At 59.1% G+C, this 57,671-nt stretch carries 47 protein-coding genes (1 of these 47 only partly in view); 20 read left to right on the top strand and 27 right to left on the bottom strand.

The window, feature by feature from the left end:
- On the top strand, positions 1-329 hold the 3' portion of the coding sequence (locus L6R21_00445) for a hypothetical protein (protein ID MCK6557642.1). Its footprint begins 115 nt before the window's first position; the window shows 329 of its 444 coding nt (coding positions 116-444); its start codon lies beyond the left edge, outside the window; the stop codon is at positions 327-329.
- 163 nt (positions 330-492) lie between these two features.
- Here the strand turns inward: L6R21_00445 and L6R21_00440 are convergent, their stop codons facing one another.
- Entirely contained in the window at positions 493-2,757 is a 2,265-nt protein-coding gene (locus L6R21_00440; GenBank protein ID MCK6557641.1) for a T9SS type A sorting domain-containing protein, read from the bottom strand.
- Between the two features lie 422 nt (positions 2,758-3,179).
- Between L6R21_00440 and L6R21_00435 the strand changes: the two genes are divergently transcribed.
- The 3 genes from L6R21_00435 to L6R21_00425 are packed head-to-tail and all read left to right on the top strand — an operon-like array spanning position 3,180 to position 4,118.
- Positions 3,180-3,401 (top strand): UPF0175 family protein, encoded by a 222-nt coding sequence (locus tag L6R21_00435; GenBank protein MCK6557640.1) that lies wholly within the window; start codon positions 3,180-3,182, stop codon positions 3,399-3,401.
- Entirely contained in the window at positions 3,398-3,682 is a 285-nt protein-coding gene (locus tag L6R21_00430) for a nucleotidyltransferase domain-containing protein (GenBank protein MCK6557639.1), read from the top strand. The genes L6R21_00435 and L6R21_00430 overlap by 4 nt, the downstream gene beginning before the upstream one ends.
- Positions 3,675-4,118: a hypothetical protein gene (locus L6R21_00425; GenBank protein ID MCK6557638.1), complete on the top strand. Its 444-nt coding sequence runs from the start codon at positions 3,675-3,677 to the stop codon at positions 4,116-4,118. The genes L6R21_00430 and L6R21_00425 overlap by 8 nt, the downstream gene beginning before the upstream one ends.
- 27 nt (positions 4,119-4,145) lie before the next feature.
- Here the strand turns inward: L6R21_00425 and L6R21_00420 are convergent, their stop codons facing one another.
- The 16 genes from L6R21_00420 to L6R21_00345 all read right to left on the bottom strand — a co-directional run bounded on the left by L6R21_00420 (position 4,146) and on the right by L6R21_00345 (position 24,773).
- On the bottom strand, positions 4,146-6,404 hold the full coding sequence (locus L6R21_00420; protein MCK6557637.1) for a protein kinase: 2,259 nt from the start codon (positions 6,402-6,404) through the stop codon (positions 4,146-4,148).
- Positions 6,405-6,563: 159 nt separating this feature from the next.
- Entirely contained in the window at positions 6,564-8,111 is a 1,548-nt protein-coding gene (locus L6R21_00415) for a sigma-54-dependent Fis family transcriptional regulator (protein ID MCK6557636.1), read from the bottom strand.
- Between the two features lie 164 nt (positions 8,112-8,275).
- The gene (locus L6R21_00410) at positions 8,276-9,313 is read right to left on the bottom strand and encodes a hypothetical protein (protein MCK6557635.1); all 1,038 of its coding nucleotides are present in this window, start codon (positions 9,311-9,313) and stop codon (positions 8,276-8,278) included.
- A gap of 439 nt (positions 9,314-9,752) precedes the next feature.
- Positions 9,753-11,108: a sigma-54 dependent transcriptional regulator gene (locus L6R21_00405; GenBank protein ID MCK6557634.1), complete on the bottom strand. Its 1,356-nt coding sequence runs from the start codon at positions 11,106-11,108 to the stop codon at positions 9,753-9,755.
- A gap of 29 nt (positions 11,109-11,137) precedes the next feature.
- Positions 11,138-12,565 (bottom strand): DASS family sodium-coupled anion symporter, encoded by a 1,428-nt coding sequence (locus tag L6R21_00400; protein ID MCK6557633.1) that lies wholly within the window; start codon positions 12,563-12,565, stop codon positions 11,138-11,140.
- Positions 12,566-12,653: 88 nt separating this feature from the next.
- Positions 12,654-13,913 (bottom strand): anion permease, encoded by a 1,260-nt coding sequence (locus L6R21_00395; protein ID MCK6557632.1) that lies wholly within the window; start codon positions 13,911-13,913, stop codon positions 12,654-12,656.
- Positions 13,914-13,982: 69 nt separating this feature from the next.
- Positions 13,983-15,788, bottom strand: coding sequence for a carbon starvation protein A (locus L6R21_00390; GenBank protein ID MCK6557631.1), 1,806 nt, complete (start codon positions 15,786-15,788; stop codon positions 13,983-13,985).
- Positions 15,789-16,069: 281 nt separating this feature from the next.
- Positions 16,070-17,662 carry a sodium-dependent transporter gene (locus L6R21_00385; GenBank protein ID MCK6557630.1) on the bottom strand — a complete coding sequence of 531 codons (1,593 nt, stop codon included), beginning with the start codon at positions 17,660-17,662 and terminating at the stop codon, positions 16,070-16,072.
- A gap of 241 nt (positions 17,663-17,903) precedes the next feature.
- A complete protein-coding gene (gene surE, locus L6R21_00380) occupies positions 17,904-18,668 on the bottom strand; it encodes a 5'/3'-nucleotidase SurE (GenBank protein MCK6557629.1) in 765 nt (254 codons plus the stop codon).
- Positions 18,669-18,787: 119 nt separating this feature from the next.
- Positions 18,788-19,702 (bottom strand): acetyl-CoA carboxylase, carboxyltransferase subunit beta, encoded by a 915-nt coding sequence (accD, locus tag L6R21_00375; GenBank protein ID MCK6557628.1) that lies wholly within the window; start codon positions 19,700-19,702, stop codon positions 18,788-18,790.
- Between the two features lie 25 nt (positions 19,703-19,727).
- Entirely contained in the window at positions 19,728-20,222 is a 495-nt protein-coding gene (gene rimI / locus L6R21_00370; protein MCK6557627.1) for a ribosomal protein S18-alanine N-acetyltransferase, read from the bottom strand.
- 147 nt (positions 20,223-20,369) lie between these two features.
- A complete protein-coding gene (locus L6R21_00365; protein ID MCK6557626.1) occupies positions 20,370-21,398 on the bottom strand; it encodes a hypothetical protein in 1,029 nt (342 codons plus the stop codon).
- A gap of 158 nt (positions 21,399-21,556) precedes the next feature.
- Complete coding sequence (gene tsaB, locus L6R21_00360; GenBank protein MCK6557625.1) at positions 21,557-22,264, bottom strand: tRNA (adenosine(37)-N6)-threonylcarbamoyltransferase complex dimerization subunit type 1 TsaB; 708 nt, start codon at positions 22,262-22,264, stop codon at positions 21,557-21,559.
- Positions 22,261-22,770: a tRNA (adenosine(37)-N6)-threonylcarbamoyltransferase complex ATPase subunit type 1 TsaE gene (tsaE, locus tag L6R21_00355; protein MCK6557624.1), complete on the bottom strand. Its 510-nt coding sequence runs from the start codon at positions 22,768-22,770 to the stop codon at positions 22,261-22,263. Before tsaE ends, tsaB begins: the two co-directional genes overlap by 4 nt.
- 85 nt (positions 22,771-22,855) lie before the next feature.
- The gene (locus tag L6R21_00350) at positions 22,856-24,424 is read right to left on the bottom strand and encodes a PglZ domain-containing protein (GenBank protein ID MCK6557623.1); all 1,569 of its coding nucleotides are present in this window, start codon (positions 24,422-24,424) and stop codon (positions 22,856-22,858) included.
- Between the two features lie 88 nt (positions 24,425-24,512).
- On the bottom strand, positions 24,513-24,773 hold the full coding sequence (locus L6R21_00345; GenBank protein ID MCK6557622.1) for a hypothetical protein: 261 nt from the start codon (positions 24,771-24,773) through the stop codon (positions 24,513-24,515).
- 345 nt (positions 24,774-25,118) lie between these two features.
- On the opposite strand from L6R21_00345, the gene L6R21_00340 reads away from it, so the two are divergent.
- Positions 25,119-26,012: a DUF4384 domain-containing protein gene (locus L6R21_00340; GenBank protein ID MCK6557621.1), complete on the top strand. Its 894-nt coding sequence runs from the start codon at positions 25,119-25,121 to the stop codon at positions 26,010-26,012.
- Between the two features lie 151 nt (positions 26,013-26,163).
- On the opposite strand, the gene L6R21_00335 is transcribed toward L6R21_00340, so the two are convergent.
- The 5 genes from L6R21_00335 to L6R21_00315 all read right to left on the bottom strand — a co-directional run bounded on the left by L6R21_00335 (position 26,164) and on the right by L6R21_00315 (position 36,448).
- A complete protein-coding gene (locus L6R21_00335; GenBank protein ID MCK6557620.1) occupies positions 26,164-30,693 on the bottom strand; it encodes a DEAD/DEAH box helicase in 4,530 nt (1,509 codons plus the stop codon).
- Between the two features lie 907 nt (positions 30,694-31,600).
- Positions 31,601-32,674 (bottom strand): zf-HC2 domain-containing protein, encoded by a 1,074-nt coding sequence (locus tag L6R21_00330; protein ID MCK6557619.1) that lies wholly within the window; start codon positions 32,672-32,674, stop codon positions 31,601-31,603.
- Positions 32,675-33,048: 374 nt separating this feature from the next.
- Positions 33,049-33,714 (bottom strand): sigma-70 family RNA polymerase sigma factor, encoded by a 666-nt coding sequence (locus tag L6R21_00325; GenBank protein MCK6557618.1) that lies wholly within the window; start codon positions 33,712-33,714, stop codon positions 33,049-33,051.
- A 471-nt stretch (positions 33,715-34,185) separates the two neighbouring features.
- Positions 34,186-34,512, bottom strand: a complete 327-nt coding sequence (locus L6R21_00320) for a hypothetical protein (protein ID MCK6557617.1) — start codon at positions 34,510-34,512, stop codon at positions 34,186-34,188.
- Between the two features lie 409 nt (positions 34,513-34,921).
- The gene (locus L6R21_00315) at positions 34,922-36,448 is read right to left on the bottom strand and encodes a DegQ family serine endoprotease (GenBank protein ID MCK6557616.1); all 1,527 of its coding nucleotides are present in this window, start codon (positions 36,446-36,448) and stop codon (positions 34,922-34,924) included.
- Between the two features lie 218 nt (positions 36,449-36,666).
- Between L6R21_00315 and L6R21_00310 the strand changes: the two genes are divergently transcribed.
- The gene (locus L6R21_00310; protein MCK6557615.1) at positions 36,667-37,638 is read left to right on the top strand and encodes a DUF1722 domain-containing protein; all 972 of its coding nucleotides are present in this window, start codon (positions 36,667-36,669) and stop codon (positions 37,636-37,638) included.
- On the opposite strand, the gene L6R21_00305 is transcribed toward L6R21_00310, so the two are convergent.
- A complete protein-coding gene (locus L6R21_00305) occupies positions 37,625-38,569 on the bottom strand; it encodes a class I SAM-dependent methyltransferase (GenBank protein MCK6557614.1) in 945 nt (314 codons plus the stop codon). The two genes, L6R21_00310 and L6R21_00305, sit on opposite strands and share 14 nt — an antisense overlap.
- 344 nt (positions 38,570-38,913) lie before the next feature.
- Here L6R21_00305 and L6R21_00300 point away from each other — a divergent pair, with 344 nt between their 5' ends.
- The 14 genes from L6R21_00300 (at position 38,914) to L6R21_00235 (ending at position 51,794) form a co-directional block, all read left to right on the top strand.
- Positions 38,914-39,885 carry an aldo/keto reductase gene (locus tag L6R21_00300; GenBank protein ID MCK6557613.1) on the top strand — a complete coding sequence of 324 codons (972 nt, stop codon included), beginning with the start codon at positions 38,914-38,916 and terminating at the stop codon, positions 39,883-39,885.
- 417 nt (positions 39,886-40,302) lie between these two features.
- Complete coding sequence (locus L6R21_00295) at positions 40,303-41,262, top strand: Gfo/Idh/MocA family oxidoreductase (protein ID MCK6557612.1); 960 nt, start codon at positions 40,303-40,305, stop codon at positions 41,260-41,262.
- A gap of 57 nt (positions 41,263-41,319) precedes the next feature.
- Positions 41,320-42,579: a DegT/DnrJ/EryC1/StrS family aminotransferase gene (locus tag L6R21_00290; protein ID MCK6557611.1), complete on the top strand. Its 1,260-nt coding sequence runs from the start codon at positions 41,320-41,322 to the stop codon at positions 42,577-42,579.
- Positions 42,580-42,738: 159 nt separating this feature from the next.
- A complete protein-coding gene (locus L6R21_00285; protein ID MCK6557610.1) occupies positions 42,739-43,095 on the top strand; it encodes a hypothetical protein in 357 nt (118 codons plus the stop codon).
- A gap of 439 nt (positions 43,096-43,534) precedes the next feature.
- Entirely contained in the window at positions 43,535-44,512 is a 978-nt protein-coding gene (locus L6R21_00280) for an N-acetylmuramidase domain-containing protein (protein MCK6557609.1), read from the top strand.
- An 87-nt stretch (positions 44,513-44,599) separates the two neighbouring features.
- Complete coding sequence (locus L6R21_00275; GenBank protein MCK6557608.1) at positions 44,600-44,839, top strand: hypothetical protein; 240 nt, start codon at positions 44,600-44,602, stop codon at positions 44,837-44,839.
- Complete coding sequence (locus tag L6R21_00270) at positions 44,832-45,560, top strand: hypothetical protein (protein MCK6557607.1); 729 nt, start codon at positions 44,832-44,834, stop codon at positions 45,558-45,560. The genes L6R21_00275 and L6R21_00270 overlap by 8 nt, the downstream gene beginning before the upstream one ends.
- A gap of 313 nt (positions 45,561-45,873) precedes the next feature.
- Positions 45,874-47,121, top strand: a complete 1,248-nt coding sequence (locus tag L6R21_00265) for an efflux RND transporter periplasmic adaptor subunit (protein ID MCK6557606.1) — start codon at positions 45,874-45,876, stop codon at positions 47,119-47,121.
- Between the two features lie 41 nt (positions 47,122-47,162).
- Positions 47,163-47,828, top strand: a complete 666-nt coding sequence (locus tag L6R21_00260; GenBank protein ID MCK6557605.1) for an ABC transporter ATP-binding protein — start codon at positions 47,163-47,165, stop codon at positions 47,826-47,828.
- Between the two features lie 26 nt (positions 47,829-47,854).
- Entirely contained in the window at positions 47,855-49,102 is a 1,248-nt protein-coding gene (locus L6R21_00255) for an ABC transporter permease (GenBank protein MCK6557604.1), read from the top strand.
- The gene (locus L6R21_00250) at positions 49,099-50,295 is read left to right on the top strand and encodes an ABC transporter permease (GenBank protein ID MCK6557603.1); all 1,197 of its coding nucleotides are present in this window, start codon (positions 49,099-49,101) and stop codon (positions 50,293-50,295) included. Before L6R21_00255 ends, L6R21_00250 begins: the two co-directional genes overlap by 4 nt.
- 151 nt (positions 50,296-50,446) lie before the next feature.
- A complete protein-coding gene (locus L6R21_00245) occupies positions 50,447-51,019 on the top strand; it encodes a sigma-70 family RNA polymerase sigma factor (protein ID MCK6557602.1) in 573 nt (190 codons plus the stop codon).
- Positions 51,016-51,483: a hypothetical protein gene (locus L6R21_00240; protein MCK6557601.1), complete on the top strand. Its 468-nt coding sequence runs from the start codon at positions 51,016-51,018 to the stop codon at positions 51,481-51,483. Before L6R21_00245 ends, L6R21_00240 begins: the two co-directional genes overlap by 4 nt.
- On the top strand, positions 51,480-51,794 hold the full coding sequence (locus L6R21_00235; protein MCK6557600.1) for a YbjQ family protein: 315 nt from the start codon (positions 51,480-51,482) through the stop codon (positions 51,792-51,794). The genes L6R21_00240 and L6R21_00235 overlap by 4 nt, the downstream gene beginning before the upstream one ends.
- Before the next feature lie 172 nt (positions 51,795-51,966).
- On the opposite strand, the gene L6R21_00230 is transcribed toward L6R21_00235, so the two are convergent.
- The 4 genes from L6R21_00230 to L6R21_00215 form a co-directional block, all read right to left on the bottom strand.
- Positions 51,967-54,360 (bottom strand): M1 family metallopeptidase, encoded by a 2,394-nt coding sequence (locus L6R21_00230; protein ID MCK6557599.1) that lies wholly within the window; start codon positions 54,358-54,360, stop codon positions 51,967-51,969.
- Positions 54,361-54,429: 69 nt separating this feature from the next.
- The gene (locus L6R21_00225) at positions 54,430-55,899 is read right to left on the bottom strand and encodes a hypothetical protein (GenBank protein ID MCK6557598.1); all 1,470 of its coding nucleotides are present in this window, start codon (positions 55,897-55,899) and stop codon (positions 54,430-54,432) included.
- Positions 55,896-57,203, bottom strand: coding sequence for a ParA family protein (locus L6R21_00220; protein MCK6557597.1), 1,308 nt, complete (start codon positions 57,201-57,203; stop codon positions 55,896-55,898). The genes L6R21_00225 and L6R21_00220 overlap by 4 nt, the downstream gene beginning before the upstream one ends.
- On the bottom strand, positions 57,200-57,625 hold the full coding sequence (locus tag L6R21_00215; GenBank protein ID MCK6557596.1) for an SAM-dependent methyltransferase: 426 nt from the start codon (positions 57,623-57,625) through the stop codon (positions 57,200-57,202). Before L6R21_00215 ends, L6R21_00220 begins: the two co-directional genes overlap by 4 nt.
- Between the last annotated feature and the right edge of the window lie 46 nt (positions 57,626-57,671).

The following is a 57,671-nucleotide window of genomic DNA, read 5'->3' as shown; positions in this document are numbered from 1 at the left end:
TTGCAACGTGCTTACACAATTCCTATAGCGGCATGGAAAATCTTCTGAAGCGCGTTTTAAAATCCCTTCAAATTCCTTTGCCGGATTCCTCAACCTCCCATAAGGATTTGTTGGGTTTGGCAGTTGAACACAGACTCATAAGTCAGGAACTTTCCGATGCGCTCGACGAGTATCGCGCCTTCCGGCATTTCTTCGTTCATGGCTATGGCATCGCTTTGCAAGAGGCGCCCTTGAAGCCATTGGCGCAAAACCTGCCCGAGCTTTGGCAGCGCTTCATTGCGGAACTTGAAAGCGTTCTCGCCACACGAAGAGGTCAATTGCCTTCTTGATGCTCTTGCCTCACGCTCTACCCAGCAATTCGTTTCTCAACCCAATCTTCCTGCACCAATCCACTTATCGCGGACCGGAGCGGATCAGAACAACCTCTCCTGATCCGCTCATGAAGATTGCGGCGACAAATTCAATCTGCCTATTGCCCCTGGCTCCCTGCCCTCACTGCATCAAAATCATCTTCCGCGTTTCTACCTTCTCGCCCGCCTGCAAGCGATAAAAATAGACGCCGCTCGGTGCGCCTTCTGCATGCCATTGCACGCGATGCTCGCCCGCGCCCTGTTTGCCTTCAATCAGTGTTGCAATTTCTTGCCCGGCAAGATTAAAAATTCTCAGCGACACTTGTTCGGTTTGCGCTAATGAATAGCGGATCGTCGTCGAAGGATTGAAGGGGTTGGGATAGTTTTGATAAAGCTGATGAGCGCGTGCCATCACAGAGCTTTCGCGATCATCAACCTTCACGGTCGCAGAATCCGTTCGCATCGCCAACGCAGACATGCCGGTGACGCCAACGGGTCCAAGAACCGTTCCTGTCGCATTGCTCGTATCAATGCGAATGAAATTGTTCGTGCTTGTGACGGCGTACAACGTGCCGTCCGGACCGAAGGCGAGCGCTGGATTATTTCCACCCAGACCGGTTGAACCGACCAATGTAGCAGCGCCGGTGTTGGGATCGATCGTATAGATGCGATCTTGCGCAACATGCGATGCGTACAACTTTCCGGTCTTGGGGTTCAGTGACAGCCCGGAATACAACAGACCTGCTGTAGTCGAACCGATCTGATTTGCCGCGCCGGTTGATGGCGTGATCTCATAAAATCTTCCGGTTGCGCTGATGCCAAAGAGGGCGCCGTCGGCTCGAAATGTGATGCCGCGAATTTGCCCGACAGGAATGGTTGCCAGCAATAAAGCTTCGCCGTATTCGCTACTCAGACGATATAAACTAGTTGTCGACGAAGCCGGAACTGTGGCATAAAGCTCCTTTGTTTGTGGGTGAATTGCCAGTCCACGAATTGCGCCGACACCCGTTGTGGCGATTGGTGTCGCCGCGCCGTTTGCGCGATTCATGGTGAACAACTGGCTTGTCGCGCTGCTATTCGCGGCATAAACATTTTCAATTTCTGCCTGGCCGAGCAGCAACCCTCGTCCCTGCAGAGCAAGTCGCGTAATTGGATTAGCGGCATCATTGCTCGTAATCGTCAGGATGTCGCTCAACACACCATGAGCGGTGGGTGAGAATGTGATTTTGAAGCTGAGCGTATCGTATTTTCCTGCAAGTGAAACGGGCAATGCTGTAATGGCGCTGAATTCAGAACTGTTCGTCGCCCACGCTGAAATCGCGAGCGAGGCAACATCATAATTGAACAATACCAACTCGGTCGTATCCGTTTCTCCGACCGCGACCACACCAAGCTCGGCAGCCAATGGCGCGTTGAGTTTGTGGCCAATGAACGCCTGCCAATGCCTCACCAACGAAACGGCGGCGTGCATGTCTGCAAAACCGAAGTCATGCACCGCATTCGGTGCGAGAACGGGATTGTTGAAGCTGTTGCGAATGCCTTTTTCCAAGAAGATGCTGATCATTTGCTTGTTGCGGCTGTGGTTGCCCACGTTATCGGCAGGTGTCATGGATACATGAAACCTCATCTCTCTAAAATCTTCGAGCTGACTGGCGTCGGCTGCGCGCAGAATATTCGAAGCGGAATGCAATAGCATATATGGCACATTGCGCGGGTTGTCAAAAACCGGATCGAAATACGGCTCCGTGAGAAACCAGATGGGATCATCAGGCCCAGCCCCAGGCCGGCGCGTATCGTCGAGATTATACCACATGATGGTGCCATCATACGAACCGACGGAGATAAACAAATCCGGATGCCGAAGGCTCAACATTGTGGAATTGTATCCTCCCAGCGAAAAGCCGTCGATGGCGCGATGCTCGCGATCGGCAATCGTCCGCCACGTGGCGTCGATATGAGGAATCAAATCTTGCACAAAATAATCTTCGAAGCGCCCAGTGCCGATGCCCTCGGCAGCACGCAAAGTAGGCTTGAGCATATTTACACCGCAAGAATGAACCGTGTTGTCGTAGTCTTCGCTCGCGGTGCTGGGACATACAATAATCACTTTTCCTATTTGCCCAGCCGCGATTAGGTCATCAGCTACATGCCGTAAATTTCTTCCCCCAATTCGCCCAGGCGCTGCCGGATCGAACAATTCAAACTCATGCCCTCTCAAAAAATAGGCAACCGGATAGCGCTCCGTGTCCGTGTCATAACCCTCAGGCAGATACACGTAGTAATTCTTGCTCAACCCGAGCGCATTGGAAAAGAAACTATGTCTTTCGACGCGGCTCGGTTGCGCGAACAGCGTGTGGCTGAACAGAATCGGCAACAAGAAAACTTTAAAAGCGGTAGCAGGCTTCATGGCTCCTCCTTAATGAAACGATGAATTGAAAACGTACGCAGCAGGTTTAAGAGAGTAGAGCACTCACGTGGTGATTTTCGTTTTTCAACAATGGTGCCATCGTCACGGACGGATTATGCCTGCAGCAGCGCACTGATTTTATTGAACTCGTCGCGGCGAGGCGCAATCTCTTTCGGATAGAAACAGAAAAGACGTTTCCAAATAGTTAGAAGCGTAAAGACGTGCTTTGTTTTATAGAGCTTTAGGCTTTAAAATATCTGGAAGGGTACGGACGGGTTCTTCTAAAAATTTGGAAGCAGAAAAGGTGAGATTGGAATCGTGGATGACAGAAGCGTGGCTTAAGGATTTTCCCCCAAATTTTCTCGTTGCCATCCTAAGGGGTTCTCGCTATATTCAAACAACGATAAACACGGAGATCCGAAATGCGAAGCGAGCTGCAATTGCAATTGCCCGACGAAGTACAAGCGCAAGAAGCACAATTTTGGTTAGCGGTAAAGCTTTATGAATTGGGCCGCCTCTCCTTAGAGCAAGCCGCGCACTTGGCCGGCTATTCAATACCAACGTTCATGAAATTGCTCGGTAAGCAGGGTGTGGCCGTGTTCGATTATCCCGCCCAAGATTTAGAACGCGAGATGAGGCTATGAGCGAAAATATCGTACTCAATGAATCTGATAGAAATGCTATCTTGGCTTGCGCACGAAAATATGACGTGTCCACGATCTATCTTTTCGGCTCTTCCTTGCACGATCCAGCCAAAGCGCGGGACATTGATTTGGGCGTTAAAGGTATCAACCCCGCAGTGTTTTTCAAATTTTATGGGGAACTGATGCGCCATCTTTCTAAGCCGGTTGATTTGGTCGATCTTTCGCAGAAAACTTTGTTTAATGATCTTGTGGAGGAAACGGGAGTCAAGATTTATGGATAACCTTGTGCGGGAGATTGCGGCGGAAAAGGAACGCATCGAGGCTACTTTGAGCGCTTTGGAAAAGACGTTACGTCGCAAAAGAAGAACGTTTGTAGAATTGGCTGCAATTGCGACTTGTCTACACAATTCCTATAGCGGCATGGAAAATCTTCTGAAGCGCGTTTTAAAATCTCTTCAAATTCCTTTGCCGGAATCCTCTACTTCTCACAAGGATTTATTAGCCTTGGCAGTCGAGCACGAACTCATGAGTCAGGATCTCTCCGATGCGCTTGACGAGTATCGCGCTTTTCGCCACTTCTTCGTTCATGGCTATGGCATCGCTTTGCAAGAGGCGCCCTTGAAGCCATTGGCGCAAAACCTGCCGGAACTTTGGCAGCGCTTTGTTGTGGAACTTGAAAACTCTCTCGCGGCGCGAAGAGATCAACCACCTTCTTGATGAGCCCACCTCATGTCCTACCCGCAATCATTCTTCCAAGCCCATCTTCCGGCACAACTCCGCATAGCGCGGGTCCGAACGGATCGGATCGAGGGCAGGCTCGATATTTAGAAGCACTAGATCCGTGGCGCGTTCCTGATAAGCCCGATCCAACCACTCAAAAGCCTTGTTGTAATCTCCCAATCCGGTATAGGCTAGCGCGACCGCAAAAGCGTCATAGTATTGGTGTTTCATCCGTTCATGCAACTCATCGAGAAGTTTTAAGGCGTCTTCAGGCCGGCCCGTTCTCGCGTAAATATAGATGCGCTGAGTTAGTTCCGGCCCTCGATCGGCATAGGCGAGCGCTTCTTTGTGCATATCTTTGAAATAATAATTCCACGCCATTTGATAAATCGCAGCCCAATGATTGGGATAAACTTCCAGCAGAGGTTGCACCTTTGCAATGCTCTCATCGTAACGGCGTGACAGACCATAGGTTCTTCCCAGAAGCATGCTATACGACGGTGATAGAGGATCAAGTGCGATTGCTTTTTGAAGAAGGCTCATACCTTCATCAAATGAGCCTGCAATTCTCAAATAGAGTGAATAGCACACTAGTATGGTTGGACTTTGCGGTTCGAGGGAAAGCGCGCGCTTGAAATCTTGATCAGGGCTATCCCACTCCCACTCATAGAGGAATTTGACCATCGCGAGCGCAGCGTATGCTTCTCCCAAGTTTTTATCCAACGAAAGAGCCTTCAAAGTTGCAGCTTTGGCTCTGGGATAAACTTCTTTCGGCTGAGGGCCGCCACCTGGTCCCGCTAATCTTGACCAAATATAACATGTTGCCAAGCCGGCATAAGCAGACGCGAAGGCCGGATCAAGAAGAATCGCTTGTTGAAAACTCTCCACGCCTTTTTCAAAAGCAATATTGTTGAAATACTCTCGACCTTTCAAGTAATGTTGATATGCCTCCGGATCAACCGGCCGCACATTCGTTACCTGCTGCTGTTCTTGCGGCGTCAACTGCATGCGCAGCTCGCTGACAATGGCCTCCGTCACCTCGCTTTGCAATGCCAGCACGTCGCGCAGATTGCGGTCGTAATTCTCCACCCACAGATGACGGTCGCTCACCGCATCGATCAATTGTGCCGTCACGCGTACGCGACCTTCCGCAAGCGCGACCGAGCCTTCGACCACGGCCTCGACGTTCAACGCTTTCGCAATTTCCGGCAGCGGTTTGCGCGCGTTTTTGTAGGTCATGATCGAAGTGCGTGAGATCACCCGCAACGATTTGATCTTTGCCAAATTCGCAATCAACGCCTCAGTCATGCCGTCGGCAAAATATTCCTGCTCGGGATCGCCGGAGAGATTCTGCAATGGCAACACCGCAATCGAGTTGAAGCGCGGTTGCTGCGGGGTGAGCCAATATTGCACGCCGAAGAACAGCACCGTGAGCAGAACCAGTATGCCGCTCATCCATACGAAGCGTTTGAGAGAAGGAACTTTGCGCAGCTTTGAAAGCTTCGTAAAGTTGCGGACTGGCGCTTTCTTCGCAACTGGCTTCTGCAAATCCGTGAGCAAATCTTCAATGCGTTGATAGCGCGCCTCTGCCTTTTTCGCGAGCGCTTTGTCGATCACGTCCGAAAGGTGCGCAGGCAGCTCAGGCCGCAGCTTCGCAAGCGGCACATGATCGACATGCACAATCGCATACAGTACCGCCTGATCATATTCGCTCTCGAACGGCAATTTGCCCGCGAGCATTTCATAGAGCACCACGCCGAGCGACCAAATGTCCGTGCGCAGATCCACTCGCAGGCCCTGCGCTTGTTCGGGCGACATGTATGCGACCGTGCCGAGCGTCGCGCCGGTTTTGGTGAAATGCGACTGGCCTGCGAGCTTCGCCAATCCGAAGTCGAGCAGCTTCACTTCCCCGCGTTTGGTGATCATCACATTCGCGGGTTTGATGTCGCGATGCGTGATGCCCGCCTCATGCGCGCAGGCCAGGCCATTACCAATCTGCGCAGCGATTTCAATCGCACGCTCCAACTGCAAATTGCCCTTTGCCACTTGCTGCGCCAGCGTCTCCCCTTCGTAATACGCCATGGCAATGAACACGCGCTCGTCTTCGGTTTCGCCGATTTCATAGATGGTGCAGATGTTGGGATGATCGAGGCTCGAGGCGGTTTTGGCTTCGTTGATGAAGCGTTCGAGCGCGTGCGCGTCGCGGGTGAGATGGGGCGCGAGAAATTTGAGCACGACGAAGCGGCCGAGGCGCAGGTCTTCGGCTTTATACACCACGCCCATGCCGCCTTCACCGAGTTTTTCAACAATAGAATAGTGTGAGATGGTTTTGCCGGTCATGCTTTTATCAGTAAAGGGAGGACCCCACGCGCGACTCGAGCTGAACGAATTTGAAATGCCAAGTCCGGCGCCTTTGTGCAAGTTCAAGAGCGTCGCACGCGACTAACCGCCTTTGACAATCCCGAGCTTGTGCATGCGATATTGCAGCGTTTGCACGGGCATACGCAGTTGGCGTGCGGCTTGCGATTGATTCCAATTCGCCGACGCCAGCGCTTCCCGAATGAGCTTTGCTTCATATGCGGCAACGTTTTCCGCGAGCGAATGCGCCGTGGGCGCATGTTGCCCTGCGGTGTGAAAGCGCATGAACTCGGTTTTGAGATCCTGCGGCAGAATTTCCGGGGTGAGGATTTTGCTCGCCGGCGCCGCCAGCGTCACCAGCCGTTCCACAAAATTTTCGAGCTCGCGCACATTGCCGGGCCAATTGCGCTCACACATGAATTCGGTCAACGCCTCATGAAATACTTCCGCATGCTTGCCCTGTTGCTGCGCCGCGGCTTGCAGGAAGTGTTCGGCGAGCAGCGGAATGTCGTCGCGGCGTTCGTGCAGAGCGGGAATGGCGATGGGATACACGTGCAAGCGATAATACAAATCCTCGCGAAAGAGTTGTTGCTCGACCAATTCCCGCAACGAGCGGCTGGAAGCGGCAATGAGGCGCACGTCGATCTTGCGCGCAGCATTGCCGCCAAGCGGGCGAATTTCATTTTGTTCCAGCACGCGCATGAATTTCGTCTGCAAAATCAGCGGCAAGTTTGCGACTTCATCCATGAACAGGGTGCCGCGTTGCGCCTCTTCGAACAAGCCTTTGCGCTCTTGCTGCGCGCCGGTGAAAGCGCCCTTCACGTGGCCGAACAACTCGCTCTCGATCAAGTTTTCAGGAATGGCGCCGCAGTCCATTGCGATGAATGGCTGCGCTTGGCGGGCGCTAAATCGATGAATCGCGCGCGCGACCAATTCCTTGCCCGTGCCGGTTTGACCTTCGAGCAACACGCGTACCTCGCAGCGCGCCGCAGCCTCGATGGTTTTCAGCAGTTCAACGAACTTCGCGCTTTTGCCGATCAAGCCCACATGCCGATACTTGGCGAGCAAGGCGGCGGCGGGCAGAGGCGTTTCAAAATACTCGGCGATTTTTTGTGCATTGCGCAAATACGGCGCGGCCACGAACGCAAGTTTTTCCAGATACAACAAGTCATTTTCCGTAAAACCGCGCGCTTTGTTTTGCTGCGCGAGCAACAGCGAGCCGATGATCAACCCCTCGATTTTCAACGGCACGCACAGGACTGCGTGCAACACCACATCGCTGCCGCGCGAGCCTGCAAAACGCTCATCGTCGGCGAGATCCGCGCTCAACAACGGTCGGCGGTTGGTCATCACCCAGCCGGCGAGTTGCTGGTGCATCGTATGATAGCGCGGCGCCGCGGCAAGGTCGCCGCTATGGTACAGCGTTTTTACCGAATGCCGTGTCCGTGGATTGATCATGAAGAGCATTGCGAGGTCCGCATGCAGCAGCACCGCGGCTTGTTGCGTGGTGACGCGCAGGATTTCGGAGAACTCGTTTTGCTGATTGAGGACTTCGGCAAACACGAGCAAATGGGACAATTCCGGCGCAGCACCGGATGGGATCGTCTTGGATGTGTTTTCGGTGTTCGGCATGGGAAGGCTCCCAACTTTGCGCGACAATATAGGAGAAAGACTGAGAAAGTCAAGGCACGCGCTGCGGGGCGCAATATTCGACTCTCGCTCGCGCCATGTCTTGGCGGCCATGAATCGTATTCATCGACCCGTCGCCGCCTTGCTGCTGCTGAACGGCCGAATGTCTAAATCTGCAAACGATTCCCGAAATGATAGAGCCGCAGAAACTCCAGCGGTTTCGCGAGCGGCGGAGAGATTTGTGAGAGCAGTGTAATGGGCGAAAGGCCGATGCCCACGAAGTATTGCGGGGTGACTTGCGGCCGGAACGGACGGCGCACGCCATAACCGAATCCGAGATGGAGCGGCAGGCCGAATTTGCGGTTGAGATCGTAGGTGAGCCAGTGCGTCATGCGCTCGTAGCGTTTCACCGTCTGGTGGCGAAAGGGATCAGCCGGGGTGAGATAGCTGAAGCGCAGATCAAAATCCTGCAGAAACCCCACGCGCGATTTTGCCAGTGCAAAGCCGATGCCGGCAAAATTTGCAACGAGATCGGAATAGCTGGCTTCATCATGCAAGCGGCGTCCGTCGACATACTCGAGCGCGGTCATCACCAGCGCCGAAGTCCCGGCGCCAATCCAGTCGGCAGTGGCCGGCGGCACACCCGCCCAATTGTAAATGCCCGACACCGCCTGGGTGATGCGATAGCTGCCTTGAAAATGCAGCAGCTCATCGAAGACCAGCGTGTGATCCTTGGTCAAATCGTTGCCGATTTTGAACGGCTGACCGACGCGGCCAAACAGGCCGTTGTATTTCACAAAACCATAGCCGCCGATTCCCAGTGTGGCGGTTTGCACCAAAGCCAGCCGCTCCCAGCGAATGTTCGAGCCAGCGCCGGTCAATTCGCGATTGGGCGAAAACAGAGGTTCGCGCAAGCGCTGGGTTCGTGGTTGCAGCAAAGGCGGGTACGCCAGCGCGGGCGCAGCGGGCTGGCTGCGCGGTTGCGCGAGTGCCGTTGGAATGCTGAGATCCAATTTGAATCGGCGCGGCTGCTCAGCCAATCCGGCGGCGGGTGCGGCGGGCGCGAGTTTGGGCACTTGAGCGGCAGATGGGATTTGCGGTGTACCCTTGGGCTTGGCTGCAATTGGAAGAGTTGCAACCGGCGGCTGCGACACCGGCAACTCGTGAATGCTGGCAACCAGCAGCATGAGCCACAGCAATACCAAACGCTGCGCCGGTAAACCGAAGCGCCGCGGATGCCCAGGCTGGAGGCGCGCTGGTCGCGAATGAATGGCGGAAGGTGCACGAAGGTTGTGTTTGCCGCCCGGCGGCTGCGGCCTTGCCACTGCTGCTTCTGCGCTGCGCCGCGAGCGCCGGCGATGAACGTCCCGGCGCCGCCGCGCGTGGCGCTTCTTTCTTCGGGGAGAATGGACCGCGGAATGGCTGGACATGTTGGGCAGCAAGCAGATAGCGATTGATGCGGGCGGCGAAATGAATTCGTTTCGGTATGGGAGGTGATCAAAACGGAGGTGATCAGACTGCGGTTGCCCCACAACACAAGAACTGCGACAAATATAGACGGGCGTCACTCAAATGCAAGGCTTTCTTTGGGAGAAAAACGCCGCGGGGAGGCGGTTTTTCTGCAACAACAAAATTGTAAGAAGGTCAAATCTGCAAACCCAACGCTTTCATTTTTTTGTAGAGATGGCTGCGTTCCAGGCCCAGCAATTGAGCGGCGCGCGTGACATTGCCTTCGACCGATTGCAGGCAGGCCAGGATGTAGTCGCGCTCGGCCTGCTTGCGTACCTCTTCCAGCGAGGTGCCGAGCGGCACCGCCGGCCGCGAGCCGCCGTGCGGCGTTTGCAGCGCGAGCGGCAAATCTGCCGGCGTGATGGTCTCGTGCGGTGTCATGATCACCAGCCGCTCGATCGCATTCTTCAGCTCGCGGATGTTGCCGGGCCAGGCGTATTGTGTCAGTTTGGCGACGGCCTCCGGCGCGATATACTTGAGTTTGAAACCATTCTCCTGGCAGAAACGCGCGACAAAGTGCGCAATCAGCAGGGGAATGTCCCCGCGCCGTTCGCGCAGTGGCGGCATCAATATCGGCACCACGTTCAAGCGATACCACAAATCCTCGCGAAACCGGCCGCGCCGCGCTTCCTCCTCGAGATTCTTGTTGGTGGCGGCAATCACCCGCACGTCAACGCGCCGCGTTTGTGAACCACCCACCCGCTCGAATTCCCCTTCCTGCAAAACCCGCAACACCTTGGCCTGCACTTTCAGGCTCATGTCGCCCACTTCATCCAGGAACAACGTGCCGCGATCAGCGAGTTCGAATTTGCCTTCGCGCGGCGTCGTGGCGCCGGTGAAAGCGCCCTTTTCATGGCCGAACAATTCGCTCTCGATCAAATCCTCGGGGATCGCCGCACAGTTGACCTTGACGAAGGCGGCGCGGCTGCGCTCACTCGCTTCGTGAAGGGCGCGCGCGGCCAGTTCTTTGCCGGTGCCGCTCTCCCCGAGAATGAGCACGCGCGTGGTGGCCGGCGCCACCCGCATGATTTGCTCGCGCACCCTCTGCAGGGCGGGACTGTCGCCCAACATTGCGAAGCCGGCAGCGAGTTCGCGGCGCAAGCGCGCATTCTCCTCGGCGAGCCGGTGCTGCGCCAGCGCGTTTTTGACCGTGAGCAACAGCTTCTCTTTCGCGATCGGCTTTTCGATGAAATCATACGCGCCCGCGCGCGTGGCGGCCACGGCGTTGGGAATCGTGGCGTTGCCAGAAATCATCACTACCACCGGCCGGTGTGGCAGGTCCTTGAGCGCGTGCAGGAACTGCAGGCCGTCGGTCTCCGGCATGACGAGGTCGAGCAGCATGAGATCGAACGGCCGTTCGGCCAGATGCTTTTCCGCTTCGGCGGCCGAGGCCGCCAGCGTCACGCCATAGCCGGCGCTCTGCAAAATCATCTCGAGGGAGCGGCGAAGATTGGGCTCATCATCGACAACGAGGAGGTGTGCAGCACTCATGATCGTTTGTTCGCAACAGTTTGCATCGTTCAAAGCACGCGAAACCCCAGGACCGGCCACACGAGATAGATGGAGAGATTGAAGACAATCCATCCCGCGAGGTTGAGCACCAGGCCGGTGCGAAAGGTGTCGCGCATGCTCAGGAATCCCGAAGAAAAGGCAATGGCGGTGGCGGGCGTGCCCATGGGCAGCATGAAAGCCAGCCCGCTGGGAATGGCGACCACCATCGTCATCACGCGCGGATCAATGCCGAGATCGCGGCCCATACTCATGGCCACCGGCATGAACAGCGCGACCACCGCGGAATTGCTGATGGCTTCGGTGAGCACGATCGAGAACAGCGAAATTGCGCCGATCAACATCACCGGCGAATGCACGAAATTGCCGAGCGTGTGTTGGGCCAGCCAGGCGGCGCCGCCGGTTTTTTCCATGGCATAGCCCAAACAAATCGCGCCGCCATACATCAGGAAGATGCCCCAGTTGACGTCCTCCTCCACCTCCCGCCATTCCGTCAATTTGAAGACGAAGGCCAGCACCACGGCGATAATGGCAATGTTGGCGAGGCCGAATTCGCGGCCCAGCGTCATCCAGCACAGGATGGTCGCCAGCAACAGCAGGCCGACCATCAGCTCGCGGGTCTTCACCGGGCCGAGCTCCTGGCGGCGGTGTGCCAGCATCTCCTGCACTTGCTCGACGCTCTGCACATCCAGCGGGTAGAATAGAACCAAAACATAGTAGGAAGTCAACAACAGCATCACCGTAGTGGGCAGCGCGGCCATTGCCCAGGGCAGGAAATCCACCGTCATTCCGGTGGACTCTTTCAAGATGCCGATGGCCAGCGGCGCACGGCCACCGCCCAAAAACGTGGTGATGCCGCCGATGATGCAACCGGCCGCCATCGCCAAGAAAAGCGCCTTGCCGAAACGGCTGGTCTGCGGCGGCAGTTTCAAGCAATCACTGATTTCCAGCACGATGGGAAACATCATGGCGGCGACGGCATGCTCCGACATCCAACAAGACAGAAACGCCGGAAAGGCGAGCACACCGAACAGCAGGCGGCGCGGCGACGTGCCGAACCGCTGCAGCACTGCCAGCGCGATCCGGCGCGACAAGCCGCTGCGCATGAAAGGCGAGGCCAGAATGAACGCGCCGAGAATGAAAAACACCACCTGATTGCCGAACAGCGCGAAGGTGGTTTTGGAATCGAGCACGCCGGCGAGCGGGAACAAGATCACCGCGAGCAGGCTGGTGATCATCAAAGGAATGACGTTGGTGACGTAGAAGAGAATGCAGACTGCGAAGATGCCGACGGCTTGCAATGCCTGCGGCTGCAAATTCTCCGGCACCGGCAGGGAGGAAATCAGCCAATAGGCCAGCGCCGCCAGCGCGAACACCGCCGGCCGGTAGAGCCGCCTGGCCCAGGCACTCCCGGGCGAGTCAATGGGAATGGGTTTCATGCCGCTTCCGCTACCCTTGCATCGAGTTGCCGGCCTTTGGCCCGCCTGCCAACAGCACAACGCTGCACTGGCCGCCGCGCACCGTTGTTCACAAGCCGTAATACCACGGGATCACATACTCCAGAAAGCCGGCCAGCCAAAACGCGCTCAGGAGATTCAGCATCAAGCCGGCGGCCGCCATCACCCGCAGCGAGACATCTTTCACGCCGCCATACAGCAGCGCGTTGACCGGCGTGCCGAGCGGCAACATGAAGGCATTGGTGGAAGCCAAACCAATGGCCATGAGCGCGACCAGCGGCTCCAGCCCCAAGCTCAAAGCCAAATTATACACCAAAGGAAAAAGCACCACGGCCACCGTGGTGTTGCTCAGCGCCTCGGTCGCCATGGTGGTGATGAAGCAGAGGAAGAAATACAAAGCGAACGGCGGCAAATCCGGCGGAATGAGTTTTACCAGATGCTGGCCCAGCCATTCCGGCACTTTGAGGTAGATCAATAGGCCGCTGATCGCGAGGATGGCGGCAACGAAGGCGAAGGCGCGGATCGGCAGTTCATTGAAGATGTCGGCCAGGCGCAACAGCGGCTCGCGCTGCGGTTTGTGATTGCGAAACAGCGGGGCGAACAGCAGCACGAGGAACGCCACACCAAAAATCGCCGCGAGCTTGTCCCACAAGTTCCACCCAAGCTCGAAATTCGCGATGGTGAAGCTCCAGCCGGAGACGGGCAGCATGATCTGCAAGATCGAATGCAACGCCCAAAATCCGAACCAAGTGGCAATGGCCAGCCAGGCGAAGCGTATGCGCTCGGCGTGCGCGGGCCGGACGCGGAACTCCGGGATATCAATGCCTTCATTGCGCTGCGCTTTCGGCACGAACAAATACACGCTCTGTGCCCACGCCAAGGCAATCATGATGCCGACCAGCGGCAGGCTCCACCCAAACCAGGAAAGGAAGTTGATCTTTTCGCGGCCGGCCACTTTGAACAGCTCCAGTGCGCCGAGCATGAGCGCATTGGCCGGACTGCCGACCAACGAGCCCATGCCACCGATGTTGCAGCCATACATCACCACGCAGACCATGATCGTGGTCAGCCGCCGCGCCAGCCGCGGGTGGTGCTGCTTCTCGAAACTCTCCGCCAGCGTGTTGAGCATGGGCAGCAGGGTGAGCGCGGCGATAAAATTGGGCGTGAACATCGACACCACCGCGGAGGCGATCAGCAGATACAGCAGGAATTGTTTGAAAGAATCGCTGCGCGCCTTGAACAGCCGGGCAAAAAAGCGCTCGACCAGATGATAGCGCACGCTCACGCGCGAAATGAGAAAACCGGTGAGAAAGAGAAACAGATAAGACATGCAGACCTTTCAACGCAGCGGGAATGGGATCGTGAAGCAACCTCAGAAGCGAGGGCGGCAGCGCGGCGCCTACGCCGGTGTCCGCGCCACCGTGCCGGGACGGCGCAGAACGCGCAACCAGCGCCACAGGGAACTGGCGAAAACCACAACGGCGCACAGCATGATGATGGCGGTCAAGGCCGAATCAACATAGCCCTGCCAGGCCAGCGCCGGCGTGCGGGTCAGTGGCCAAAAGTTGTCGGTGATGCTTTGCCAGCCCGCCACCAGCGTCGTCGCGCCGACGAAGGCCAGCGGCACGATGGTGGCCCAGGCGTAACGCGCGCGGCCGGCGTTGATGATCATGGTGGTGCCCACGGCCAGGGCAATGGCCGCCAGCAGTTGATTCGCCACGCCAAACATCGGCCAGATTTGACTGATGCTGCCGGTGAAGATGAAGTAGGCCCACGCGGCACAGACCAGCGCGCTGGAAAGGATCGTGCCCGGCATCCAGTCGGCGCGTTCGAGGGGTTTGTAGAATTTGCCGAAAAACTCCTGCACCAGAAAGCGGGCCACGCGCGTGCCGGTGTCGATGGTGGTGAGAATGAACAGCGCCTCGAACATGATGGCAAAGTGATACCAGTATGCCATCAGATTTTTCATTCCAGGCAGCGCGGTGAAGATTTGCGCCATGCCCACGGCCAGTGACACGGCGCCGCCGGTGCGGCCAGCCACCGCCTCGCCCACCTGCTGCTCAAGCTCGGGCAGATTCACCACGCTCATGCCCAGGCTGGCAAATTTTTCCACCGGCACATTGATCGCGAAGTAATCGCCGGGATGCAGGGCGCTGGCGGCGATCAGCGCGGTCACGCCCACCAGGCTTTCGATCAACATCGCCCCATAGCCGATCGGGCGCGCGTGCGACTCCTGGTCCAGCATTTTCGGGGTCGTACCGGAGCCGATCAGCGCGTGAAAGCCGGAAATCGCGCCGCAGGCGATGGTGATGAACACAAAGGGATAAAGCTTGCCCGGCACGATGGGGCCGCCGCCGGCGATGAAAGAGGTGAGCGCCGGCATTTTCAAATCCGGATGCACCACGAAGATGCCGATCACCAGAAAGGCGATGGTGCCGATTTTCATGTAAGAACTCAGATAGTCACGCGGGCAGAGCAGCATCCACACCGGCAAAATGGAGGCGATGAAGCCGTAGACGGCAATCGCGAGCGTGATTTCATTCTTGGGCAGCGCGAAGAACGAGGCCAGCGAGGAATCGGACACGTAGCGGCCCGCCACCACCGCCAAAATGAGCAGTACCACGCCGATGGCGGAGGCCTCCGCGATTTTGCCCTTGCGCAGACGGTACATGTAAAGCCCCATCAGCAGCGCGATCGGGATGGTCGTGGCAATGGTGAACGTGCCCCACGCGCTGTCGTGCAGCGCATTGACCACGGCCAGGCCGAGGCCGGCGAGCGCCATGATGATGATGAAGAGAATGGCGATGGCGGTCACGATGCCGGTGACCGAGCCGATTTCCGTGCGCGCCATCTCCGCCAGGGATTTGCCATCGTGGCGCACCGAAGAAGCGAGAATGATGAAATCATGCACGGCGCCGCCCAGGCACACGCCGATCACCAGCCAAAGCAAGCCGGGCAGAAAGCCAAACTGCGCGGCCAACACCGGACCGATGAGCGGGCCGGCGCCGGTAATCGCCGCGAAATGATGGCCGAACAAAACCCATTTGTTGGTGGGAACATAATTCTGCCCGTCGGACAGGCGATGGGCGGGAGTAAGGCGTTGATCGTCAAGCGTGAGAATCTTGGCTGCAATGAAGGCGCTGTAGTAACGGTAGGCAATGGCGTACATGCCGAGCGCGAGCAGAATGATGGGGAGAGCATTCATTTTTCATTTCCAAACACATGCGCAAAGCCGGTGATCATCTCGTGAAAATTCACATGCGCAGCATCGCGTTCCGGCCGGCTCGAAACCGGCATGGCGGTTACGGGAAAACGGCAAACCACGACCGGCACCAGCCGATCGTGGTTTGCGCCGCCTTTCCGGCCTCAGTCTTTGCGCTGCGGCGTGGTCAGCACTTTGATGAAGAAGCGAATCGTGATGAAACCGATGATGGTCCAGGCGGCCAGCATCGTGATCAAACCGAGAGTTGACATGGCCGTGGCTCCTTATGCGTTCCGGGCGCGGCGCTGCCAGGCGTGGCGTACCGCCAGCGCGATGCCGGCAAAGACGATGAGCAGCAGCGTGCGGGTCATATCGACGATGAAGACGCGGGTCGGCTCGCCGTCTTTGAACCAACTGGTATCTTCAAAGCCAACATGCAGGATTTTGCCGAGCAGGCTGCCGGCATCCAGCGGCCAGCCTTCGCCCTGGAAGAGTTTGCCGAACGCAGCCGCCCAATCACCGCCGGCCGGGCTGACCAATGAGCCGACGAACACCGCGGTGATGAAGACGGGCGTGATGTACTTGATGACGAATTTGAAAAACAGCGGCACTTTGATGTCGGCACCGCGGTTGATCTCCGCCCACCCCTTGTCGATGCCGAATACCCAGGCAAAGGCGATGATCTCGAACATCGCGAAAATGACGAGCGAGTAGCTGCCGACCCAGTCATCATATTCGCCGAACGCGCCATAGCCGAAGAAGAAGATCGTCGGCAGCGCGAGCAGGAAGGTGAGGAAGCCGAAAACCAGTGCGGAACGTTTGCGCGTGTACTTGAATTCGTCCTGCATGAACGCCATCACCGGCTGGCCCATGGCCAGCGAACTGGTGATGCCGGCGAAGAACAGCAGGCCAAACCAGGCCAGCCCGGAGAGCGCTGCGAAGAACGGGCCCCAGTTTTGGAAAAGATTGGGCATGGTGCGGAAGGCCATGGTCAAACCGACATTGCCGGGCGTTTGAATCCATTCCATGCTGAAGTAGGCCACCGCGATCGGAATGACGATGGAACCGCCCAGCACCACTTCGACGAACTCGTTCATCCAGCCCGCGGAGGAGGCGTTGAGGGCGATGTCGTCCTTCTCCCGCAAGTAGGCGGCATAGCAGTGAATCGAGCCCATGCCCACCGAGAGGGTGAAGAAGATTTGGCCGGCGGCTTCGATCCACACGCGCGGATTCGACAAGGAATCAAATTGGGGTGTCCACAAGTAATTCAGGCCGACGATGGCATCGTTGACGGCGCCGTGCTCGCCGGCATCGAGGGTGAGGGCGCGAATGGCGAGAAAAATGCCGAACAGAATCAGCATCGGCATGCCGATCTTCGCGGCGATTTCGACACCTTTGCTCAGCCCGCGCGAGAGAATCCAGACATTCAATCCGAGCGTGATCAGAAAGAAAAAGACCGCCGCCGGTGGAAAGTTGAAAAACGAACCGTTGGTGGTGCCCACATAGTTGTTGAAGAAGGCCGACACCTCCCCGGGCTGCAAGCCGGAAAAAGCGCCGGTGAGCGAGTACCAAACATAGCCCAGCGTCCAGGATTCCAGATAGGAGTAGTAAGCCGCCACCACCAGATTGGTGAAAATGCCGAAGACGCCGATGTACTTCCACCACCTGCCGCCGCCCAGGGCATCCATCATGCCGGGCGCGCTGTGATGGCCGTACTTGCCGCCGTGTCTTCCGATCGCCCACTCGACCCACAGCAGGGGAACCCCCATCAGCAGGAACGAAACGAGGTAGGGGATGATGAAGGCCCCGCCGCCATTGTCCACGGCGCGCGCGGGAAAGCGCAGGAAGTTGCCGAGACCAACGGCGTTGCCCGCCATCGCGAGCACGAGACCGACGCGTGATCCCCAACTTTCTTTGAAGCTCACTGGCTTCCTCCCTTGGGTTAATGGTTAGAGTGAATGGCCTGAGAGGCGCTGCGTGTGCGCGGCGGCGGACGCGACCACCTGCCGCCGGAAAACGGGCGCGGGCGCCGGCTGGTATTCGAAATGGCGATACAATAGCGAATTGCACGGATGCAACAAAGCGAAAAATAACGACGCCCGCCAGGCGCGCCCGGCGTCAAACCGTCAGCTTCCATTCCCGCAGGCGCTCGAGATACGGGTAGTTCGTGAGATCGAAGTGAATCGGCGTAATCGAGACCAGATTCTGCCGCACGGCGCCGTCATCGAACTCGATGCCTTCGTTGGCCTCGATTTTGGAGCCGGTGAGCCAATAGTAGACACGATTGTGCGGATCGACGCGGCGGTCATAATTGTCGTTGTAGGTCGAATTGCCCATGCGCGTGATGGCGATTCCGCGGATTTCGCTTTCCGGCACGTTGGGAACGTTGACGTTCAGCAGGGTATCTTTGGGCAGGCCTTGCGCCAGCACCTTTTCCGCCAAGCGCACACCCAATTTGGCGGCATAGGTGAAGTCCGCATCCGTGTAGGTGGTGAGGGAAATGGCAATAGCGGGAATGCCGAGCAGCATGCCTTCGGTGGCGGCGGAAACCGTGCCGGAGTAGATGATGTTGATACCGGTGTTGGAACCGTAGTTGATGCCGGAGACCACCAAATCCGGCTTGCGCGCGAGCAGCGCGTAATAGGCGATTTTCACGCAATCGGCGGGCGTGCCCTTGACGGCATGACCGAAGAACTCGCCGAATTTTTCGAATTTCGAAACCCGCAGGGGATCCGAAAGTGTGATGGCGTGGCCGACCGCGCTTTTCTCACTGTCCGGCGCCACCACCGAAACCTCGGCAATGCTCTTGAGGGTCTGATACAAGGCGTACAGGCCGGGCGCGAAGATGCCGTCATCATTGGTCAGGAGAATGTGAGGTTTCATGGTCGTCGCGGATGGCCGCGCCGGCATGGCGAAGCGGGTTCACCTCTCCACAGGTGAGAACCCGGCCTGGTCGCGGCGGGTGAGCAACTCTTGGATTTGTTCGATGACTGTCTCAGGGGTCAGGCGGTCTGCAGGCCGGCGGGCTTGGAGTTGGTTTCTGCCCAGCGCACTGCGCCGTCTTTGGTCTCATCCGCGGATTCATTCACCATGACACGCAGCAGCTTGGTGAGATTGTCGCGCAGCGCGGGCCGCGGACAAATCAAATCAACAAAACCGTGCTTGAGCAGAAACTCGGCGGTTTGAAAGCCCTCCGGCAAATCCTGCCCGATGGTTTGCTTGATCACGCGGGGGCCGGCAAAGCCGATGAGCGCGCCCGGCTCGGCAATGATGACATCGCCCAGCATCGCAAAACTGGCGGTCACACCGCCGGTGGTGGGGTGGGTGAGAATCGAAACAAATGGCACACGGGCGTCGGCCAGCCGCGCCAGCCGCGCGGAAGTCTTGGCCATTTGCATCAGGGAGAGTGCGCCTTCCATCATGCGGGCCCCGCCGGAGGCGCAGATGATGATGAGCGGCTGCCGCCGATACAAGGATTCATCCGCGGCCAGGGCGATTTTCTCGCCCACCACCGAGCCCATGCTGCCGCCGATGAAGCTGAAATCCATCGCTGCCAGCACCAGCCGCTGGCCCGCCAGCCGGCCGTAGCCGGTGATCACCGCATCGAAGACGCCGCTCTTGCGCGCGGCTTCTTTGAGCTGATCACCGTACTTTTTGATGCCCTTGAATTTCAGCACGTCGACCGGCACGATGTTGGCGTTGAATTCCTCGAAGCTGCCTTCATCCAACAGAAACCGGAGGTAGGCGCGGGCGGTGGCGCGAAAATGATACCCGCATTTGGCGCAGACAAAGAAGTTCTTCTCCAGATCCGGTTTGTAGATGATCTCGTCGCACGCCGGACACTTGGCCCACAGGTCGGGCATGTCCTTCTTCTGCTGCGAGACCAACCCCTTGCTTTCACGCTTGAACCATGCCACCTCGATCCTCCTCTCTCAGAGATGATCATTCGCTTTTCAGGTTCTTCCACATCACGACCGCATCTTCGCCGTCGCGAACGTAATAGCCCGGCCGCACGCCGCGCACCGCAAAGCCCAGGCTGGTGTAGAGCCGCTGCGCTGCCAGGTTGGAGCGGCGAACTTCGAGATAGGCAGCAGTGCAGCGATTTTGCCGCGCCTGCTGCAACGCATAGTTGAGCAGCCTCCGCCCCAAACCGCGGCGGCGATGGCCCTCTTTGACGGTCACATTGGCAATCTCGCACTCGTCCGCCACCAGCCAGAAGACCATGAAACCGGCAATTTCACCGGCGCATTCGAGCACGATGGCATGCGAGAGGGCTGATCCCAATTCCGCCCGAAATGACTCCTCCGGCCACGGCTCGGTGAAACTGTGCGCCGCAATGGCAGCCACCTCGGGCAAATCCTCGCTCCGCATGGGACGCAGAACGAGCTCGCTTGCCCGGCCAAGCGGCGAGGCTGCACCAGGCGCAATTGCGGGCATGCTCCGCTTCATCTTTGACGATTCTCACTCAGTACAACGAAGAAGGGAAATTCACGCGTCGCCAACGGCGGGAAGTGCAGCCATTCCCGCTTCGGCGAGCCTGCCCACGGGCTGCTCTACCAACCGGCGCGGCGCACGACACCCGGCTCACCATTCGAATCTCTGCACGACGATGATGCCCTTTTCCCGCGCGAGATCGAGAAATTTCCTGGTGGCGTAGTGCGTGATCAACACCTTCACGATCTCGGCCGGGCCAAATTCCGCCAGAACGGCTTGAACTTTTTCTTCCAATTCGTCGAAGACGTCCGGCTTCTTGCTCTCCCGCCGCTCATCGAGGCGCAGCTTGGCCTCGCCGACAATCATGACTTCCCGCCCCTCTTTTTCCCCGCGGCTCAGGAGATTGATTTCTTTGCCGCCGACTTCCGCTCTGATGATTTTGTTCTTGATCGTAATGCCGTGGTCTCGCAGCAGAACGGGCGGCAACATCCGAAAGGCCTCATTTTCGAAGGCATACCCGAAACTGCGTGCCAAACCGCCAAGCTCGTTGCGCGTCTCGTTCAGCCCGACCGCGAGCCTTTTGACCTCGATCTCGGTCTGCCGTTGGGCTTCGGCGAGCTGCTCGAGCCGTTGCTCTGTCCGTTGCTGGGCTTCGGCAAGCTGTTCGAGCCGCTGCTCTGTCCGCTGCTGGGCTTCGGCAAGCTGTTCGAGCCGTTGCTCTGTCCGTTGTTGGGCTTCAGCAAGCTGCTCGAGCCGCTGTTCTGTCCGTTGTTGGGCTTCAGCAAGCTGCTCGAGCCGCTGTTCTGTCCGCTGCTGGGCTTCGGCAAGCTGTTCGAGCCGTTGCTCTGTCCGTTGCTGCGCTTCAGCAAGCTGCTCGACTCTGTTATCGGTTTTCCTCTGCGCTTCAGTGAGTTGCCCGAGTCGCTGTTCCGTCCGCTCCTGGGCGACAGCGAGATCCTTGACGATGGCTTTCAGTTCGCTGAAGTCTTCCCTGGTGACGTGGACCTCGCGGATGCGCGTGTCAATAAGCTGGCCGATTTCCTGCTTGACGGAGGCGGTTAATGCGAGTTTTTTGGATTTGGATGTCTGCATCATCACTTCACCAGGCTGATCAGGATTTTTTCGCCTTGTCTTCCGGGAATACCCGCAGTCGCGCGGCGAGCGGGCGCAATTTAGCACATCACAAAGTGGATTGCAATTTCAATCTTGAAATGGTGGTGCCGGAGAGGCCGGTTCGCCGAACGGCATTTTCCGTCAACCGGGACGGCGCAGCAATCCCAAACTGCGTTCGCGCTTGCTGTTCAAATTGACTTCTCCAGCGCACCATTCGTTGAATTTCAAGAGGAAGGAACCGCAGTGGCGAGCGCGCCCGGCACGAACTCCTGAACATACATTGGCTCCAGCTCCGCAGCAGAGACGGCTTCACCCAACGCCAGTTTCATCTGGCCGAGCCGTGCAATCACGCCGCCGCCGAGACGAGCACTGCCGTCCGGGACGACGACCCAATCCGGACGGGTTTGCAGCAGGCCGGCCTCACGCAACATTGGCACGCCGTCACCGCACAGCAGCGCGGCTTCTTGCAGAAACGAGGGAAAACTCGCCACTGCCATCACCTGATCGGGCGTCAGGCGTTCCGGCAGCCCGGTGTCCCAGCGCAACTTGGCGGTGTAGATTTCGCCTTTGCGCGAGCGGGTGACCGGCACGATGATTTCCTCCGGCCGGCGGACCGCAGCGCGCGCCGCGTAGGCCTGCGCCTGCAAAGTGTCCACCGCGATCATTGGCTTTTGCGCCGCGAACGCCAGGCCTTTGGCCACTGCCATGCCGATGCGCAAACCGGTAAATGAGCCCGGGCCTGCCGACACGGCAATGGCATCGATCTGGCCGAGCGGCCGGTCCGCCTGCCGGGTCAGATGCCGGATGCTTTCGCTGAGCACGCGATCGTGAATGTGCTTCAGGTCGAACCAAATTTCTGCGAGCACGCGTTCCGCTTCGGCCAAGCCCACGCTGCAAATCGACCCGGCCGTTTCAATTCCCAGGACCGTCATCGTGCCTGCTCCTCGCGCGTTGCCCGTTCGACCGCGATGATCCGGCGCTCCGGCTGGCCGGCGAAATCCGGCATATCGAAGCGCACCGCCAGCGGTTTGTCGGGCAGCAGCGGCCAGGCGAGCTGCGGCCATTCGATCAATGAAATGCCCTCGCCTTCCCAATATTCCTCGAGTCCGAGCGCCGCAATTTCCGCGGTCGTGTTCATGCGATAGAAATCGAAGTGATAGATTGGGCAGCGGCCGCCTTGATAGATGTGCATTAGCGTAAAAGTCGGGCTGGTCGCTTTTACCGGCACGCCGAGGCCGGTGCAAAAGCCCTGCACGAAAGTCGTCTTGCCGCTGCCGAGGTTGCCCACCAGCAGGATCACTTCACCCGGTGCCGCCTGGCCGGCCAGGCGCGCCGCGAGCTGGCGAGTCTCGCCGGGCGAGTGCGAGGCGAGCACGAGCGAGCGCTCACCCGCGAGCGCTGCCGACAACTCTTGCATGGAGATTTGCGAAGCATTCATCAAAACCGGCCTGCCCTCAAAGTGATGGTGTGCGCACTGGGCGGGATTCGTGGCTTCATGGATTTCTGGCACAGCCTAAGCGTTCTCAGCGCGCCGCCAACGGTTCCAGCCGAACGATCGGCAGAATCATTTCTTCCATGGAAACGCCGCCGTGCTGCAGGCTGTCGCGATAGTGATTCAGGTAGTGATGATAATTGGTCGGATAAACGAAATAGTAGTCTTCCTTGGCGAACAAGAAATTGGTGGTCATGCTCAGGCTCGGCAGTTGGTAAGTTTCCGGCTTTTGCACGATGATGGCTTGTTTGGGATCGGCCTTCAGACTGCGCCCGAATTTGTAGCGCAAATTGGTGGAGGTTTCGCGATCGCCGATCACCTTGGCGCCGCGCATGCCGCGAATGCTGCCATGATCCGAGGTGATGATCACTGTGTTGCCGCGCTGCGCCAGCTCGCGCAGAATGCGGTAAAGCGAGGAATGCCCGAACCAGGATTTGGTCAACGAGCGATAGGCCGCTTCGTCCGGCGTGATCTCGCGCAGCACTTCAGAATCGCTGCGGCTGTGGGCGAGAATGTCGACGAAATTGACCACCAGCGCCAGCAGCGGCAATTCGGCATAGGAGCCGATCTGCTTTTCCACCGCGCGCGCCTCGTTTTGATCGAGAATCTTGATGTATTTCAGCGGCGGCTTCGGGTTCACGTTGAGGCGGCGGAGCTGCGCTTCGAGAAAGGCGTGTTCGTGGCGGTTCAGGCTGCTGTCGTCGTCCTTGTCAAAAGCCCAAAGCTCGGGATGCTCGCGTTGAATCTCGCGCGGAAACAGGCCGGCGAAAATCGCGTTGCGCGCATAGGGCGTGGCCGTGGGCAAAATGGCGAGATAGTGGGTGCGGTTGACCGCGAACAACTCGCGCAGCAGCGGCTCGATGGTGAGCCACTGATCGAGGCGGAGATTGTCGATGACGATAAAGGTCACGCGCCGGCCTTCCCGCACCGGCGGAATCACGTGGTCCTTGACGACGTCAATCGACAGCGGCGGCCGTTCCCGGCCGGCAGCCCACGCGGGATAATTCTTCTCGATGTACTTGCCGAATTCCGCGTTGCCTTCCCGCTTTTGATCCGCCAGCGTCTGGCGCAAGCCGAGATCGTCATGCCGGTCCAATTCGACCTCCCACTCGCACAACTGCACATAGATGTCGATCCAGTTTTCCCAGGTGAGCGGACCGAGCAGGCGCTGTGAAATCGTGTTGAATTCCGCAATATATTCCCGCGACACACGCGCGCCCGTGATTTTACGCCGGTCGAGAATCTTCTTGCAGGTCGACAGGATTTGGCTGGGGTTGACCGGTTTGGTGAGGTAATCGTCAATGCGGCTGCCGATGGCCTCTTCCATCAACCGTTCCTCTTCGTTCTTCGTCACCATCACCACCGGCAGCGCGGGATTGATTTCCTTGATCTCCGCCAAAGCCGACAATCCGTCCTTGCCCGGCATCATTTCGTCCAATAACACCAGGTCGAATTGCTGATCCCGAATCAGTTGAATGGCATCATCGGCATTGGTGACGGGCTGGACGGCGTAACCTTTGTCTTCCAAAAACAGAATATGTGGCTTGAGCAACTCGATCTCGTCATCAACCCACAGAATTTTGCTGCGCGCCTCGCTCATGCTTTGTCCTCTTGAAAAAAAACGCAATGCCGTCGTCCCGTCACGACCATGAAGTTGTCGAATGCCAGACCGGTCCGCAGCTTCGCGATCAGTCTGCGGAAGGATTTGCTTCTTCAAAGGCGGCGAAAAAGTAGGGAAGTTCCCCAAGATAGTCAATGAAGAAGTTCAACCGCGAGACGAGCGCCACTGGATATTCGCCTGACACATTTGCGTCAAAAACACACAGCCCAGTTGCAACATCGGAGGCCTGCATGCTGTTTGGCAGAAATGACATCGCTTGCCGCTGGCGGTCCGGCAGACAGGCGAGTGACCGATCAGAGCGACAAGCATGCGAGATTGCAAGAATCAACCCCCTCCGCTAATTGCATTCCTCACTGGCATGGCGCTTTCGTTTCCGTCTGCAGAAAGGACACGCTGAAAGCTGGACATGGCAGCACACTGGCACAGGCCTTGCGTAAGATCTGGGCGAATCAATCCGGAGCACTAAATTGGTGCCCGTCCCAAAACACCACCGCCCGGGCGCTTCGTAATGAGTACGAGCGAGTTTTGTTCGACGTGTGCACGCTTCCGAGTCAAGCGCCTGGGCAGTCTCTTCATTTATGAACACAGACAAATTAGGCGGCGGGTTGCACGCGGGGAGCAGCTTGCCGCCCTGCAAGCTTTTTCATTCATGTTCATGGCAGGAGATATTGCGATGAAAAAATTCCTGTTTTCCCTCATCCTGATGGGTGTGCTGGCGTCGGCCGGCCAACGGGCGGAGGCGCATCACCCACCCGCAGCCCGTGTCGAAGTTTGGTCAACTCACACCAGCGGAGGTTGGGGTGATGCCGAAGCGTACTTCGAGGTGTTTTTGCGGGTGAGCGATCGCGGCTACGTCACCGTCTATCAAATCGATCCCTACGGCGGCGTGGAAATCATCTATCCGCTGGCGCATCATCACCAACGGTTGCTTCGCCAGCATCGCGTCTATAGCCTCAGCGATTTGGCCGACGATCTCTGGCTGGATTACGGTGACTGCGCGGGGCAGGCGCAGATCGGCGTGATTCTCACACCGGAACCGGTTTATCTCGCGCCCTGGCTCACCCGCAGTTTCTGCGCAGCGGGATTGACCCTCGGTCCCGCCCGGGTGGTTTACCGGCGTTATGATTTCCCGCGCATCTTTGCGCGGGTGGAAGCGGACATTCGCATTCATCTCGGCCCACGGTGCGCGCCGGCATTCTTTGTCGCGCCCATTGCAGTGCGGCCGCGCATGGTCTATCGCGGCCGGCCCTACCACCACGACCGGCCGGCACCGCTGCCGCCCATGCAAAAACGGGAGCATGATCGGCGCGGCTACTGGACGCCACCGCCCGAGGACCGCGACTGGCGGAGATCACCTGCCGCAGCGCCGCCTGACCGTCACCCGAGAATGGCGCAGCGAGGCGAATCTGGGTTTCCCGCTGACACGCAGGAGAAGTCCCCAAAAGAGTCGCTGCAAAACCGCCGGCAGCCGCGCCGCGAAGTAAAAGCAGCGCCGACGCCCAAAGCGCAAGACGAGCGCGACACGCCCTCCCGCCGGCAATCACGGCGCGCAGCGAAGAGTGATTGAAACGCACAGGCTGCCTGCGCGACTCGGCAATCTCTTTCGATAAACAAACAAGCCGGACTCGTTCTCCAGATTTCTTCATTTCGCCTGAGAAAACGGCGGGAAGACGAGTTCCGGCTTTGGCGTTTTGCGGATTTCTCACCACGGATCGTGATCACGCGTGCTGTGCCGCCGAAGGCCACAGCACCAGTTTCTCGCCTTCAGCTTCAAAGCCGTTTTGCAGGAAAACCTGAGCCAGCTCGCTGGCAGCGGCCGGCGCGCCGTCGATCGCCAGCGTTTCGAGGCGAGGCCGCGGCCGCAAACTCACCGGCAGTTGCAGCCATGCTTTGAGATGTTGAAGCAACGCCGGAGCCATGTCCGCGCGCCATTCGGCGCCGCGCCACAGGCGGCTGGCAAAATTCTCGGCATAGACCACCGGCTGATCCTCACATAACAACAGATGATTCGAAGGAGCGCGTGTTACCGCGATCTTCCCGCCGCTCGCGTCCGTGAAATTCCACTCGACCGCACCGCCAAAGGGCAGCGCCGGGTCAATCGTACTCACCAGCATGGCAGGCAGCGGATTGGCGTGCTTCTCCGTCTGCAATTCCTCCAACAACTCGATGGCCGCGGGCAGCGCGAACTGCACGCCGGACAATCCCTCGATGAAGTAACCGCGGCGGATCTCGCCCTGCCACTCCAGGCGCTTGAGCCAGTGAAAGAGTTGCGGCCAGGGCAACAAGCCGTTTTCACGGCGATACCATTCCTTCACCAAAATGCCATGACGGTACAGCAGCAGCCGCGCCTGGCGTGCTGCGCGCTCGGTGTGCGCACTCTCCTTTCCCAACACGCCAAACGAGCTGGTGAGAAACCAGCGGCCTTCCTGCTGCAGCGGGGCAGCGCGTTCCCGCAGCATTCGGCGAAACCCCGGCTGGGGACGCCGCTGCCGATCGCGCGCCGCCCATGACGGTCGCGGCACCAGCCCAGGCAGAGAGGATCCGGCTTCCGGAGTGGCCGCGGCAGGCTGCAAACACTGCAGGAACGATTGATAGTTGTCGCAGCTCACCAGACCGAGATTGGCCAGCGTGCTCAGCGCATTCTCGATTTGCAGCGAAGACAAGTTGGTGCCGATCAGCAAGTCGCGCTTCAGACTGGCGCCATTCTCCTGCAGAAATTGATGAATCGCCCTGGCGGCCTCGTCCAGGCGCTCGGCGGTTTCGCGCAGCGCCGGCTTGGTGAGAAAAGTGCCGCCTTCGCCGCGGGGAACGAACATCAGGTGGCGGCGGCCTTCGTCACCGGTGCGGCGCGCCACGACGATCAGCTCGCCGCGCGTGATCATTTGTTCGAACGCTTCCAGAGCTGCCGGGAGCTGCTCGCTCCCCAAACGGCTGCGCAGCAGTTCGCGTTCAAACACCTGCAGCGGAAGTTGACAACCGCTGTACCTACTCAGCACTTCCTCGAGCGGCTGGCCCGCGAGGCCGAGCTTGTGCCAGCGCAACAGAAAACGGTAGTAGATTTCCCGGTTGGCCGGCGCCAGCGCAGCGCGGCGCAGGGCTATGGCGCGGCGATAGAGTTCGGCAAAATTATGACGGTCACACCATTGCTCGCCCGCCATTCCAATCACGAGTTGGCCGCGCACGACTTCGCGCTGGTGATGCAACTGAGCCAGGGCTTGCTGCAATAGTTCCGGCGGCAGATGCTGCAACAATCCGAGCGGCAGCGGCTCCGATAGTGCGGCAAGCTCGATGAGCGGCAATGGGCCGCGGCTGCGCAACAGGCGTTGCACCAACACCCGAACGTTGGCAAGCGTGAAAGGATCGTGAAACAGCGGCGCGTCGGTGGCGGCGATCCAACCGGCAAGAGGAGCTGGCAGAGCGATGATGCGCTTCTCCTGCTGCAGCTTCGCCAGCCAGGGTGAAATATCGTCGCGGCTGCGGCGCTGCAGTTCAGCCTCCGGCAGCGGGCCGAGTTTTTCGATGAGGACAAACAGATCCTCTGCCGAGGCTGCTTGCGTCTCCGGCGTCAAGCATTGCCAGCGTGCTTCCAATGCCTTCACCAGCTCGGGGGTGATCAGCGAGGGAATGGTTTCCTGCGCCAGGATTTCCGCGAGCAGTGCGCTGCTCACCTCCGCGGCTTGCGCGGGCGCGCGATTGCGATCGAATTCGTAGAGATTCTCCGAGGTCAGGCGAAACAGCAGGCCTGAGGCCATGGGCGAGGGCCGCGCCGTTTCCGCGATATGCAGCCGGAGCTCCTGCGCCTGCAGGGCGGACAAGACGTGACGCAGCGCAGGCAGATCAAAAATGCCCTGCAGGCAATCACGATAGGTTTCAAGGAGAATGGGAAAGTCCGGGAACTCGCGCACCACCTGCAGCAGATCGGCGGCGCGCAACCGTTGCAGCCAGAGCGGCACGCGCTTGCCGGCGCGCGCGCGCGGCAGCAGCAACGCACGGCTGGCATTGTAGCGAAATTGCGTGGTGAACAGGGCGCTGGTGCTCACGGTTTCCAGCAGGCTTTGTTCGATCACTTCGGGAGGCAATTGCAGGAGTTCGGCGAGCGCGGGCGGCGCGCCGGTATCGGGCAGGCGCAGCACGATGCCGTCGTCGTTGTAGGTGTACTGCACTTCCGCCTGGTGGCGTTTCTCCAGCACGCGGCACAGGGCAATGGCCCAGGCGCCGTTGACGCGGCTGCCGAAGGGCGCGTGCACGATCAAACTGGACTCTTCGGCGTGATCGCGATACCACTCCGCGACGATTTCCCGGTCGTTGGCGATGGCGCCGGTGTAGTCCCGCTGGCGCGCAAAGTAGTCCGCGAGATTGGCGGCAATGGCGGCATCGGTGAAGCCCTGCTGCTGCAGCCACGCCACACTGTCGCCGCGATCGAGGTGCTCGATCAACTCCCGGCGGAACGCGCCGATTTTCAGACTGGTGGCATAATCGCGCAACAGATTTTCGCCGCGCCAGAACGGCGGCCGCGGCCTGACCGCACGCACCGGCGAGACGATGAGGCGATCACGCTCGATGGCATCGATGCGCCACTCGCTGCTGCCCAGGTAGAAGACGTCGTGCACGCGCGATTCGAATACGAATTCTTCCTCCATCTCACCGAGCTTGGTGTTGCTGTCGGCGAGATAGACGGCGTAATAGCCGCGATCGGGAATGGTGCCAGCATTGAGCGTGGCGAGCAGGCGCGCGCCGCGGCGGGCGATCAACCGGTCGTTGATGCGATCCCAGGTGAGGCGGGGCTGCAATGCGCGCAACGGTGCTTCGGCGTAGCGGCCGGCGAGCATCTCGAGCACGGTGTCGAACATCGCCAGCGAGAGTTGGCGATAGCAATAGCTGTGGCACACCAGGCGGTAGAGTTCCAGCCGCGACCAATCGCGCATCGCCACTTCGGCGACGAGCTGCTGGCTGAGCACGTCCAGGCAATTCTCGGGGATCACGGTCTCTTCGATGTCACCGGCGTGCATGCAGCGGGCGAGGGTGACGGCATCATCCAGATCCGCGGGATACAACGGCAGCAGCCGGCCCTTGCTGGTCGCGTGCAGCAAGTGGCCGCTGCGGCCGACGCGCTGCAATGCCGCCGCCACCGTGCGCGGCGATTCGAGCTGCACGACCAAATCGATGCTGCCGATATCGATGCCGAGTTCGAGCGAGGCGGTGGCAATGACCGCCGGAATGTCGCCTGCCTTCAGCCGCGCTTCGATCTCATAGCGGCGCTCGCGCGCCAGGCTGCCGTGATGCGCGAGCGCGAGCTCGGCCTCGGGATCGCCGGTGGCGTCGCGGTGTTTTTCATTCAGCAAGCGGGCGACGCGCTCGGTCTGGCCGCGCATGTTCACGAACACCAGCGTGGTGCGGTGGGCATGAATCAACTCGTAGAGTTTGTCGATCACCGCGTACCAGACGGTGGCGTCGGGCAGGTCGCCGAAATCCGGCACCGGCGAGATCACCTGCAGGTCCATTTCCTTGCGCTGGCCGCAATCCACGATCGTGACCGGACGCGGCTGCGGGCGGTCTTCTCCCGGCCGGAACACCTGCCCGCCGAGAAAGGCGGCGATGCGCTCCAGCGGCCTTTGCGTGGCGGAAAGACCGATGCGCACCGGCTCTGCCGTGCACAGTGGCATCAGGCGCTCGAGCGACAGGCTGAGATGGACGCCGCGTTTGTTGCTGCTGACGGCGTGAATTTCATCAACGATGAGATAACGCAAGCCGCGAAACAATTCCCGACCCGCCCGCGAAGTCAACAGCAGATAAAGCGATTCCGGCGTGGTGATGAGCAGATGCGGCGGCCGCCGGAGCATGGCTTGGCGTTCGCCCGCGGGCGTATCGCCGGTGCGCACCAGCGCGCGAATCGCGGGCGGCGTGAGGCCGCTGGCCCGGCCGGCCTCCTGGATGCCATGCAACGGCTGCTGCAAATTGCGGTGAATGTCGTTGTTCAGCGCCTTGAGCGGCGAAACATAGAGAGTGTGAATGCCTTCAGCGTTGCGCCCGAATGCTTTGGGCGGTTGTTGCAGGCCGCGGCGAAAGAGATCATCGAGGCACCACAAAAACGCGGCGAGCGTCTTGCCCGAGCCGGTGGGCGCGAGAATGAGCGTATGGCGGCCGGCAGCAATCACCGGCCAGCCCTGCGCCTGTGGCGGACTCGGCGCGCCGAAGTTGTCACTGAACCAGTTCGCAATGACGGGATGAAACGGGAGATCTGACAGCATAGGCGAGGTTGCAAATTGAGGTTGAATGAGCTTGACAATGTTAAATGGCAGATTTCTCCACGCAATTGGCCGCAGTCAATATAACCTCCCTTTCGGATCGAAAGCAAGCTGGGTTTGACACGCGGCTTGGCAAGCGGGACGGCGGCACTATCGCCGCCGGGGTTGTTTGGGAGGGCAATTATTCGTTAATTGGCCCCGGCAAACACATTTCAGCCCGCCGGTGAGACCTGCCGGCGAGTTGCAGCACAGGCCGGGGCAATAGCCAATCAGCAGCCAATCGCAACCGATCGGGAGTGAGTTATGCAATGCTATTCTTGTGGGAAGGAGATTTCACTGGAGGGAAAACCGGGCCGGCGGGACACCTGTCCGAAATGCGCAGCCTATTTGCATTGCTGCCGCAACTGCCGCTTCTATGATGTCAACGCCCACCATCAGTGCCGCGAGCCACAGGCCGAATGGGTGCAGGACAAGGAGATGGGAAACTTTTGTGATTATTTCGAGGCGGCCGCCAAGTCACGCCAACCGGGAGCTGACCGCGCCGCCGAAGCCAGAAAGAAGTTGGATCAACTGTTCAAAAAGTAGCCTGCTGGCCGGAACCTTATACTTGCCCCCATGAACGAGAAAGCCATTCTGCACTCGTTCTGGCAAAATGGCTTCTCGTTCACGGCATAAGCACCGCTCCTGGCACTTCCTTGAGCCACCCTTGCGGGCGATCATTATGAACAGAAGAACGGGACGAGACCACAGGTGTAGCCCGTCCCGTACCCCCATTCCCCCACACCCCATCGTCTCGTGTGGTGACGATGTCATTCTTTCATCTGGGAGAGGTTCGAGAACTTCATCGCCGTACACCACGATAAGACCCGGGAAAGGCGGGAGCACTCACAACTCTCTCAGAAAAAATTCATCATCTTGAATTTTCCTGTGCACGCTCCGCTGCTCGCCGTCGCCAAGCCGGGTCATCTTGCACTTGCTGATAGCGCTGCCATGCGCGCTGCGCTTCCACCCGGCGGCCAAGCTTCTGCAGCAGCACCGCCAGGTTGTAATGGGCCGCAGCCAACGTCGCATCGCTCGCCAGAGCTTGATTGAAATACTCCAGTGCCAGCGTGGTATCGCCCGCGGCCTCGGCCACAACCCCCAAGTCATTCCAAAGCCCGGCTTCGTTGCGTGAGCTATCCAGCAATTCAGCCAACCCTTGCCGGGCGGTGGCGAAATCGCCATTGAAGTAGGAAAGCAGGGCTTGACCGCGTTTGGCAATTGGGTTGTTTTGGTTCCACCACAGGCTCTTTTGCAGCAACCGCGCAACTGCGGCATCTTCTTCCGCGGAATCTCCGCTGCGCGGCGCCAGTTCTGCCGGCAGGAAATCGCCCGCAAACCGCAATTCTCCCCGCCGGATTTCGTGGTGCTCCGCCAGCCGCTTCATCCCCGCCTGTGCCGAATAATTGCTGCGCCAGACGATCAACTTGGGGCCCGCCGTCAAGGTTAGCAACAAAACAGCGACTGCCGCCACCGCCATCTGATGCGGCCTGAAGTCCATCTGCCGCCAGCGAGCTTTGAGAGTAATCCAGAGAGCGGATTGTCCAGGCGCCTGCGCTGGAATTCCCGTGAGTTCACTGCTTGCAGCAGCGCTCTCGTGTTTTGATCCTTCTGCCGGTCCGACAACCCTCTCACTGTGGCTGTCGGATTGCAGGGCCGGTTCCACGGATTCTTCACCGCTGACAGCGGTGGTGGATTCCGCCCGCATCATTTCCGCCAGTACATGGCGGCACGAATCACAACCGGCCAAATGTTGTTCCACCCTGCGTTTCTTGAGGAAGGGCAGCAAACCGGAAAAGTACAGTGCCAGCGTTTCCACCTCCGGGCAGCGGTCGGCAACTTTTCGTTCACCTTTCTGATAGTTCTGCAGCGCGATGACTTCGAGATGCGCGGCAAGTTCATCCAGTCGGCGGCATTTCTCACACGCGGTGAGATGCTCGGCCATGGCCTTTGCTTTCTGACCATCAAGCATCCTGCGACGCCGAGCGAGCCAAGCAACTAAATCAAAGTGCTCATCCACACCCAATCTCCCATTCGGAAAGTACGACATGCTATAGTTTGAGTGATATCATTCCTCCCAGCTCCAGGCAGGAGCCCAAGAATCGTCGCGCGCCGGCCTGGCTGCCTCGCTCTGAGAGGAACAGGAATGGAAGGATGGCTGTGCCCGCCCGGACTGCGGCACAGCCATGACTCAGCGATCGGTCAATCTCTGGAATTCGAAACTGCTCATTTGGGAAGTTAGGCGCTCGATCGTTCGCCTTTAAAGACACCAAAACCCCAAGTTCTATCACAAAAAAAGTTGGAGCGGCAAATCGAATGTCACACCCAGTCAACAAAATGCGACAGCCGCTGCCGCACGCGGCTAATCGCGACCTCCACCGCATGCGCTGTCATGCCGATTCCCTGGTTGGTGGCAATCTCCTCGACACTGAGACCGTCAAAGAAGTAGAGCTGAAACAGGAGCTTGTCGCGCGCTTTGTTGGGACCACGCAAGGCCAAATCCAGGCAGTAGTTGATTTGATCGTACAATTCCATCATGCGAATGCCTTCGTCGGTCGTCGACTGGTGATCGCCAGTGGTCCGGCCTTGGTTCAACTGCCGCTCGCGGTCAAAATCGGTGCGGGCATCGAGCGAATGGTCGATGGGAGGGCGCTTTCCCGCGTTCTTGTTGCGCAAGTGATTGAGCGTGATGTGCGTGGCGATGACGCGCAGGTAACAAAACCAGGACACTTCAGTGGTACCCTTGAACACCTGAAAGGCGCGGCAATTATGCTGCAGCAGCCGCAGGTAGATATCCTGCACAATGTCTTCCACGGCTGCCGGCAATGCGCCGGCATGGTGCTGGTTATGGCGTTGCAGCGTCCGAACAACACTGTGCCGGATGGCCCCCTCATAGCGTCTTTTGAATTCGCGCCAGAGTGCCTCGTTATGGGGATCATGGGCACACCTTCGCACCAGATCAAGATCGGATGAATCGGTGAACAAGAGAGCCATCCCAAGGAAAATGGCCATCCCAGCCGCAGCCGGATTCCAGCAGAGGATGACGATGACAAGAACGCAAAGCAGCAGGTGATGGTATGATACCGCCTCAGCGCGCGGGCGGGAAGGCGATTGCCGGAGGCGGCGAAGTCCGGCAACCAGGCATTCAAAGGCGTTCAAGAGTTCCTCCTTGAGCAAAACACATGTCTGCCAACCCGGAGTTATGCGAGATCGCACTTTCGTCGATCTCAACCGCGCGAACCTGGGATCAGGATAATAGATCTTTTACAAATTTCAAGCACGAATCCCGAAATTTACCGGCTTCATCGTGGCGACGAAGTTTTACGCCGTTCAGGACGCCGGCGGCAACCAACAGCAGCAAAAGAAAACCCCGCCAGTCTTCGCGGGCTGTTCTGCCAGCGATGACAAGCGGGGTTGTTCACATTGGTGAAGGGAATGACCATGCGGCGCCAGCGCTCACACGTACACGTCGTGCGGATAGTAGCGCTTGTAGATGAGATTTGAAAGGGAAGCGGCCTCCTTGAGGTAAGGATTGATTTGATGCTTGCGGAAATGCCGCCGGATCAACCGATGCGCCTGCGGCCAGTCGGATGCCGAGTCCAACTCGAGCATGAGCTGATCATAGGCCGCCGGGTCGCCGCCGAATACCTGCTTCACAAAGCGTTGCCGTTGTTGGGGTGAAATCAGTTGTGCCAGGCTCGTCATTGTTCCAGAATGTGATTCGTTGAGATCGGACGTTCGCACGACAAAATTGTCCGCCTCAGCAATTCTTCGCATCAGCATGCGGTGCTCCTTTCACGGGAAGCAAAAGAGAAAGACGATCATCCCTGGAACGATTTGGTTGACTACTCCTGCTTGAATAATCAAGAAAGCGGTGGTTTGAGAATTGCAGAGTAAGGTGGTCTCACAGCGCACTGCTGGACACGTTGCCTGATTTCATTGCCTGGACGATCCGGCCAGATGTAACACACTGGCCGAGCCTTCCTACCCCGGGACAAGCTTACGACAGAGGCGAAGACGGTGGAGACGGTTTGGGGATTTTTTGGTACCAAGCCTTTTCATATCATACTCCCCCACTGGCGGACAAGGGCCAAGCGGGAATTCAATGCCGCACAAGACGCCGGACCCGCTGGTGCAGGCGGGTCCGGCGTACTGGAATCACATATCAAAACACACGCTGCAGGCAAGGGGATCACAATTCAAACGCCAGGAACTGCGTACCGGCATCCCGTGCGATTTGCAGAAGCACGGTGTCGCCTTTTTTGGCATCGCTTAACACCTCCTGAAATTCCGTCACATTTTGCACGGCGCGGCGATTGGCTTTAAGGATGAGATCACCCTCGCGCAGGCCGGCGCGGTAGGCTGAACTGCCGGCAGCGATGTCCGTCACCACCACTCCGCGGCGGCGGTTGTCGAGGTTGTAGCGCTCCGCCAGACGACTGTTGAGGGTTTCGACCGTGAAGCCCAGCAATTCCTCTTGTGAGCGCGTGCTGCCACGCTCGCCCAAATTCGCGGGCTGTTCGCCCAACGTCACCGTTACTTCCCGCATGCGATTGTCACGCCGCACACTCAGCGTCACCTGTGTGCCGGGCGCCAGCGCCGCGATGTCCGCGCTCAGTTGGCTGTTGTCCTTCACCTTGCGGCCGTTCAGAGCGAGAATGACGTCTTCGGGCCGCAAACCCGCCCGCTCGGCCGGGCTGCCTTCCACCACTTCGCTGACGATCACGCCCTCCGGCTTGTCCAAATTCAGGCCTTTGGCCAGCGCTTCATCCACGCTTTGAATGCTGACGCCCAGCCAGCCGCGGATCACCTTGCCGTGCTGGATCAGCGATTCCATCACGCTGCGCGCCATGTTGATCGGTACCGCGAAACCAATCCCTTGAAAGCCTCCGCTGCGCGAGGCGATCGCGGTGTTGATGCCGACCAACTCGCCGTCGAGGTTGATCAGCGCGCCGCCGGAATTGCCCGGATTGATCGCAGCATCGGTCTGAATGAAATCCTCGTATTGCGCCAGCCCAACGTTGGAACGGCCCTTGGCGCTCACAATGCCCTGCGTGACCGTACTGGCGAGATTGGCGCTCAGCGGGCTGCCGATCGCGAGCACCCATTCACCGACGCGCAGCTTCTCGCTGTCGCCCAGGCGGATGGCGGGCAGATTCTTCGCATTCACTCGCAGCACGGCAATGTCGGTCTTGGGATCGGCGCCGATCACTTTCGCCGGCAGGGTGCGGCCGTCAATCGTGCGGATGTTGATGCTGTCGGCCTCGGCAATGACATGGTTGTTGGTCAGGACATAGCCGTCCGCACCCACGATCACGCCCGAGCCCAAACCCTGCTGGCGAAACTGCTGCTCGGGCGCATTGCGTTCGCGGCGCCGGCCGCCGAAGGGCGAATTTTCACCAAAGAAATCGCCAAAGGGATCAAAGAAGAAGGGCGCAGCAAACGGGCTTTGCCCGCGCAAACGGTACACCTTTTCGGTAAACACGGTGACCACGGTGGGATTCACGGTGGCGGCGATATCGACGAACGCGTTGTTCAAATCGCGCAATGAGGTGATGACCTTATCGCGCGCGGGCGGCACGGTCGCCCGCCCGGCCGGTGCTTCGGTGCTGGAGGCTCGGGCCTGCGGCCCTTCGTGGAAGTTGGAAAAAGCCAGGCTGCCGATCACGATCCCGATGAATAAGAAAATCAGACTCGAGTATCTTCGTGATTTGCTCATGAGAAACTCTCCTTGCCTTAAAGTCACTGCGTGAAGATCAAGGTGAAAGCCCCGCCGGCATTCCGGTGGTGGCAAATGCAGGTGATTAGACTGCCGGCCTCGCCAAAATGCCTTAACCCGCTGCGGAATTTTCACGGCGCCGGCGCTTGCGCCGCTGGTATTTTTTTGTTTACTTGCGGCGCAATTCATCCCGCATCGATCTTTGCCGGAGGCCGACCATGAGTACCGCAGCCGCAACCAACACTGAAAAGATTCGCCTGGGCATCAGTTCCTGCCTGTTGGGGGAAAACGTGCGCTTCGACGGCGGACACAAGAAAGATCAATACATCACCAAGACCCTGGCGCAATTCTTCGAATGGGTGCCGGTGTGCCCGGAGATGGAAATCGGGCTGGGCGCGCCGCGCGAAGCGCTGCACCTACTCGGCCGGCCGGAAGCGCCCCGCCTGGTGACCACGAAAACCGAACGCGATTACACCGAAACCATGCTGGCCTATGCCCGCGCCAAAGTTGCGCAGTTGGAGAAACTCGGGCTGCACGGTTATCTGCTCAAGAAGGATTCGCCCACCTGCGGCATGGAGCGGGTGAAGGTTTACGATGACAATCATGTTCCCACCAAGACCGGCGTGGGCTTGTTTGCGCGCGCATTGCTGGAGAAGATGACCATTCTGCCCGTGGAAGAGGAAGGCCGGTTGAGTGATCCCCGCCTGCGCGAAAACTTCATCGTGCGCGTGTTTTGCCACTTCCGCTGGCAGCAGTTGCAGCAACAGCCGCTGCGCGTCAGCGCGCTGGTGCGGTTTCACGCGCAGCACAAGTATTTGCTCATGGCCCACAGCCCGAAATACCTGAGCGAGCTTGGGCGCCTGGTGGCGGGCGCCAAAGCGCTCACGCCCAAGGGACTGCTGGCCCGCTATACCGAGCTTTTCTTCGCCGCGTTGCGGCGGCCGGCCTCACCGAAGAAACACACCAACGTGCTGCAGCATCTCACCAGCTATCTGAAGAAGCAACTCGACGAGCGCGACAAGCAGGAGCTGCATGCCACCATCACCGATTATCATGCCGGGCTGCTGCCGCTCATCGTGCCGCTCACGTTGCTCCGGCATTACGTGCGCAAATTCGATCTCGCCTACCTGCAGGATCAAATCTATCTCAATCCTCATCCCAAAGAATTGATGCTGCTCAATCACGTTTGACCTGAAACCAGCCGACTTTGAGATAGTCATCTCCCGCGAAGTCCGCGCTGATGCCAATCTCCCGCTGCAGGGTGAAGGCGGCCGCGAACAGGCTGAAGAACTTCGGCGGTGAAATGCCGCGATAGTTCGTGCACGCCAGCAAATGGCCGCCTCTGCGCAGAACACGGCGAAACTCCGGCATCATGCCGGCAAAGCCCTTGGCCACGGTGAAACGGTTGCCGGACTTTTGCGTGGCATAGGTCGGCGGATCGCAAATGATCACATCGAATGATCCGTCTTTCTGCTTGCGCAGAAAACGAACCGCCTCCTCCCGGCGCTGGCGCACCATGCTGACCTGATTGAGCGCCTGATTCTCCCGCGCCCACTGCAGCCACTTGACGCTGGTATCGACTTCGATGACGCGGCCGGCGCCGGCACGCGCTGCCGCAATCGAAAAACCGCCGGTGTAGGAGAACAAATTCAGCACCTCCGCGCCCGGCGTCAGAAGTTGCTTCAGCTCCTGCCGCGCCTGCTTGATATCGAGAAACAATCCCGTGCTGTGGCCTTCTTCAAACGACACGGCGAATTGCAGATCGTATTCCCGAATCGCGAAGCGTGCCGGCGGTGCCGAGCCGAACAACAACGTGGGGCGAAGGCTGCCGGCCTCCGGCTCCGCCGTGGCATGCGAGAGATTGTCGGGCCGGAAGCGGGCCAGCGCGGCCTTCACCGGCACCGCTGCGTCAGCCAGGCCCTCGGCCACCGCAAGTGCCAGGCCGGCGAGTTTTTGTTCCGGGAAATCCGCATAATGAATCAACAACAGATAGCCGCCATAGTAGTCGATGGTCAAGCCCTGGCCCAGTTCATGATGGCAGAGGCGAAAGGCCGTGCAGGCCTCGAAAAACGGGCGGCGCAGCGCGATCATGGCCGCGATCGCGGAGGTAAGTGGGGTCATGGTCAGGTCAAATGCTATTTCGAATCAAACCAACGATCACATAACCTGGGCGCAGCCAGGATCGGAATGGATTCTCCCTCAAAAGGTAATGCCATTGAGCCATCAGTCTCCCGGCGCTCGTTGCGTGTTGCGCAATAGTGCGGGTTGTGGCGCACAAAATCAAGCAGGAAGTCGAAACCACGCCGGCGGCGAGAAAGCGCCGGCAGCGTGCGTCGGCGAAATGGCGCTTGCTATTCTCGCGCGCCCTTTTTATCATTTTGGCCAGATCAAACCCGGGCATGACGCCCCAGCCGCGGCCACACGCTGGGGCATTCTCGTTTATGGAGCTCACCGCGGGAGCCTTGATGAAGCAAGTCGCCTTCGGCAAAACCGGCATGCAGGTATCGGAGATGTGCCTCGGCACGATGATGTTCGGTGATCGCTGCAGCGAGGCGGAAGCCGACCGCATTCTCAGCCATGGTCTCGAACAAGGCGTCAACTTTCTCGACACCGCGGCCATGTATTGCGACGGCCGCACCGAGGAAATGCTCGGCCGCCTGTTGCGGGGCCGGCGCCACCAATTCGTGCTGGCCTCCAAAGTGCACAAGGGCTTCGATGCAGAGGCGATCGTCACCAGCATCGAAGAGAGCCTGCGCCGTCTGCAAACCAACTATCTCGACTTGTATCTCATTCACTGGCCCAAGCCCGGCATGCATCTGGAAGAAGTGATGCGCGCGCTGGATCAGGTGAGCCGGCAGGGCAAGGCGCGTTGCGTGGGATGCTGCAATTACCCGGCCTACATGTTCGTGATGTCGAATGCCGTGGCGACCCAAGAGGGCCGGCTGCCGTTAACCTGCCTGCAGATTCCCTACAACTTGATCGAGCGCGGCGCCGAGGTGGAAGTGTTGCCCATGGCGCACGCGCTGGGTGTGGCGGTCATGGCTTATCGCCCGCTGGCCATGGGTTTGCTGGCCGGCCGTTATTCCACTGCGGAAGAACTGCCGGCAGATTCGCGGGCAATCACCGATGAGCGCATCGGCCGTTGGCTGGCGGCATACAGCGAGGACCTGGCCCGCCTTTCCGACTATGCGCGGCAGAACAACTTGAGCATGAGTGATGTGGCCCTGGCCTGGCTGCGGGCCTCGCCGGCCGTCACCTGCCCGGTGGTGGGCGTCAGCACGCTGGTGCAATTGCAGGCGTGCCTTTCAGGATTCGCCGTGGAACTGGAGCCGCAGGAGCGCGAGGTGATTGGCAATCTGCTCAGAACGGAAGTCAAGGAAGAGGCCGGCGGCGCCTACAAGGCGCTGCGCCGCAATCTCACGCTCGTGTCGGTGTGAGGGCGCGCGGCGGCGATCAGCGTGACAAGGCTGAATCAAATGTGTTGAGGCCAGGCAACTCACTGTCTCCCGTTCCCGCTCTTGAGAGCAGGAAGAAAGCGAGTCAGAAGATTGCCTGCAACTCCCCTCTTTTGACAAGGAGAGGGGAAGCTGGCTCCGGCAAAGTGAAATTTTTGCATCAAAAGCAAAGAAGCATTTCCAACTGATACCAATCTCTTCCATCGATTGGGTTGCTTCTCTCAGTTGGCGATCTTCTTTGAGTTGAAACTTGTTCGTGTTGTGGAGAGAATTTTCTCACTCACCCTTGTCACGTTGGTGTCCCTCCGAAATCGCGGTCGGACGCGAACGATCCTGTTGGCGGTATTTGATTTTGCTCTTTGGGGTGGCTGTGAACCGGTTTTTTTGACAGCACCAACGATGCCAGACACGAAACCTCTCCGCTTCGGCTTTATCGGAGCGGGGCGCATCGCGCGCGTGCATGCCCAGGTATTGCGCGAACTGGGCGGCACCGAGATGGTGGCGTGGTCGGCGGGCCACTGGCACAACGCGGAAAAGGCGGCGGCGGAGTTTGGCGGGCAAGCGATGATGACCCACGACCTGCTCAAACATCCCGGCCTCGATGTGGTTTTGGTCTCCAGTCCGACGGCGTTGCACCACGAGCATGTCCTCGCCGCGCTCGCTGCGGGCAGGCACGTCTTTTGTGAAAAGCCCATGGCGCGCACCGAATCGCAGGCGCAGGCCATGCTCACCGCCGCCCGCCAGTCGACCGGCCGCCTCTACATTGGCCACACGCTGCGGTTCTTTCCACGTTACGCCCGGGCGCGCGAACTGCTGCGCGCCGGTGTCATCGGCACGCTGCGCAAAGTTGCCTGTCGCCGCTTGAACGCCGCGACTGCCGAAGAACGCGGCTCATGGTTCCACGATTTCGAGCAGAGCGGCGGCTGCGTGCTCGACTTGATGATTCATGATTTCGACTTTTTGCAGTGGTGCCTGGGCAAGGCCACGCGCGTGGAGGCGGAAACCGTGCCCAGCAAGGATCCCGAGGGCTGGCAGCACGCGATCGTGCATTTGTATTTCAAAGGCGGCGCGCGCGCGGAAGTCGAAGGCAGTTGGCTGCACCACCGCAACGAACGGTCGCTGCTCTTCGAAGGCGCGCTGGGCCGCATCGCGATCGATCCCGATGACGGCCTGTTGCACGTGGAAAGCAGCCGCGGCCGCGAAGTGGTTGCCGTGCCGGCGGTGGACGGCTATCGCGCACAGATGAGCCAGTTTCTCAATCACGTGCGCCGCGGTACGCCCCTGCTGGTAACGCCGGAAGACAGTCTCAGTGCGTTGACCATCGCCCTGACCGCCCTGCGCAAACTCGGCAAAGAATGAGGCCGCCAACCGGCGCCTCGTTCATCTCCTCTTCACCTCTTATCTTTGATTCTCTCTATGCCTCATCTCGCCCTGCTCGGCGGCACGCCGACCCGAACCAAACCGTTTCCAAAATGGCCGCTCCTGCGGCCCGAACATGCAGCCGCGCTGCACCAGGCGTGGGAAAGCGGCGCGTGGGGAATTCGCAGCCCGCACGTGGCGGAATTCGAAAAACGCTTTGCGGAATTCCAGCAGGCCAAGTACGCCCTGGCGATGTGTAACGGCACCGCCAGCCTGTGGGTGGCGCTCAAAGCCTGCGGCGTCAAAGCGGGCGATGAAGTCATCATTCCGCCCTACACTTTCATTGCCACGGCCTCCTCGGTGTTGATGGCCAATGCCGTTCCGGTTTTTGTCGATATCGATCCCGACACTTACAACCTCGATCCCCAACTCGTCGAGGCGGCGATCACGCCGCGCACACGCGCGCTCATGCCGGTGCATATTGCCGGCCAGCCTGCTGATCTCGACGCCCTCACTGCGATTGCGGCCCGGCACGGCTTGCAAGTGATCGAAGACGCGGCGCAGGCGCACGGCGCGGAGTGGAAAGGCCGGCGGGTCGGCGCGCTCGGTGAGGTCGGCTCCTTCTCCTTTCAATCTTCCAAGAACATGACTGCCGGCGAAGGCGGCGCGCTGGTGTCGGATTCAAAAGAGCTGATGGATTTGTGCTTCTCCTACTACAATTGCGGCCGCGTGCGTGACGGCGCCTGGTATGAGCATCGCGTGCTCGGCTCCAACATGCGCATGACCGCCTGGTCCGCCGCCGTGCTGCAGGCGCAATTTGCCACCATCGAGCAGGACATGCGGGTGCGCGATCGCAACGCGCTCTATCTCGATCGGCGGCTGTGCGAAATTCCCGGCATCCGGCCGCTGCTGGTTCATCCGCACGTCACGCGGCACGCCCGCCATTTGTACATCTTTCGTTATGACGCCGAGGCGTTCAACCATCTGCCGCGCGAAAAATTCCTGCAGGCGCTGCAGGCCGAGGGCATTCCCGCCTACAAAGGCTATGCGCCGCTCTATCGCGAGCCGCTGTTCGCGCTGGATCCGCGGGAATATCCCTGGATCGCAGACCGTGACTACGCGGGGCTGCATCTGCCGGTGTGTGAGCATGCCTGCAATGAGGAGGCCGTCTGGCTGGCGCAAAGCGTTTTGCTCGGCACCGAAGCGGACATGGAAGACATTGTGCGCGCGGTGGCCAAGATTCACCAAAACGTTGCAGAACTGGGTACGCCGCAGCATCCCTCCGAGGCCGAAGCCACGGCAGAGGCCGGCGCCTGAGCAGATGCCTAGCTTGCAGCAGAAAAACGCCGTGGCGGAAAACCGATATCCTGGTGCTTCGCTGCCGCCAACCGCTGCCGCTTGACTGAATACGAGGACTTTTCACCGGCGGCGCCCGAACCGTTTCCGGCAACATTCTACAAACTTGGGAGGGTTCACATGCGCAGGTTCATCTCTGTTCTGATCATCATCACCGCGGGCTGGATGGTCTGCGATGGCACGCGCGCGCTGGTGGTGGGCGACTATGTCACGCCGGGCAGTGGCCCGCATGCGGGTCAGCTCGGGCCGTGGGCGAGTGTCGTGCAGGCGGTTGGTCTCGCGCCGCGCTCGCCGGCAATGAAGCTCATCTTCGTTGGCTATGGCCTTGCCTATCTGGCCGTGCTGGTGGCCTGGCTGATGCGCAGGCCCTGGGCGCGCTCGGCCTTGCTGGTCGTGGCCGTGCTGGGACTCTGGTATGTGCCGGTCGGCACCGTGACAAACTTGGTGGTCATCGCCTGGGTGTGGCTGCGCACGTGAAGCCAGCATTTTGTTACTTTGATTTGTGTAAGTGATTGCGAGTGTCATTCGGAAGGAATCTTGTGAGGCACTTGGCACCGTGCTCAACTCTTCACAGGATCCTTGCAGGATGACAGCGATAGTGATTTGCTTTGCAAGGTAACGGCATACCAGTTCGATCACCGAAGATTGCCGGTGGACCATGCGGCCTCGGCTCTGCTTGACCGGCCAGGGTGTTGCTGGCCGGCAAGACACGAAGATAGCAGCAAGAAACTGGTGATTGCTCACTGCAATCGCTCAAACCGCGCGCGGCACAAGCTGAGATCACCGCCCTAATTTGCCGGCCACTTCGCACCAGCCGGCGGCCGGTCTGCAAATCGAAAGCCTGCGCCGTATTGGCAGGGGGAAGGACTTTGCGGTTTCAACGGCAGGATTCACCATCACTCTGGAGGAAATCGTCATGAACATCACCAATGATCCGCGCATCGAGCGCATTCTCACTTTGCCGGAGGGCAGCACGGCGGAGTGGAAAAGCGATCTGCGCCGGCTGGAATCCGGCGATGCGACGCTGACCCGCAAATCCGCGGGCGAGGCTTCCATCAAGGCGGTGCAGCGCTTGCTGATCTTCCTGGGCTATTCCACCAGCTCCACCGGCGCCTTTGCCATCGACGGAGATTTCGGCCGCGGCACCAATCGCGCGGTGGCGCAGTTTCAGTTCGAAAATAGCTTGAACTCCAATTTACGGCGCAGCATGCTGTGCTACGACTGCACCTGGCAGACGGCGAGCAAGAACATTGTGGCGATTCCGGACACGCGCTTGACGGTGGCGACGCTGGAGAAGATGCTGCAAACCGCCCTGCGCATGATCGAAACCAGGAATCTCATGTGCGGTGATTTCGAAGAGGCGCTGTTTCATCTCAACGGCCTGCATCGCTCGCAGTTTCTGCCCTGCAAGGAAATCCTCAACCGCTATGGCACACTGGTCGACGCCGCGATTCAGGGCGTGCGCAGCGAGCAGGGTTTCGCCATTGTGCCGGAGTGGATGCTCGCGATCATCAAACAAGAAACCGGCGGTGTGGTGCGGCCGCGGTTCGAGCAGCATTATTTGTCCCGTTTCAACCAGCAGGAGCCGCGGACGGATTTCGTCGAACTGCGTTACCGCTCGATGAGTTTCGGCCTGGGCCAGATCATGGGAGAGAACTACCGGCGGGTGGGCGCGGCCTCGGCGCATGCGATGTTCACCAGCCCGCTGGCGGATCAAGTCCTGTTCGTGGCGCGCTTTCTGGCGCAGCGCCGCGAAGTCGTCATCAAAAGAAATCCCAGCGAAGCTGATTTTCACACCCTGGCGCGCTTCTACAACGGCCCGGGCTATGCCTCGCATTTCTACCATGAGAGCCTGGCGACCTGGTTCAAGGAGTTTCGCCTGCTGCTGAGTTGAGCGGCCTGGCCGCCCTGCAAGCGTAAACAAAATCGCGCGGCGGCAATCGGCACCAGCCGCTATTCCACCCCAGTGAACGGAGGCAGTATGACTGAGCACAATCGTGAAGAAACGGCCAAGCTGGCGCGCGGCGCCAAGTGGGTGATTCGCCAGCTCATTCTCGAAGTCGAGAGCCGGCAGACGGAAATCGAGTTGTTCGATGCGCAAGCGGAAGGATTCGCCGTGTCGTACCGCCTGCTGGCCGGTGAAGAGGCCGTGGTCGCAGAGTTTGCGCAGAAATTGGGAATTGCGAAGACCGGCAACCGCCTGGAGGTGAAGCATGGCTGAGCGCAAAGGCCTGTTCGCCTGGATCATCACGGCACTCGTCGTTCTGGTGGGATTGGCAGTGGGCTGGAGCATCTGGAATTCGCTGCGCGACACGCGCGCCAAACTGCAGGCGCAGACCCAAAAACTCGAAGAGCTCCAGCGCAAAGACGCGGCGCTGCAACGCTATGCCGACAGCCTGGACGCGGTCATTGCCGATTCCCGCCGGCGCGAGGCCGAGCTGGCTGCGGCGCGCGAAGAGTTGGCGCGCGAACTGGCGAATTTGGAAAAGGAATATCGCCGCACTCTGGCGCGCCTCGACAAGCTCTGGACGGCGACAGAAGTCAATCACGAACTCGATCAGGCCTTTCCGCATTGGGCCGGCCAGTTTTGGGAAGCCACCCGGCCAGACGGCGTGCACGCGCTGCTCGCCCCGCGTTTCTTCGGCGCGGAAGTGGCCGAAATCAAAACCGAGTTGGACAAGCGCCAACGCGAAGTGGCGCTGAAGGACAGCACGATCACCACCTGGCAGCAAACGGCGGCGGAGCAGGACATTCAAATCCAGGCGCTCACGTTGAAAGCCGACAGCCTGCGCAGCACTTACGAAAATCTCAAAACGGAATACGCGGAGCTTGACAAGAAATACCGCAAAGAAGTCGTCAGCCACTGGTTCAAATTCACGCCGGGCAACGCCCTGAGCGCGGCCGTGGGTTTTGGCGCCGGCTATTTGGTCGGAAAGAAATAGCGGCTCGGCGTACTGGAAAATCGATTGAGGGCAAGAGCAACTGTCTTGCCCTCAATTGAACTTGCCACCTCGAGCTCAGCCTCGTTGCAGCATTCTCTTGGTGAAATTCACATTTTCATTCCAAGATTTGCCTCCGCTTGTTGCGCGTCACTCTCACCGCGGCACCAACCGCTTCTGAACACTCACTGTTCAGAATTGAACATCCCTTCTTTTCACCTGCATCTTCCAACTTCCACCAAAACCGAAGCTTGCAAAATGGTATGCCGCTTGCAATCAGGCCGGATGAATCCAAACAAGGTGGAAGGAAACCGACATGGATCGTCCGCTCGACGCGGCATTTCAAAAACAGCGGCTCACCCGGCGCTATCTGCGTCTGGGCGCAATCGTGCTGCCGGTGGTGGCGGTGCTGCTCTGGCTGCCGAGCTGGATGACGCCCAGCGTGAGCAAGAACCGCATTCGCACCGCGCGCGTGGCGAGCGGCCCGATTGCCGCGACCATCTCCGCGGCCGGCACCGTGGTGCCCGAGTTCGAGCAGGTGATCTCCAGCCCGATTGACACGCGCGTGCTGCGCATTCTGCAAACAGCAGGCGCCGCGATTGCCGCCGGCGAGCCGATTCTGCAGCTCGACGTGAGCGAGGCGGAACTGGCCTGGTCCCGGCTCAACGAGCAGCTTGGCCTCAAAGAAAACCGCCAGGCACAGCTCAAGATCGACCTGGAACGCACGCTCAACGATCTGCGCAGCCAGTTGCAGATCAAACGTCTGCGCGTCGAATATCTCCAGGCGAGAGTCGCCCAGGAGGAAAAGTTGTTTCAAATCGGCGGCAGCAGCAAGGAGCTGGTGCGGCAAGCGAAGCTGGAACTGGAAATCGCCCAGCTCGAATTGGCACAACTCGAGAGCTCGATCGCCAACACCCAGCATTCGCTGCAAAATCAGTTGGAGGGGGTGACGCTGGAGACCCGCATCACGCGCGGGGAACGCGATGAGGCTGCGCGCCAGCTCGCACTGGCAGCCACCCCAGCGCCGCACGCCGGTGTGCTCACCTGGGTGGTGCCGCAGGAAGGCGCAACGATTCGCAAAGGCGAAGTCGTCGCCAGGATTGCGGATTTGCGCGCGTTTCGCGTGGAGGCGACGATCTCCGATGTGCATGCCGTGCGACTGGCAGCCGGATTGCCGGCCCAAATCCGGCTCAGCGATGAGGTGTTTCTCAACGGCACGATTGCGAGCGTCCTGCCCACGATTCAAAACGGAATCGTCACTTTTTACGTGAGTCTGGAGGACAAAACCAACAGCCGGCTGCGTGCGAACCTGCGGGTCGACGTGTTCGTCGTCACTGCGGCCAAAGACCGTGTGCTGCGCCTCCAGCGCGGCGCCCTGCTGGGCAGTGAAGGCGACCAACAGGTGTTCGTGGTGCGCGGCGGGGTTGCGGTGCGCACACCCGTGCGCGTCGGGCTGGTGGGCTTCGAGAACCTGGAAGTCGAGGCCGGACTGCGGGAGGGCGACGAAGTGATCATCTCGGATATGCAGGATTTCGCGCATCTGCGGGAAGTGAAAATCAAATAGCACACGCTGTTCCACCGGTGGTGCATGGCAACGGAGGCAATATGATTCAACTCGAAGAGGTCGAGAAGGTCTACCGCACCGACAAGATCGAGACGCTGGCGCTGTCGCGCTGCAACCTGCAGGTGCGGGAGGGCGAATTCATCGCGGTGATGGGGCCGTCCGGCTCGGGCAAGAGCACGCTGCTCAATCTCATCGGCTTGCTGGACGAGCCGACCAAAGGCCGGATCATGCTCGACGGCAGCGCCGTCGCCTCATTCCGCGACAAGCGGCTCGCCCGGCTGCGCAACGAATACATCGGCTTCATCTTTCAGAGCTTCCACCTGATCACCGATCTCAGCGTGGTGGACAACGTGGAGATTCCGCTGCTCTACCGGCGGATGTCGAACAGCGAACGCCGGCGCCTGGCTTTGGCGGCGCTGGAGCGCGTCGGTTTGACCTCACGCGTGCATCATTTTCCCTCGCAACTCTCCGGCGGACAGCAGCAGCGCGTCGCGATTGCACGCGCCATCGTGGGCCGGCCGAAAGTGCTGTTGGCGGACGAACCCACCGGCAATCTCGACAGCCACATGGGCGATGAGATTATGAGCATCCTGTTTGAGCTTAACCAAAACGAGAAGACCACCGTGGTGATGGTGACCCACGATCCCCGCCTGGGCGAAAAGGCCGAACGCATCGTCAGGCTGTTTGACGGCCGGCAGGTCAACTGAGCGGCGCCGGCCAGCAAGGAGAACTCATGCTCAAGAACTATTTGAAAATCGCCATCAAGGTTTTGCTGCGGCGGAAATTCTTCACTTTCATCAGCCTGTTCGGCGTCAGCTTCACGCTGGTGGTGTTGATGGTGGCGAGCGCGCTGCTCGACCATGCTTTCGGTCCGCTGCCGCCGGAAGTGCGCACCGACCGCACGCTCGGCATCTACACCGTGCGGATGGAACTCACCAACAGCTTTGAGCGCACCGGCGCCGCGCCTTACTGGTTTTTGGATCGCTACGTGCGCACGCTCGCCACGCCTGCAAGAGTTTCCCTCTACTCCACCCAGCGCAGCGTGGCCGCGTACGTGGCGGATGAAAAGCACAGCCTCTTTCTCAAACGCACGGACGGCGAGTTCTGGAACATTCTGGATTTCGAGTTTCTCGAAGGCGGGCCGTTCACCGCCGCGGACGAACGCGAGGCGAACTTCGTGGCCGTGATCAATCGGGCCACGGCTGAGCTGTTTTTCAAAGGGCAGCCGGCCGTCGGCAAGACCATCGCAGTTGACGGCCAGCGCTTTCGTGTGGTCGGCGTGGTGCCGAATATTCCGATCTTCCGCGTCACTTCGTTTGCCGACGTCTGGGTGCCGCTCAGCACTGCCAAATCAAACGGCTATCTGCGCGATGCGACCGGCGATTTTCTGGCGTTGCTCCTGGCGCGCACTCCCGGCGATTTGCCCAAAATCAAGGAAGAGCTGCAAACCGCGCTGGCGCGCGTGGAGTTTCCCAATGCGCGCGAGTACAGCCGGATCATCACTGCTGCCGAAACCCTGTTCGAATCCGTGGCGCGCGGCATGTTTGGCCGCGACCGCGACGCACGCAACTACGCCGGCTATCTGCTCGGATTGCTGCTCGCGCTGGCGGTGCTGTTCATGCTGTTGCCCGCCATCAATCTCATCAACCTCAACGTGAGCCGCATTCTGGAGCGGGCCTCGGAGATCGGCGTGCGCAAAGCCTTCGGCGCCTCGTCATGGACGCTGGTGGGGCAGTTCGTAGTGGAGAACGTCCTGTTGACCTTGATCGGCGGCGCGTTCGGCTTTGTCGCCGCGCTGTTCCTCCTGAACGCCCTCACCGACAGCGGGCTGATTCAGTATGCCCACTTTCAGATGAATTACCGCATCTTCCTCTATGGCCTGACGGCCGCGCTGTTCTTCGGCTTGTTTTCCGGAGTCTATCCCGCGTGGAAAATGTCGCGGCTGCATCCCGTTGACGCATTGCGAGGGCAAAGTCTATGATCAAACATCTCTTCAAGCTGGTGTGGAATCGCAAGCGCTCCAACTTGCTGCTCATGCTCGAAATTTTCTTCTCGTTCATCGTGCTGGTCGCGGTGATGACGCTGGCCGCTTATTATCAAGACAACTATGGCCGGCCGCTGGGATTTGTCTATGAAAACGTCTGGAACATCGGCATCGACATGAACACCGCCACGGACGATGTCTGGTCTGCCGAGATGGTCAGCACCACCCGGCAATTGTTCCTGGCGCTGCAGGATTTCCCCGAAATCGAATCGGCCTGCGGCGCATTGAGCACACCCTACGGCCTCGGCTCGCGCCAGTCGGTGAATGAATTCAAGGGCCGGCGCGTCGAGATGGAAGTCAATGAGGTCACCGACACTTTTCTCCAAACGCTGAACCTGCAATTGCTGGCCGGGCGCTGGTTCGATCAGACGGATGATGCCTCGAATTGGAAGCCAGTGGTGATCAACCAACGGTTGAGCCGTGAGTTGTTTGGCCATGACGATCCCATTGGTCGCCCGTTCGAACCCTGGTCCTCACAGGAGGAAGAAGTGCGGGTAATCGGCGTGATCTCGGATTTTCGCCGCGACGGCGAGTTCGTCGGCCCGGGAAATTATCTGTTCGAGCGCAAGCGTTTGGACGACCCGCGCAATCGTCCACCCGCGAATCTGTTGATCAAAGTTCGCCCGGGCGCGAGCGCCGCGTTCGAAGAGCGGCTGGCGGCCCGGCTGGAGGCAGTGGCCCGGGAATGGTCTTTTGAAATCCAGCCGCTCACGCACAAGCGCGAGGTGGCGATGAAGTTGCGCCTGGTGCCGGTCATTTTGCTCGGGTTGATCGCGGCTTTTCTCATGATCATGGTCGGCTTGGGTTTGGTGGGGATCTTGTGGCAAAACGTGACCCAGCGCACGAAGGAAATCGGCTTGCGGCGCGCAAAAGGCGCAACGGCCGCGGCGATTCACAAACAAATCTTGGGCGAGACGCTGGTGCTGACTTCACTCGGCGTCGTGCTGGGCGTGATCCTGGTGGTGCAGTTTCCGCTGCTCGATCTGATCAGCACCGTGAGCGTGAAGGTCTATGCCCAGGGTGTGTTGCTGGCGCTGCTGGTTCTCTATGGACTCACGCTGGCGGCGAGTCTGTACCCGAGTTGGCTTGCCACCAAAGTGCGGCCGGCGCAAGCGCTGCATTACGAGTAATCGCGGCCGCGCTGCACAACAGGTCGCTTCTTCTTTCCCGCCAATTTTTGCCTGGCAAATCTCCCCACGGTTGCTGTTATTCTCTCCGAAAAAGTGCTGCGCGGCGCCGAATAAAACCGGCGCTGCGGTGTTTCATTCTCGCAAACAACATATGCCGGAATCCGAAGCGGAAAACGATCATGGGCTCGTTCTGCGCAGCCAGCGCGGCGAGGCGCACGCTTTTGGCCTGTTGGTGCAACGCCATATGCAGCGGGCTTATTTCACTGCTCTGGCGTTGACCGGCTCGCCGGAGGACGCGCGCGATCTCTCCCAGGAAGCGTTCGTGCGCGCCTACCGCGCGATCGCGAAGTTCGACGCCGCGGCCGGCGCCTTCTTCACCTGGTACTATCGGATTCTCCGCAATCTCTGCTTGAATCTGCGGCGCGATCGTAGCCGGCGCGCGCGGCCCTTTGCAGAGATCGGGGAATCGGTGATGGAGCAGGTCGCGGCTGCAACGGAAGAAGACCCGGCCGTGCTCGCCGAGCGCAACGAGCTGCAGGACGCGCTCTGGCGGGCGCTGGCTTCGCTCAAACCGGCGGCGTGCGAGGTGATCGTGCTGAAGGATTTTCAAGGCATGTCTTACAAGGAGATTGCCGAGGCCCTGCATTGTCCGGTGGGCACGGTGATGTCGCGGCTGTTCGAGGCGCGCCGGCGGCTGCGCGAATTGATGGAGAATTATCTGTGATGCACCTGCCGGAATCCGAACGCGAACGGTTTCAACTCCTGCTCATGGCCGCGGTCGACGGCGAACTGGACGCCCAGACGCGGCCGCAGTTCGAGCATTTTGTGCAAAATTACCCGGAATGTCAGGCTGAATGGCTGAAGTATGCCAAGCTGAAGGAGGTGACGCAAGCCATGCAATTCAAGAATCCCCCGCCGGAAGTTTGGGAGAACTACTGGCGCAGCGTGTACAACCGCCTGGAGCGCGGCTTCGGCTGGATTTTGCTCTCGCTCGGCGCGGTGATTTTGCTGACCTATGGCGGCTACCAAGCGATCGTGGCGCTGTTGGCCGACACCGAGGTCGAATTGGTGATGAAGATCGCAATTCTGGCGGTGATCGCCGGTGCCGCGCTGTTGCTGGTTTCCGTGTTGCGCGAAAAACTGTTTACGGCGCGAACCGACAAATATCAGAAGGAGATTGAGCGATGATCGTCGTCACTGCGAGCACGGTGGCGGGCAAACGGATCGTGAAAACATGCGGCCTGGTGCGCGGCAACACCATCCGGGCGCGGCATATCGGCAAAGACATCGTGGCCGTGTTCAAGAACATCCTGGGCGGCGAAATCGAGGAATACACCAAGCTGCTGGGAGAATCGCGCGAGCAGGCGCTCGACCGCATGATCAGCGAGGCGCAAGCCCTGGGTGCCAACGCCATCGTCGACATCCGTTTCTCCACCAGCTACATCATGGCCAATGCCGCCGAGATTCTGGTGTATGGCACCGCCGTGGTGATTGAATAGGCCGGCCGCTTCCGGAGTACGCCTGGCCGGTTGAAAATGCCCACCCGCAAAAAAATCCCACCACAGCGCAAGGCCTTGCTGTGGTGGGGTTCGAGCATTCTCCGCTGAAAACGCTGCGCCGCCCAGGCAAGGATTGCACCGCGCAGCAAGCGCCCAACCGGCGGCCTGCCGATCACTGGCTGCCCGAGGGGCTTTCTCCGCTTTTGCCTTCCCGCGACCGAGTCGTTTCCCGCCGATTCATCTCGTCGATCCGCTGCTGGCGCTGCATGGGATTCTCCGGCTCGCTTTCGCGCTGCTTGAACAGTTGAAAGCGCGTGGGGCTGGGCCGCGGTGGCCAGTGGTTGTTGCTCAGATCGGTGTCCGCGGTTTCGAGAAAGGGATCGAGCGTGACGCCGCGCATCTCCCTGGCGGTGACGAAAACCTTGCTGATCTGCTTATCGTTGTAACGCCAAATCTCCGCCGGCAGGCGGTGTACTTCTTTCGCGCCATCCTGATATTCGAATTCTAAAATCAGCGGCGTCACCAACCCGCCGAGATTGGCGAAGTGCAGCTCATAATAATTGTAGCCGGCCCGCAGCAGTTGTTTTTCCGTTTCCTCCAGCGTGCCGAGATAACGCTCGAATTCTTTGCGGTCGAGAATCGAAACGGCAAAAGGATCATACTTGTTGTAGAAATCCTGCAGGCTGGTGTCGCGCTCGATCATCGTGGCGCTGATAGTCCGCCGGTCGCGCAGTTCGCCGAGAAATTGCGGCTGCTCTTGCAGGTTGGATTTGGCCAGCGGCTTCTCCAAGTCGGGATCCTGCGTGTCGATCTTGTACCAGTTCACCGCGGTGAGCGCCACATCGACGTGCTCAGTGGAATAGAACCAGCCCCGCCAAAACCAGTCGAGATCGACCCCGGAAGCGTCCTCCAGCGTGCGGAACAAATCTTCCGGCGTGGGCTGCTTGAACCGCCAGCGCTGGGCATAGGTTTTGAAGGCAAAGTCAAACAGCTCGCGACCCATCACGGTTTCGCGCAGAATGGTGAGCGCGGTGGCGGGCTTGGCGTAGGCATTTTCACCGAATTGCAGCAGCGATTCGGAATTGGCCATCACCGGCGTCTGGCGGTTGCGGTCGCCCTTCATGTAGTCGACGATTTTGGCCGGCGGCCCGCGCCGCGAGGGATAATCGTGCTGCCATTCCTGCTCCGCCAGGTATTGCAGAAAGGTGTTGAGCCCCTCATCCATCCACGTCCATTGCCGCTCGTCCGAGTTCACGATCATCGGAAAAAAGTTGTGCCCGACTTCGTGAATGATGACGCTGATCATGCCGTACTTGGTGCGCTCGCTGTAGGTGCCGTCCGGTTCCGGCCGGCCGCCGTTGAAACAGATCATCGGGTATTCCATGCCGATGCGGTCGGCGTGCACCGATATCGCCACCGGATAGGGATAATCAAACGTGCGAGCCGAATAGGAGCGCAACGTATGCGCCACGACTTTGGTGGAATACTGCTCCCACAACGGATTGCCTTCCTTGGGATAGAACGACATCGCCATCACCGTGCGACTGCCGAAGTTTACCGGCAGGGCATCCCAGATGAATTTGCGCGAGCTGGCAAAGGCGAAATCACGCACCTGCTGCGCGCGGAAACGCCAGGTCTTTTTGTGCGGGCTGCGGGATTTTTCCGCGGCCGTGGCCTCGGCCGCGGTGACGATCATCACCGGTGCCGCCGCGCTTTGCGCCTGTTGCCAGCGGCGGCGCTGTGCCGGCGTCAGGACTTCGGCGGCGTTTTGCAGCTCGCCGGTGGCAGCCACGACGTGATCGGCCGGCACGGTGAGGCTGACGGAGTAATCGCCGAAGCACAGCGTGAATTCGCCGGCGCCGAGAAATTGCTTGTGCTGCCAGCCCTGCGCGTCGCTGTAGACCGCCATGCGCGGATAGAACTGCGCGATGGTGTAGAGATAATTCTTGTCGGCGGGGAAATACTCATAGCCGGAGCGGCCGCCCATTTTCATGCGGTCGTTGAGGTTGTACCACCATTTGAGTTTGAGCACGTAGCGGCCCTTGGGCAGCAGCGGTTGCGGCAGATCGACGCGCATCATGGTTTTATTGATGACATAAGGCAGGTCGCGGCCGACGGCGTCACGGACATATGCGATTTTGAAGCCGCCGTCGAAATCGAGGTGCAGCCGCTGCAACTCACTGAAAGTCATGTTATCGGAGATGCTGCTGGTCTGTGTCTTATAAGTGTCGGAATCGCGTGCCCGCCGGTTTTGATCGAGCTGCAGCCAGAGGTAGGTCAGGGCATCCGGTGATTCGTTGTGGTAGGTGATGGTGCCGGTGCCGGACAGGCGCTGGTGTTCGTCATCCAACTCGACGTGCAGGTCGTAGTCGGCGCGCTGCTGCCAGTAGAGATGGCCGGGCGCGCCCGCAGCGGTGCGATAGACATTCGGACTGCGGAACTCCTCGTACAACTGCCGGAATTTCTTCTCGGCTTCGTTGACGGGGTATTCGTCTTGCGCCCAGCCGGCAGACGGATGGCTCCACACCAGCCACACGCACGCCAGCGCCAGCATGCTGTGCTTCATGTTCATCTCCCTTGCGTCTGATTTGAAAGGAATTGTGATTCACGGTGGGAAAATGCTAATGCATAGGACTTATCGCGTCCCGGCTTTCATGGCAGCAGGTTTTACGCCGCCACGCCGGCCGATGCCATAACCAACACGATACACGTCAGGAATATTGATCCGGTTTCCCGAGACTTGCTGCATCAAACCAAGGTCGATCAGATCTTTCAAGACGCCTTCCGTGCCACGGGCGATATTGGGGGGAAGCACCCGCTCCTCAGCTTCTTCGATTTCTTGTTTGAGGATTTCTAGAACCTTCCCCTTTGTCCAGACATGCTCAATATCCTTGATCGGGCAGGGGACTGAGATGGCGGACAATGGCTTCAACAAATGTTGAACCCAGGGATAGTCTTCCTTCATTTCCTTCACTCGAATTTGCGAGGCCGCCTGCACACCCTGTTTGATGTCTTCATAGTGCAGTGGGTTTTGCTGGTCTGGCCGTTGGCGGTGGACCAATGCCGCGTGCCGTACCGCTGCCAGAAAACTGCGCGGGCTGACTTCGTTTCTCGTGTCGCCGAGATGATTGGGCAGCCAGGTATAGGGAAAACCGCGACGCCGATCGCGCCCCATGTAAGGTCCGGTGATGGAATGTAAGATTCTGCGTTGCTGCTCGTCGTCACGCAATTCCTCCGGCACCATCCATATTCCTTCCGATTGTTGCCAGCGAACGCCGATCATCCGGCTGGTTCCCTCGCGGAATACCTCGCCATCATCGGAATTGGAAAGATATTGCCACAAAAGAGCATAGAGTTCATGGCGCGGCCAGTAGAGATCGGTTTTGGACGAAAGAATCTTAGAAGAATCGGGGAAGGAAGTCACCTCGGGCGCTTCCATTTGATCGGGCCGCACAAACACTTTCAGCCGGATTCTGCGATAGGACCTGATCTCCAGGGCGATTTGCAGAAGTTCGCGCAGAAGACGATTCCTCACCGTCCAGTCATTCGCGCTACGGTCAAGGGCGTCGAAGAGCACGAGATGATGGATGCCCTCGGACTCCAACTTCTCATCTGCTTTGTAGATGATGTTCTCTACCGCCTCGGCATTGTCCTTCAGCCAGGCAGTCCGTTCTGCCCAGGTCTCCAACCTGCGAAAATTCTCGGGAGATTGCTGTTGGGCAATATGCCGGAAGATAATCGTTTTCCAGATGAAGCGCGTCTCGAATCCTTTCTGAAGAAGCGCGTTGATGACATCCTTGCCGGGAAAGCGTTCCGGCTCTGGTTTTTCTCCGAAACCAGCCGAGACCTGTGTCTTCCGGCCCAAGCCGATGGCGCTGCCGATGACGGCGCGATTCGCTTCGTCCTGCAACACCGACCACCAGAAACTCTTGCCTGCGCCACGAATGCCGACCACCAGCATGTTTTCCGGCCGCAGCGCCCGGACATGCGCCGCCGGCAGATAGGTGTAGCGCAATTCCGGCGGGGTACCATGCAGCGAGGTATCATCAGGCAGCGCCTTCTTGATGACCTCACGGATTTTGTCATCGAAGACGAATTCAGTCATTTGGCGTTGTCCTCATCAACCCCGGCAAAGACCAGACGATCGGCACGATCCATAAACAAGCCCATCGCTTCTGCAGCCATTTTCCCTTCGATTCCTTCAGCTTGGGCACAAGGCTCAAACTCCTGCAACGCCCGGTGCCAGAAAACCGGCGCAGGATAGTGCGGGGCTTCTTCATCATTGAGATCGAAGGTGAACGCATCGGCGGCCTCTGCAGGGACTTCATCATAAAGACCTTCCCGAAAAAGATCCCATGCATGCTCTCGAAATCGTTTCAAATGCTCGCCGCGGTTTGTTTCCGGCACCATGGCGGCCACGATTTGCATCCTTTGCCGAAGGTCGGACAGCCGGGCGTGCCGCTTCCAGTGATTAAAAAGAAAGGAATAGGCTCTCCACGTCTGGGCGCTGTCCACAGCAAACAGAAGGGAAAAGGCATTCATCCGGGTAATCGCGACGGCAGCGATATCATGGACACCCGCGCGGCTGTCGAGCAGGACAAGGTCGGGTTGCTCATTCCGCTCAAAACTCGTCACCATCCATTCCAAACGCTCTCCCCAAGAAGCAGCCTCGGCTGACTGTGCGTAACAGCGCGCCAGCTTGGGGAGATACTCGCCAGTTTTGCTGCCGAAAGCGGGTACGATCTTGATATCGCCTCGAGATCCCGATGCCAGCGGACTGACCGCGAGCATCTCCGGCGTGATCAGATCACCCTGCCCAACGCCGTCTTCGACGAACCAGTCAACGATGCCGAAGTCCGGCATTGCCTCCAGCGGCAGCAGAGTGCTGCTGACACCCGGACTTTCCAGATCGAGGTCGAACACCAAAACCTTTTTGCCGCGCTGCGCCAGATGCCACGCCCAGATGATCAGTGCTGTGGATCTTCCGACACCGCCTTTGACTCCGAAAAGAGTAGCGCGAGGATTCGAGTTTTGAGATGCAAAGGGATCCTTCAACCAGTCTTGGCCCGTGATCTGCCGGTCCAAAAGGTGGATTGTCATACCGTCACTCTGATCGAGCGCAAAGCGATCACTCAACTCGTTAGCAGCAACGGCAAGGGCTTCATTGTACAAAATCATCTGCTCCGGAGGAAAACCGTATCCTCCCAGAGCTGCACTCAAAGCAGCAGCCAGGCGTTTGATCGTCCGTTCCTTGTTCCGATAATCGACTGCGCTTCCGGGAAGGAGGAGGCGAATCCGGCCACGAAAATCCCGCACAAGAGTGATTTCCTGGGCAAGGCCGTGAAACTGTTTGACGGTTTCGAGCGCCTTTGTGAGTGCTTGTTCAAAAAAGACGGGGTGTCCGCTCATTTTATCACTCCATCCAACTCTGCAATTTTGAGCACGGCCCGGGCTCTTTCGGCGCCATCCTTGTGTTGATCAGCCATCTCCCTGGTTATTTCTGACCGATGATGGTACCGTTGATTCACATCCCAACTTTGAAACGGATTCAATTGCGGGTCCATCAGCACGGCATACTTGGCGGCTTGACGGCCACTGGCAAACGCCGGGAATTGCATCCACAGCTTGTCAATATGAACAGCGTAAGGAGCTTCCGGCTTGTCTGGCTTCTTCGGATCCATTCCCATGCCCAGAGCCAGCATGACCGCTTTGAGGGCGCATTCGGCAGAGAGTCCGAAAAGATGATCTGCATTCGCCCAGCGTCCCACAGAATGGAGATGGTTGGCATCTTCGAAATGGCGCGTGGCCGCGTCCCGGTAATCGACGGGCATTGCTTTTCACCGTTCTCCCTTGTGCCCATGATTTCGCACCCCGCCT

The organism is bacterium (assembly GCA_023150945.1).
Classification (GTDB): Bacteria; Zhuqueibacterota; Zhuqueibacteria; order Zhuqueibacterales; family Zhuqueibacteraceae; genus Coneutiohabitans.
The sequence above is the reverse complement of the archived record's forward strand: the minus strand, read 5'-3'. Positions and strand labels throughout refer to the sequence as shown.

What these genes read in the sequence shown, in the direction of transcription:
- L6R21_00245 (MCK6557602.1), top strand. Translation starts at nt 50,447, where the DNA reads ATGCCGGAATCCGAAGCGGAAAACGATCATGGGCTCGTTCTGCGCAGC.
- L6R21_00300 (MCK6557613.1), top strand. Translation starts at nt 38,914, where the DNA reads ATGAAGCAAGTCGCCTTCGGCAAAACCGGCATGCAGGTATCGGAGATG.
- L6R21_00235 (MCK6557600.1), top strand. Translation starts at nt 51,480, where the DNA reads ATGATCGTCGTCACTGCGAGCACGGTGGCGGGCAAACGGATCGTGAAA.
- L6R21_00335 (MCK6557620.1), bottom strand. Translation starts at nt 30,693, where the DNA reads ATGCTGTCAGATCTCCCGTTTCATCCCGTCATTGCGAACTGGTTCAGT.
- L6R21_00430 (MCK6557639.1), top strand. Translation starts at nt 3,398, where the DNA reads ATGAGCGAAAATATCGTACTCAATGAATCTGATAGAAATGCTATCTTG.
- L6R21_00220 (MCK6557597.1), bottom strand. Translation starts at nt 57,203, where the DNA reads ATGAGCGGACACCCCGTCTTTTTTGAACAAGCACTCACAAAGGCGCTC.
- rimI (MCK6557627.1), bottom strand. Translation starts at nt 20,222, where the DNA reads ATGCCCGCAATTGCGCCTGGTGCAGCCTCGCCGCTTGGCCGGGCAAGC.
- L6R21_00390 (MCK6557631.1), bottom strand. Translation starts at nt 15,788, where the DNA reads ATGAATGCTCTCCCCATCATTCTGCTCGCGCTCGGCATGTACGCCATT.
- L6R21_00385 (MCK6557630.1), bottom strand. Translation starts at nt 17,662, where the DNA reads ATGGCGGGCAACGCCGTTGGTCTCGGCAACTTCCTGCGCTTTCCCGCG.
- tsaB (MCK6557625.1), bottom strand. Translation starts at nt 22,264, where the DNA reads ATGACGGTCCTGGGAATTGAAACGGCCGGGTCGATTTGCAGCGTGGGC.
- surE (MCK6557629.1), bottom strand. Translation starts at nt 18,668, where the DNA reads ATGAAACCTCACATTCTCCTGACCAATGATGACGGCATCTTCGCGCCC.
- L6R21_00305 (MCK6557614.1), bottom strand. Translation starts at nt 38,569, where the DNA reads ATGACCCCACTTACCTCCGCGATCGCGGCCATGATCGCGCTGCGCCGC.
- L6R21_00260 (MCK6557605.1), top strand. Translation starts at nt 47,163, where the DNA reads ATGATTCAACTCGAAGAGGTCGAGAAGGTCTACCGCACCGACAAGATC.
- tsaE (MCK6557624.1), bottom strand. Translation starts at nt 22,770, where the DNA reads ATGAATGCTTCGCAAATCTCCATGCAAGAGTTGTCGGCAGCGCTCGCG.
- L6R21_00315 (MCK6557616.1), bottom strand. Translation starts at nt 36,448, where the DNA reads ATGAGCAAATCACGAAGATACTCGAGTCTGATTTTCTTATTCATCGGG.
- L6R21_00340 (MCK6557621.1), top strand. Translation starts at nt 25,119, where the DNA reads ATGAAAAAATTCCTGTTTTCCCTCATCCTGATGGGTGTGCTGGCGTCG.
- L6R21_00270 (MCK6557607.1), top strand. Translation starts at nt 44,832, where the DNA reads ATGGCTGAGCGCAAAGGCCTGTTCGCCTGGATCATCACGGCACTCGTC.
- L6R21_00255 (MCK6557604.1), top strand. Translation starts at nt 47,855, where the DNA reads ATGCTCAAGAACTATTTGAAAATCGCCATCAAGGTTTTGCTGCGGCGG.
- L6R21_00395 (MCK6557632.1), bottom strand. Translation starts at nt 13,913, where the DNA reads ATGTCTTATCTGTTTCTCTTTCTCACCGGTTTTCTCATTTCGCGCGTG.
- L6R21_00215 (MCK6557596.1), bottom strand. Translation starts at nt 57,625, where the DNA reads ATGCCCGTCGATTACCGGGACGCGGCCACGCGCCATTTCGAAGATGCC.
- L6R21_00295 (MCK6557612.1), top strand. Translation starts at nt 40,303, where the DNA reads ATGCCAGACACGAAACCTCTCCGCTTCGGCTTTATCGGAGCGGGGCGC.
- L6R21_00280 (MCK6557609.1), top strand. Translation starts at nt 43,535, where the DNA reads ATGAACATCACCAATGATCCGCGCATCGAGCGCATTCTCACTTTGCCG.
- L6R21_00285 (MCK6557610.1), top strand. Translation starts at nt 42,739, where the DNA reads ATGCGCAGGTTCATCTCTGTTCTGATCATCATCACCGCGGGCTGGATG.
- L6R21_00415 (MCK6557636.1), bottom strand. Translation starts at nt 8,111, where the DNA reads ATGCCGAACACCGAAAACACATCCAAGACGATCCCATCCGGTGCTGCG.
- L6R21_00405 (MCK6557634.1), bottom strand. Translation starts at nt 11,108, where the DNA reads ATGAGTGCTGCACACCTCCTCGTTGTCGATGATGAGCCCAATCTTCGC.
- L6R21_00230 (MCK6557599.1), bottom strand. Translation starts at nt 54,360, where the DNA reads ATGAAGCACAGCATGCTGGCGCTGGCGTGCGTGTGGCTGGTGTGGAGC.
- L6R21_00310 (MCK6557615.1), top strand. Translation starts at nt 36,667, where the DNA reads ATGAGTACCGCAGCCGCAACCAACACTGAAAAGATTCGCCTGGGCATC.
- L6R21_00435 (MCK6557640.1), top strand. Translation starts at nt 3,180, where the DNA reads ATGCGAAGCGAGCTGCAATTGCAATTGCCCGACGAAGTACAAGCGCAA.
- L6R21_00420 (MCK6557637.1), bottom strand. Translation starts at nt 6,404, where the DNA reads ATGGGCGTGGTGTATAAAGCCGAAGACCTGCGCCTCGGCCGCTTCGTC.
- L6R21_00330 (MCK6557619.1), bottom strand. Translation starts at nt 32,674, where the DNA reads ATGGCCGAGCATCTCACCGCGTGTGAGAAATGCCGCCGACTGGATGAA.
- L6R21_00440 (MCK6557641.1), bottom strand. Translation starts at nt 2,757, where the DNA reads ATGAAGCCTGCTACCGCTTTTAAAGTTTTCTTGTTGCCGATTCTGTTC.
- L6R21_00350 (MCK6557623.1), bottom strand. Translation starts at nt 24,424, where the DNA reads ATGAGCGAGGCGCGCAGCAAAATTCTGTGGGTTGATGACGAGATCGAG.
- L6R21_00275 (MCK6557608.1), top strand. Translation starts at nt 44,600, where the DNA reads ATGACTGAGCACAATCGTGAAGAAACGGCCAAGCTGGCGCGCGGCGCC.
- L6R21_00265 (MCK6557606.1), top strand. Translation starts at nt 45,874, where the DNA reads ATGGATCGTCCGCTCGACGCGGCATTTCAAAAACAGCGGCTCACCCGG.
- L6R21_00290 (MCK6557611.1), top strand. Translation starts at nt 41,320, where the DNA reads ATGCCTCATCTCGCCCTGCTCGGCGGCACGCCGACCCGAACCAAACCG.
- L6R21_00225 (MCK6557598.1), bottom strand. Translation starts at nt 55,899, where the DNA reads ATGACTGAATTCGTCTTCGATGACAAAATCCGTGAGGTCATCAAGAAG.
- L6R21_00400 (MCK6557633.1), bottom strand. Translation starts at nt 12,565, where the DNA reads ATGAAACCCATTCCCATTGACTCGCCCGGGAGTGCCTGGGCCAGGCGG.
- L6R21_00320 (MCK6557617.1), bottom strand. Translation starts at nt 34,512, where the DNA reads ATGCTGATGCGAAGAATTGCTGAGGCGGACAATTTTGTCGTGCGAACG.
- L6R21_00250 (MCK6557603.1), top strand. Translation starts at nt 49,099, where the DNA reads ATGATCAAACATCTCTTCAAGCTGGTGTGGAATCGCAAGCGCTCCAAC.
- L6R21_00425 (MCK6557638.1), top strand. Translation starts at nt 3,675, where the DNA reads ATGGATAACCTTGTGCGGGAGATTGCGGCGGAAAAGGAACGCATCGAG.